This is a genomic window from Mycobacterium sp. NGS49 (assembly GCF_059812565.1).
The window spans coordinates 1-55,704 of the sequence record NZ_JCALCX010000030.1 but is presented as its reverse complement, the minus strand read 5'-3'; the positions used below and the strand labels follow the sequence as shown (position 1 = coordinate 55,704).

The following is a 55,704-nucleotide window of genomic DNA, read 5'->3' as shown; positions in this document are numbered from 1 at the left end:
ACCGGTTGCTGGCGATGAGCTGGGATAACCCCGAGCACCGTAAGATCCTCGAACTCGAGGGTCTACGGCGCTGGGTGCCTCCTCATCTGGACGGGTACAAGCCGCTGTTCGAGGCTGTCGAGGCGCAGGGTATCGACCCACGATGGTGATCCTGGATCTGATGCGCCGGGTGGGTGGTCTCGCGCAGGGAGCTACTGCCGAGGTCACCGTCTCCAACGCCCGGGATCAGGACCTCGCCGAGCAGTGGTGTGCACGGACCGGAAACACCGTGGTGCGTGCCGACGTGGACCAGGTGGGAGTCGGCACCCTTGTGGTGCGGCGCGGTCGTCCGCCAGACCCCGCGAGCGTCCTTGGCGCCGACCGGTTACCCGGGGTGCGGTTGTGGCTATACACCAACTTCCACTGCAACCTGTCCTGCGATTATTGCTGTGTCTCCTCGTCGCCACAGGCTCCGCGCCGCGAACTTGGTGCGGAGCGAATCGGCCGAATTGTCCGCGAGGCGGCCCGCTGGGGGGTGCGCGAGTTGTTCCTCACCGGCGGTGAGCCGTTTCTGCTGCCCGACATTGGCACGATCATCCAGACCTGTGTCGACACCCTGCCCACCACTGTTCTCACCAACGGCATGGTGTTCAAGGGCCGGGCGCGTCGCGCACTCGAATCGCTGCCCAACGATGGGCTCGCTCTGCAGATCAGCCTGGACTCGGCGACTCCCGAGCTGCACGACTTGCACCGAGGTGCCGGGACGTGGGCCAAGGCCGTTGCCGGGATCCGCTTGGCGTTGTCTCTCGGCTTTCGAGTACGTGTGGCCGCGACGATTGCGGCGCCTGCGCCTGGAGAGTTATCGGCGTTTCATCGCTTCCTGGACGAACTTGGGATCGCCGGCCAGGATCAGCTCGTCCGGCCGATCGCATTGGAGGGCGTGGCATCCCAGGGGCTGATGCTCACCCGCGAATCGCTCGTTCCGGAGGTGACGGTCACCGCCGACGGTGTGTATTGGCATCCGGTGGTGGCCGTAGACGAGCGGGCAATGGTCTCCCGCACTGTCGAACCGCTGACTCCGGCCTTGGACATCGTCAGCCGGCTGTTTAACGAGCAGTGGGCACAAGCCGCCGAGGCGGCTGCCCTGTTCCCGTGCGCGTAGCACCCGGCATGCCAAGGGCGCCTGTCTTGCAACCGCGTTTCATGTCTCCCCGGTGGAGCCAGCCTGCCGCCAGTCTTGTAGAAGCCAACCTCGTTGAAGATCTGAGCCGACAGCTCGGTCGCACACGCTCGCAACGACATTCAACGCTGTGGGCCGAGCGGCAGGCTCATGCTCGCGCTGGCGACGAGGACGGCAAACAGCGCCCAGCAACAACCGATGCACAACGCGCCGTGGATGACGCCCATCCGCAACACGCCGACCGGGGGCGTCGGACACGTTCGCCGTAGCGCATGAAGAATCCCAGTGGCGAGCGGCAGTGCCGTCGCAGGTCAATGGGATCATGCTGCTGCTGCTGGCGCTGTGGTTCGTCTACGAGTCGGTGCGCCGCCTCGTCGACCCGCCTGCGGTATCCGGGCCGCTGGTGCTGGCTACCGCGCTGGTGGGGATCCTGGTCAATATTGCGGCGGCGTGGAGTATCAGCCGCGCGAACCGAACCAGCCTGAATGCCGAAGGCGCCTTCCAGCACATCCTCAACGATTTGTATGCCTTCATCGGGACGGCGATCGCGGGCGCGGTGGTGTGGCTCACCGGTTTCGCCCGTGCCGATGCGATCGCGGCGCTGCTGGTCGCCGCGCTGATGGCACGGTCCGGCTCGAACCTGGTCCGCGAGTCGGGACGGATCTTCCTCGAAGCCGCGCCGGCGAACGCCGACCCCCCCGTGATCGGCCCGCGGATCGCCGCGATACCAGCAGTGGCCGAAGTCCATGACCTGCATGTCTGGCAGATCACCTCGAGTCAGCCGTCGCTATCAGCGCACATCCTGGTCACCGGCGACGTTGACTGTCATGCCGTACGCACCGACATCGAGGCTGTACTCCACAACGAGTACCAGCTGCAGCACACCACGCTGCAGGTCGACCACGCCGACCGCCAACAGGGTCAACATGAATATTGTGTCGAACCGCACGGCCCGGTACACCGCTCACCCTAAGGAAGGGCATATCACCGGCAACGTTGTCGCCCATCCACGGAGCCGCCGAAGGACATTATGACCGAGATTGGAGCGCCGAAACCGTTAGATATCAGTATCGGCGTCGGCTGTGTGGACGACTGCTGCGTGCCTGCCCCGGTGGCCGCGGTCCCGGATGCGGGCTGGCACAAGGCCGCCGGACAGGCCCGGCTGCTGGCCTGGGTGTCCCTGGTATGGATGTGCGGCGAGGGGGCGTTCGGGCTGTGGCAGGGCTTCATGTTCGGGTCGATCGCTCTGGTCGGGTGGGCGTTGGGCAGCGCGGTCGAGGGCCTCGCCAGTGTCATCGTGGTGTGGCGATCCACCTGGCGATCGAGTCCGTGCGCGACCTGCTAAGCGGGCATCGTGTCGACACTTACTGTGCTGGGAATGGTGCTGGCCGCGTCGAGCCTGCTCGTGATGCCGGTTTTGGGGTATACCAAGCAGCGTCTCGGTGCCCGGCTGGGCTCGGGGGCCACCGCCGGTGAGGGTATTCAGAACTACCTGTGCGCGGCCCAGGCCGGTGCGCTGCTTCTCAGCCTGGCCGTCACTGCTAGCTGGGCCGGCGGCTGGCGGCTGGACCCGGTGATCGGCCTGGTGATCGCCGGCTGGTCGGTGTGGGAGGGCGTCCGAGCGTGGCGCGGCGAAGACTGCTGCTGAACTCGCCCCGATCTTATCTGTAAGGCGCGTAGTGGGTGTTTCCCACTGTTTCTCACGATGGCGCAGAGCGAGTTTTTGATCGTGGGTAATGGATTATCTGTAGGTGTGTGCCTCGAGTTCGGCGTGCAAACGGCGGAGCGCCCTAAGTCTGAATGACATTGACGTTTGATGGGTGACCGTGTGTCTCGGTGGTGGGGTAGGCGTGCACGAGCGCGGTGGATAGTTTCGGCACCGCGTGGGTGAGGGTGTGTTCGGCCTCGTGGGCGATTCGGTGGGCAACGGCGAGGCTGGTACTCGGATCAATGTCGAGTTCGGCGTCGGCGTGCAGGCGGTGCCCGATCCAGCGCATCTTGACGCTGCGGACGGCGGTGACACCGGGTTCGGCGGCTAGCGCGGCTTCAGCGGAGTCGACGAATTCGGGGTCCACGGCGTCCATGAGCCGACGGAAGATGTCACGCACTGCGGTGCGCAGAACAGCCAGGATGGCGACGGTGATGACCAGCCCGATGATGGGGTCGGCCAGCGGGAAGCCCACTGCGACACCGCCGGCGCCGAACACCACGGCCAGCGAGGTGAATCCGTCGGTGCGTGCGTGCAGGCCGTCGGCGATCAGGGCGGCCGAGCCGATCCGTCGGCCCACCCGGATGCGGTAGATCGCGACCAGTTCGTTGCCGATGAATCCGACCAGCCCGGCGGCGGCGACCCAACCGACATGCTCGATCGGGACGGGGTTGATCAGGCGGCGGATCGATTCAATTCCGGCGATGATCGCCGAGAGGGTGATCATCGCGACTACGAACAGCCCGGCCAGGTCTTCGGCACGCCCGAATCCGTAGGTGTAGCGCCGTGTTGCGGCCTTGGTACCCAGGGCGAACGCGATCCACAGCGGGATCGCGGTCAGGGCGTCGGAGAAGTTGTGGATGGTGTCGGCCAGCAGCGCCACCGACCCGGAGACCACCACGATCGCCAGCTGCGCGATCGACGTCGCGCCCAGGGCCACCAGGCTGATCTTCACCGCGCGGATACCGGCGGCACTGGATTCCAGTGCGCCGTCGATGCTGTCGGAGGCGTCGTGGCTGTGCGGGGCGAACACGTCACGGATCGCGGCCCCGAACCGGCTGCCGCGACCGCCGTGGCTGTGCCCGTGGTCGTGACTGTGACCGTGCTCGTGACCATGGTCGTGCCCGGAACTTTGGTCGTGACCGTGACCTGAGGTAGTCGTGGGTTTGGTGTCGTGCGTCATGCGCGGCGTCCCTTCTGTCGCGGTGCGGCGGTGTCCTGGGATGAGTCGGAATGCAGACTCGCGACGTCCTGGGCGTTGCGGTGGTGGCTGGGCACACCGGGGCCGGCATGCTCGGCGTTGAACACCGCGTCGGTGACCAACTGCCCGATGTGGTCGTTATCGAGGCTGTAGAAGATCGTCGTGCCCTCGCGGCGAGTCCGCACTAGTCGCGCCATCCGCAGCTTGGCCAGATGCTGCGACACCGACGGCGCGGGCTTGCCCACACGAGTCGCCAGCTCGTTCACCGACATCTCCCCGGCCCCCAACGCCCACAACACCTGGACCCGGGTGGCATCGGCGAGCATCCGGAACACCTCGACAACGAGGGCGACCTGCTCCTCGGGCACAAGATCCCTACCAATACCTGCATTCATACGCAGAAAATAGCGTTAAACGTCCGCCGACGTCTAGCTATATACGTAACTATGCAGATTCAGATCCCGTTGGGAGCCGATCCGTTGTTGAGCATGTTCATCGTTCGATGCCGTGGCTGTTGTCGCGGTCGCGACTTTGCTCGCGTCGGGTGACCGCGTCGAGTTGGGCTTGGGTGGAGTCGACGTCGCGGAGGTGTTCGAGGAGTTCGTTTCGACGAGTGAGTAGTTCGGCGGCTTGGGTGCGCGCGCCGGAGGGGTTATTGGTTGTGGCGAGGTGGTGTTCGGCGCGGGCGATGGCAGTGCGGGGCTGGGTGGGGGTTGTGGGGGTGCCGATGTGTTGGGTGTGGGGCAGATTGTCAGCCAGGACGTCGAGCAGGGTGTGCATGGGTTGGCGGTGGTTCTCGGGGGTGGTGATGAGGATGAGTTTGGTGTTGGTTGTTGCCGCGGTGTGGGTGAGCCAGCGTAGTTGGTCGGGGGGTAGCTGGTCGGCGTCGTCGACGATGAGCAGGGTTCCGGGTGGGAGTGTCCAGCGGTGGTTTTCGATGTGGGCTTGGGCCTGTTCGGGGGTGGCGGCGGTGTCGGCGTAGCGGTGGGCGGTGGCGTAGTCGATGGCGGTGGGGCTGGCGGGTAGGGCCAGGATGCGGTGGTTGTGGTGGTGTGCGGTGGCGGCGAGTGCGCCGAGTAGGCCGGCTTTGTCGGCGCCGGGGTGGATGTGGAGGGGTTGGACGGTGTGGATGCTGCTGGCCAGCGCGGTGACGGTGTGGCGGTGGGGTTCGTCGAGGCCGGCGAGCGCGGTGGCCGGTGGGTGGTAGAGGGCGGCGGGGCTGGCGGCGCTCGCGGTGGTGAGGTAGTCGATTTCGTCGCGGAGGTGGGGCAGTTCGGCGGCCAGATCGTAGGTGTGGGCGGGGTTTTCGGCGAAGGAGCGGGCGGCGAGGTGTTCGGCGCGGGCGAGTTGGTTGTCGAGGTCGCGGGCGTGCCGGCGGGCCGCGGTGAGGGCTTGGGTGTCGGCGTGGAGGGCTTGGGCGCGCAGGGTGTGGATGTGGCGGTCGGTGATGATGCCCTCGGCGCCGCCGGCGGTGCCGAGCAGTGCGCTGCGGGCGGTGTCCAGGCGTTGGCGCGCTGTGTCGACTGCGGTGGTGATGCGGGGGGTTTGGTGGGTGATGTCGTGGTGGTGTTGTCGGTAGCGGTGTGCGGCTGCGGTGTCGCCGCGTTGGTGTGCGGCGGTGATGGCGGCGTCGAGTTGGGTGAGCAGTTGGTGGTGCAGTTCTGCGGTGTCTTCGGCGTGGACCCAGAGTTTGTGGGCGTGGGCGAGGGCGTGTTGGTGGGGCCGCTGGTGATGTTGCAGGCGCCGCAGTTCGGCGACTTCGTCAGCTGCGGCGCGTTCGGCGGGTCCGCCGCCGCGCAGGATCTGTTCGGCGAGAGCTTGGGCGTGTTGGTGGGCGGCGTGGCGGCGGGCGCGTAGGGCGGGGATGTCGATGTCGTCGACGCGCTCGGTGGTGGCGGGCCGCTGGGTGGGGAGGTCGTTGATGTCGAGGCCGGCGAGGTCGTCTTCGGCGAAGCCGTAGGGGTGGTCGTAGGGGTCTGGGGGTGGTTCGTCGAGGGTGTCGGCGGGGTGCGGGACCGCGGGGGTGAACAGGTCGAGTTGTTCGCCGGGTTGGGGTGTGTGGAGGTCTTCTGCGGGGTGGGGGATGTCGGGGTCGATGGTGGCGGCGCGGTGGGTGAGCAACTCGATGCGGTAGGTGAGTAGGCGGGCGTATTCGTCGGGGCGCAGGGGTGTGGTGGCGGCGATGTCGTGCAGGTGTTCGGTGGCGGCGGCGAGTAGGTCCGCGGGTGCCCAGTCCGAAGCGGTGACGGCGGCGACGAGCGCGGGCCAGGCGGGGTCGGTGAGGACGGCTTCGGCGATTCGGGTGCCGAGTAGGTGGTGGAGCTCGTCGGTCCAGGCGGGCCGCAGTTTGGTGTCGGCGCGCTCCAGGGAGGGCGGCGCGAGGGTGCCGGCGAGGCGCCACCAGAGGGCGGCGGCGGGCATTTCGTCGGGCAGCGGGCCGCCGGCGTTGATGGCGTTGTGCAGCAGGGTGGGGATGTCAGCGCCGGCGCGTGCGGCGTCGTCGAGGTGGGTGGCTAACCGGGGCCAGAAGGGGTCGCGGGCCAGGTGTGGGTTGGTGCGGTTGGCGAGTTGGCGCCAGCGGCCGGCGGCGTCTTCGGCGCGGGTGAGGCTGGCGTCCAGGCGGGTGTGGATGAGGTGTTGGACGGCGGCGGAGCGGTTGGGGTGTTGTTCGGGTCCGGTGATGCGGGTGTCGGCCGGGTCGACGTCGTGGGCGGCGCGGAAGACAGCGATTTCGGCCATGAGCCGGGCCCGGTTGTCCAGCAGTGGGCGGGCCCAGGTGGGTGCGGTGTCGGGTGTCCAGTGGCGGGCGGTGTCGCGGATCTGGTTGGCGAGGTCGGCGACGAGGTGGGCGCGTTCGGTGAGGTAGGGGCCCCAGGTGGGGTGGGTGGTGAGTGTGTCGGGGACGGCGGGCAGCCAGCGCAGTGGCCCGACTCGTTCGGCGGCGGTTCCCGGCGGGGTGGGCAGGCGCCATCCCAGGACTGCGGCGGGGTCGTGCGGGTCGCCTAGGGGTTTGGCTGCGGCCTGGTGCAGGGCGGCGATGGGATCGTGGCCGTCGATGGCGAGCAGGGCCAGGTTGCGGCGTAGCACGGGCCAGGCTTGGGCGTCGGTGAGGTCGCCGCGCACGGCGGTGGCGGCGGTGTCGATGCTGGACATGATGGTGGGTCCGGCGTGTTGTTCGGCGGCGGCGGTGAGTGCGTCGGTGTACATGGCGGCGGCGCGGTGCAGGCGGGTGAAGGGGTCGGCGTCGGCGGCGGCGGCGCTGTGGGCGGAGTGTTGTGCGCCGTCACGGCGAAGGATGGTGGACAGGACGTCGACGGCGGTGGGCGGGTGGGTGGCTTTGGGGGCGAGGATGCGGTGCGGGTCGGCTTCGGAGGTGGAGCCGTAGAGGTGGTTTTCGGTGCGCCCGCGGGTCAGTGCGACGTAGAGCAGTTGGCGGGAGAGCCGGTCGTTGATGACGGTGTGACAGGTGCCTTCGGTGTCGCGGCCGCCGGCGGTCATGCCTTGGGCGGCGTTGATGGTGCTGGCGTATCCCAGGGTGGTGTAGGTGCGCACGTAGCGGGCGGGCAGGCGCACCGGTGTGGCGTTTCCGCGCAGCGGCACCAGGGTCAGCGAGCCGTCGTCGTGGACGGTGCGGATGGTCCAGCGGTGGCCGTTCTTGACCCAGCTGCCGTGGCTGTCGGTGACGAGGTAGCGGGCGTTTTTGCGGGTGGCGATGCAGTCGCCGGCCGACGCGGTCAGCCCGTCGGCCAGGGTCACGGTGGCCGCTGAGGTGGTGTCGTCGGTGCCGGCGAGTCGGTCCAGCCGGGCGCGTTCGTTGAGTTGGGCGACGATCTCGTGGGTGGGGGCCAACAGGATGGAGTCGCGGCCTGCGGCGCGGTCGGCTGCCCACGCCTGATAGGCCATGTCGGCGGCGGTGTCGTCGGCTCCGACGTGGACGCGGTGGTGGTCGATGTAGAAGCCGATACCGGCGGGGTCTCCGGCGCGGATGGCCAGGCTGGCGGCGGCTTCGGCGTTGCCGGTTTCGGGGTGGGTGAAGCGCACGACGGTGTTCAGGGTGACCGCGTTGTGGCGGTCGGCGAGGTCGCGCAGGATGCCGCCGGCGGAGATGGATGCCAGTTGCTGGTCGTCACCGATCAGGCGCACGCTGGCACCGCGTGCCAGTGCGAGGGAGATGGCGGTGTCCAGGTCGAAGGTGGAGGCCATGCCGGCTTCGTCGACGATGAGCAGGGTGTCTGCGCTGATGGTGTCGAACCAGTGTCGGGCGGGGTCGTCGTCGGGGGCGTGCGGTTCGCTGCGGGTGCCGGTGAGCTGGACGAGTTTGGCGATGGTGTCGGTGGCTGCGCCGAGGTCTTCGGCCAGGACTTCGGCCGCTCCGGCGGTGGGGGCCAGCCCGATCACGGTGCCGCCGCTGTTGCGCCAGGCCGCCGCCAGGGCGGCCATGGCGGTGGTTTTGCCGCTGCCCGCGGGGGCCAGTGCGAGCTGCACGCGGGCACCGGAGGTGGCCATGTCCTTGACCAGGGCGGTTTGTCCGTCGTTGAGCGCCAGACCGGTGTTGGCGTGGGCTTCCAGCAGCGCCAGCCCGATGCTGTCGTCGTCGACGCTGCGGCCGTCGCGCCACGTGGCGGCGGCCAGGATGCGCCGCTCGGCGGCCATGACGTCGGTGCTGGTGTAGACGGTGGAGTCGTGGCGGGTGTAGACGCTGGCACCGTCGATGCGGCGCAGGACGGCGGGCTCGTTTTTCTCGGTGTCGGCGTGGCTGGTCAGCGCGATACTGTGCTCGCCCACGGCGGTGGCCACGATGCGGTTAACCAGTTCGGGACCGCCAGGGTGGTGTGCGTAGCGCAGTTGGCGTTGGGCTTCGGCGCGGACGTGGTTGACCGTCCACGTGGCGCGGGTTTGGGCGACGTTGTCGATGACCTGGGCGGCTTGGGTGCTGATCCATTCCGTGGTGATCTGGGCCCGCACCGGCGGGTCGCGGCTGGTGACGTCGGCGATCATGTCGGTCACGGCGCGCTGGCCACCGAGGACGCCGATCGCTTGGCCGCGCCAGGTGTGGCGTTGCTCGCCTCGTGAGCGCGGTTCGTGTTTGGCTTGCCGGGTTTCCAGGGTGGCCTGCTGGGACAGTGCGAGCATCTCCACGGCGGTCGGTTCGCGGCCGTGGGCGGTGTGGAATTGTTTGGCCAACTGCCCGACTCGGTGGTCGATCGCGGTGCTGCGCGAGGAGTAGGCATCGAGGAGTTCCTTGGGGATTCCGTCGATTTCACGCACCGGCCGTTTGCCGCGTGTGGCCGCTCTGGCCGCAAACCGGACCCCCAGTTTGTCGATAAGTAGGGACTCGATGCGGGTGTTGTAGAACTCTGAGGCGGCCACCGCGGCGTGGTGCAGTGGGGTGCCGTCCAGGGCCAGCCAGCGGGGTACTCCGTCAGCTCCGATGACTTGCACTTTGTTGCTGACCACGAGGTGGGTGTGCAGGTTGGGGTCCCCGGCGCGGGAGTCGCGGTGATCGAATGCCGCTGCGATCAATCCGGTGGTGTTGACCTGGGCGACACCGTGGGCTCCCATGCGCGAGAACGCCGCATTGTCTTCCAGGAACGCCAGCGTTTCGGCGACCGCTTGGTGGTGGCAGTCCTCGAGGGTGCGCGCGATCGGCGCCGGGGTTACCGCCCATAACGCCGACACCGATTTGACCGGGGTGAAGGTGAGGTCGTAGCCGGCCAAGGCGGTGGTCGCAGCCCGCGACTGGCGGGCGATGAACCCCGACAGTTCGCGGTCGTCGGCTGGTGGCCGACTGTAGGTTTCAGCGAATAGTTCCTTGCCTACCGCGGTGCGGATGCGGGCGCGGAGCTCCGGGTCCAGGCCGGCTTTCGGGTCGGTGGCGGCGGCGATGTTGTAGTCGCGGTAGGCCTGCCGCACACGGGTGCTGAACCGGTTGTCCTTGCTGCTGATCGGGAATGGGCGACCCAGCCGTGCCGCCGCCAGCGCGCCGGCCTTTCCCACCCCGAGCCCGGTCAGATGACGGGTGATCTGATCGGCGTTGGGGTGCAAGCCTTCCCCGAACAACGCCTTCATCTGGTCCTCGCTGACCTGTGAGCCGTGCTCGACTCCCCAGTACTGGGCGACCAGGGGATCGCAGGCGTCACGCGAGACCGGCTTGCCCAGCGCGGCCAGGCCGCGGCCCATCCACACACCCGGGGTTTCGCCTTTGGCGCTGTAGTAATCGGCCAGGCTCGGCCTGCCCCGATCGGTGGCATCCGAGGCGGCGACCTGCCGGATCAGGTACATGTACCCGTCTCCGGCGGTCAACTTGTGCAAGCCCATCACCGTGTCATCACCTCAGCCCGAAACTATGGGGGGCCTACCCCTTAGGCCTGGGCCGTTATAAAAACGTGACCCTGAGTGCAAGAGGTGTGATGTGCAGGAAAAGGAATTAGTTAGGGTGGCCTAAGTAATGTGGGTGGTTGTCGCGCACGGGCGGAGGTTGAGAAATTCGTAGTTAGGTCGCACGGAAGGCTGCGAAGTCCCGAATTAGGTTGCGAGTCGTTGCGGGGCTGGCGTGTGATCGCGAAGAAACCTTGATCTCAAAGACTGCCTGACAACGCTGATTTGAAGGACTTGTCAGTGCGCCGCGTTACTTTATGGCGATGCGCTGGTTTGCCCGTCCTGAAAACCACCCCCTGCAGCTGAGGGCCGCGCCTCGGCTGGCGTGTTGGAACAAAGCCGACGATCCAGATCAAGTTCGGCTGCGGGCGTATCTGGATGACACCGAACCGCTCCTGGCCGGCTCGCGGATCGACGGGCCCTGGGCGCTGCGCCTCGACGTCGGGCTCCCCGGTACGCGGGATCTGCTCGACGCAGCTGACCTCGACAATTACGCGTATCCACTCGCCTATCGCTTGAAGGACCGCCACCTGGTGTCGGTGTGGTGCACGAAGCAGCACAGCGAGCGGTCGTTGGTACGGATCGACGCCGCCCGCGAGTTGCCTCCGCCATCGACCGACGTGCTGGTCGCGAAAACAACCGGATCGGCCTCGACTGTCGCGTTCAAGGAGCAGATCCGCACCGCCGTCGCCGAGGCAGCAGAACTGCCCCACGGACCCGTCAGGCTCGAACTGTCCTTCGTCGTCGGACCGCGCCGGAACTGGCTTAACCTCTGGAAGCCGACGATCGACTCACTCGACCCACTCCTCGGACGCACCTACCCCGACCGCGCCTGGCATCCCCGTGACGGCAGGATCACCGACCTCGGCATGCACCTCACCGTTGACCCTGCTGCCCGCAACGAGATCGTGGTCGGCATCAATGCCGCGCCAGGACGAATGAGTGTCAGCCCATACGGCCGCCTCGACCCTCCGCACCGCCCGAGCGCTCCAGCGGTCGGCGACAACTCGACCCCCGCGGCTTCGCAGCCGCCCGTCGGCGGACTCCTCGATCAGGAACTGCTGCGGGAACCCGAGATTGGCGTGAAGGACCCCGGCGTGCGTGAGTTCCGTGACGACGACGCCGGATATCTGGCCTGGCTCGCCGCCCACCCCGATGGCTACGTCATCAACATCGCGCGCAGCCACAGCGCAGCCGCAGCGCGTGTGCACCATGCCGGCTGCCGGACGATCAGCGGTCAGAACCCACACAAGGGGGCGTGGACCGTACCGTATGTGAAAGTTTGCGCGGAACATTGGGCCGACCTCGAACAGTGGGCGACCGACCATGTGCGTGAGCCGATCCGGCCGTGCGGGACCTGCCACCCGGGGTCGGCGCCATGAAACCCACTTCCACCAAGCCGACCGAGCACGCAGTGGCACCCCCGGGTGCCGAGGCGCGCTGAGAGATACGTTGGACCGGCGGCGGACAGTGCGATCGTCGAGGCTTGGTCTGATGGGGTGATGGTGTGCGGACTTGTGACGTGCTGGGAGGGTCGGGGTAAGTTTTTCGGTTCGGTTGCGGCATAGGGCTGTTGAGGGCTTTAGCGTGTGGCACATGGGAAATGGCGCAGTGACGAAGGCGGCACGCAAAGCCGCGCGGGAGGCGGCGGTGGCCGCGCAGGAGGAGCTGCGGCAGCGCACGCGGGCCAACGTGGCCGATTTGGCGACGTTTTTCTCCGCCCGTGAGCGCGTCGAGGCCGTTGATGAGTGGTTGGCCGAACGCCAGAAGGCGTTGGGCGAGCAGGCCGCGCAGCGGCGCCGCGAGCAGCGCGGCCAGGGTGGGCGGGCGCTGCGGGCGATGCGCGATCGCGGGGAGCCGTTACGTGAGATCGCAAGACTGGCGGGGATTGCGGAAAAGACGGTGCGAGAACTGATTCGGGACGCTGAGGCTGCCCCGCCCGGCCGGGAGCCGCTGGCGGTGGTGCCGCCGGCCGCGGTGCCGGTCGACGCGCCGGCACCTGGACTGGGGCCGACAGAGGATGGTAAGGCGGCCCCGCCACGCCCGTCGGCGCCCGCGCAGGCGTCGCCGGTGACGCCCGCGCGTGTCGGTGGCGGCGGTGAGGATGCATGCCGGGAGCGGTGAAAGGCGCCGCCGCATCGGAAAGCGTTGGGGATATGGGGCGTTCGCAAGCACTACGGCTGCTGGTGGATTCGCGGGTGCATGCCGGGGAGTTGCGGCGGTTTGAGGCCAACGTGGTTCGTGGCCCAGGCCGCGACGACTGCGCGATCTGGACAGGTTCTATCGGCGCCGACGGGTACGGCCGGCTGTGGGTGCGCCGCGGCGGGACGCGGATGATGGTGCGCGCGAATCGATACGCGTTGGCAGCCGCACAGGATGGGGTGGCGCTGGAGCCGTGGATGCGTGCCCTGCACGGCTGCAATAACCCGCCGTGTGTGCGGGTGAGCCTGCCTGGGGAGACGGGACTGCTGCACATCATCGGCGGCTCGCAGCGCGACAACATGGTGATGATGGCCCGGGCCGGCCGCGGCGGCGGCCGCCCGGCGGTGCCGCGCCGGGACGCGGGGGTCAGGGCGCGGCAGGCTCGCGCGGTGGCTCTGCGGGATGCGGTGCGCAACGGCTGGGACGCGGAGGCGGTGGCGGCAGCGTTGTTGGGGGCTACCGAACCGACATTGTGGTGATGCGGGGCACGCCTGGCTACTCGCGCCGGGTCTCGGAAGAGGAACGCCCCGGCCCAGGCGTGATGTCACATTCTTCAGCCGGTTGCAGGAGACCGTCCTGAACCGCCGCAGTTGGGAAGCCCAGGGTATGGGGGACCGCGACCGTCATCTGGAGTGGTCACGCCAGCCCGTCAGGCGCCTTACCAAGTTCTCGCTACTCCGTGCAGCAGACCTCATCGCGATCTTCGACGAGCACTTCGCCGTACCATTCCGGCTGACCGCCCAGGAGCTGCGGCTGCGCGTCGCAGGCACCTGACTTCTGGTGTAATCGGTCTGACGATCTGCGGTCTGATGTCAGATTGGGTGGAGGCCACTTCCAGATAAGGAGTAGGTGTGACGGATCAGCTACGCATCGATCTCGATGCATTGGGCAGACTGCTGCCGCAGGTCCGTCAACTCGCCGAGCAGGTCAACTCCGGGGTTGCGGAGGTGATTCCTGCCGGTGGGGTGGTGAACGCCGATGCCCAGCCGTCGCTGGCGGCGGCCCAACAGATGTCAAGCAGCACGCTGTCTGAGGTCAGACGTGCGGTCGCGCGGAGGTTCATGGCGATTGCCGACATGATCGACGAGGGACGCTCACAGTTTGCTCGCGCAGATGGCCAGTTGTTGTGAAAGATTCGATCTGTCGGCGGCCAGCTAGCGCGGTCTGGGGCAGATGCTGACCAAGTCGCAAATCCTTAGCGCTGATCCCAACCAGGTACTTGATCTGATTGAGGGTTGGAAAAGGACCGTCGACCTTCTGGAGCAGCAGGCGCAAACGTACCGAGGGTATGTCGCCTATCCCGGTGGTTCGCACTGGGAAGGCCGGACTGCCGAGGCCTCCCAAGAGCGCGCAGCCCAGGACCTCCAGGTGATAGCGAATCTCCATGACACCGTCCACGTTCGGGCCCAACAGATCAGCAACGCCGTCACATCGAGCTTGATGCCTCCGCTCAGCAACGCAAAGCACATCATCTGCAACGCCGACGCCCAGCCAGGAGTGGCAGTTCACGAGGACTTGTCGATCACGTACACGAGCCCCGCCGGCATGAGTGATGAAGACGCACAAATCAACAGCAGAATCGTCGCCGACGCGGAGGCCGAACTCAAAGAATCCGCAAGCAAGTGGTGGGCCGCTGAGAACGCGGTAGCTCAGCAAATACGTGAGGCGCAGGCAGTTGTCGGCGACGAAGTCAACTTCGCTGCAACTGACGGCCACCCCCGTCGGCACATCCAGCTGGTGGACCACCATTGGAAGCAAGACCCGGCAGCCCCGCAACCCCCTCCTGATCCTGTCGCTGCGTTGGGCTTGCCGGACTACAACTCTGGGAGCCTTCCAACTGACGAGGCTCGCGGCGTTTACGTCGAGGGTGAGCTGCGAATACGTCAACTTGACAGCCAACTCATGCAGCAGGGGCTCACACCTGAGCAACGGGCGAGAAGGTTGTTCGATTTGAGAAATTCGCTCCGCACTTGGACCCGTGACATTATGAGCGATCGTGCGGAGGCCGCGAAAGTAGCAGCTGGCAACCCCAACTGGTCCTGGGAGCAGCTCGTCGAGGCGAGACGAGCCAGGGGTCTCGCGGGCGACGAGCTTTACAACTCGATCATCGAGAGTTCCGCGCGTAGCCGTGCCAGTGTGAACGCAGCTCAGGGTATCGATCCAGAGCATCCACCACCGCTTCCTCCTGTACGTCCTTCTGCGCCGGCTGGCGGAGCCGGGCCGGCGCCGGCAGCCGGACCGCATCCCGCTGGCCCCCAGGCACCCGCGGTGGAACCGCCACGCACGGCGCCCCCTGCCGTTAGACCGGCTCCCAGCCTCGGAGGGATGCCTGTTCCCCTAGTGCCGCATGATTCGCCCATGACCGGTCCGCACCCCGTGGAGCCTCCGCATCATCACCATCGGGCGCCGTTGTTGGGCGAACTGCCAAATGACTACGACGACGGACCCGAGTAGGCAGCTGTTTGCTGTGTTGGAGTTCGACCCGTCAGACCTTCCCACTCGCGATGGCGCCGCCGGTTGCCAGTTCGGGTGGAGTCTTCTAAGGCGCTCACGGCGCATCAGACGGATACTGCAGTGGTATTCGCTGCCGTCATGCCAAAATGTCGCGTCACTGGGCCGGTTCTCAGCGGCTTGGTCTCGTGTCATTTTGCAGACGAGTAAGTCTGCTCACAATTTGACCACATAAGAAAAGAGAAGGGATAATTGAATTATGTCACCCTCGGAGGACAGTGCTGACGGCGAAAACAATAGCCTTCCCAATTGCACACCGTTTCCTTACTTTCAGAAGGGGTTGCGGGGAAAGCGTTTACGGCTGTTGGTCACCTACCCTACCGACGACGCCGGCGCGGACTCGGATCTCCCCCGGGGTACCACCGAGGTGATCGCTCTTGACGACACGCCGAATGTCAACCTCAGCGTGCGGGTTCATCCGGTTGGGAACCCCGACCGCGTGGCGTTCGTGGCGTTCGATCAACTCGCCCTTTATGAGGGATGACGCTGAGGCCGGCCGCCGTGCGCCAGATGAGGCCTCTGACCTCATCGCTCGGTGGGAGACCCTCGTGTCAAGGTATTCCACCTCCGTGCGCGTCAGGAGCATCGGAGATGCGCTGATAGGGGCTTGGTGCCAGCCACACCGGCAGTATCACAACATCACTCATCTCCGCGATGTGCTCCTGCGCGTCGACGAACTTGCGGCACATAGTGTCGATCCTGACGCCGTTCGATTGGCAGCGTGGTACCACGATGTGGTCTACGCCGCGCGGTCCGATGACGAAGAAAACAGCGCCCGACGCGCTCAGTCAGACCTCGCAGTGCTGGGTTTCAGCCCAGCGATGATTCACGAAGTCGTCCGCCTTGTCCGATTGACCGCCAGTCACAACCCCCACCCGGGCGACCGTAATGGTGAAACGCTTTCCGACGCCGATCTGGCGATCCTGGCGGCACCGCCAGATCGTTACGCCCGTTACGCGGCATCGGTCCGGGCTGAATACAGTCACGTTGCCGAAGATGAATTCCGAATCGGGCGGTCAAGAGTTTTAGTAGGTTTGCTCGATGCACCGACTTTGTATCGCACGCAGTTCGCGATCCAACATTGGACGGTGCAGGCCCACGGTAATCTTCGCGCCGAACTCGATCGACTCGCCGATCCGACGTCAGCGCTGTAACTTTGTGCCACCCTGCCGCAGCGAACTGCTCGTCCGCATGGTCGTCGCGGCACACGGAAACCTTTGGCTCCTCCAATAACCGTATGTCGAGGAAGCGATTCGATAAGCCCGAACCGGTCGACCTATCGTCATGGACGGGTTGCGGCAGTCGATAGCGAGCGGCCGCGTTGGCCGGGAGGCGAACTTCTCACGCCTAGGGATACCGCACAGTCCGAATATCGCGCGCTGCCAGCGGTTGGGCGCGCCGCGGCGGTGCGCGGCTGATGGTGCGCGCGAATCGATATGTGTTGGCGGCCGCACAGGATGGGGTCGCGCTGGAGCCGTGGATGCGTGCCTTGCACGGGTGCAATAACCCGCCGTGTGTGCGGGCATGAAAAAGGGGGCCAGGCCCGCGGTGGTGCGGACCTGGCTCGGTGGATGGTGGGTTAGGCGGCGACGGTGTGGGCGGTGGTGCTGAGCAGTTCGGTGATGGCCAGTTCGAGGTCGTCGTGGTCGACTGGTGCGGCGTCGTTGAACTGGGTGGTCCACGTCGGGTCGTCGATGTCTTGTGGGACGACCGCGGTGAGGGTGTAGGTGTCGGTGCCGCGGGTGGCGCGGTAGGTCCACCGGTCAGCGGGGTCGACGTGGAAAGTCAGGCCGCCGACGCCGACCTTGATGATGCGGACGTCGGGCCTGTCCTCATGGTGGGCGGCGGTCGCTTCGATGGCTGCCATCAACCCGTGGTCGTCGTGGGCGAGCAGGATCAGGTGGTGCCCGGTTTCGCGGGTGTGCTGGTGGACGGTGGTGAGCAGGATGTCGCCGTGGTTGTGGAACTGGATGCGGGTGATTCCGTACTGCTGGTTCTGGATACGTCCTGCGGCCTCGTCGCAGAGGTTGAAGGCGAGCTCGAATTCGTGGTCCATGGTGTTCTCCCGTTCTGTGTGTCCAGTGGTGCGCCGGTCAGCGCTGGGGGTGCGGTCAATCGGTCGAGGGTGGGCTGTCAACCCCGCAGAGTCCGGTGGTGGTGCCGGCGGATTTGTGGCCCGCGAGCGTCAGCGAGCTGATAGGGCCGCAAATGTCCTCCGCCGCCGGCACCAGCACCGGGCGTGGGTTGACAGGTCGGGCCCCCGGCCGATTAGGCTGCGCCCCCTTGCTGACGGCAATAAAGGTGAGGGGCTACGGATCAGACGGCCGCCGCCAGGCGGCCGTATCCCGCCGCCGCGTGGCGGCGGTGGCCTGGGCGGGTTCGAGGAAGAAAAAGGGGGGCCCGGCCAACCCTCCGGGTGGAGAGCTGACCGGGCCCCGTTGGGGTTGCTACAGGGTTTGCAGCAGCCGGAACGCTTGGGCCTTCAGCGATTGGGCGCTGCCGGCCGAGGCAATGTTGCGCAGTGCGCGGGATTCATTGGCGGCGCTCGAGGTTCGGGCGCCACGCACGGGCACGTGGTGGTCCAGGTATTCGGTGACGGCGTTGTAAGCCGCCCACCGGGTCCCGGCGATGGGTGTGATCGTCGGGGAGGACGTCCACAGCGTGACGATGCCGGCGGCTCGTTCGCGGCGGTGCCGTGCGGTGGCCGCACTGGGGGCGGACTCGACTTCGAGCAGGGTGTTGGCGAAACTGCGGACCTCGTCGGTGTCCATCGGGCGGGCGTAGAGGGCGGCGGCTTCGGCTTCGAAGGCTTCGACGTAACGCCAGGTCAGCTTGAGGGCGTTGCGCGCCTCCTGGATGGCGGCGCGTGCCCCGCCGGTGTGACGGATTCCCCAGCTGGCTTTGGCGTCACGCAGCGCCGCGGACTGGGTGTTGGCGCACACGATGCGGATCGGTGTGACCAGGAAGGTGAACTTGGAGGAGCCGTCGTGGGAGTTGAGCGACGCGAGGTAGAGCTCGGTGCGGTCTTTGGATCCGTCGCGGCCGTCGAAGACGATCGAGTTGGGCAGCTTCATGGTGACGAAGGTTTCGCGGCCGCCGCGCAGGGCACCGGCGGTTTCGAAGTGCGCCCCGCTCTCGTCGACGAGGGCGTCGAGCAGGTCGCAGGAGGCTTCGTTTTGGACGGGTTCGTACTTGGTTCCGACGACGCCGAGGATATCGAGTGCCCCGTTGATGGGGTTGGTGCGCACGGTGGCGTAGAAGTCGGGCACGGCCAGGGGTGGCGGGGTGGTGACGCCGGTGTCGCCGATGATGGGCTCCTGGGGGACCTGCAACGGCATCTTGCGGACGTTCCAGCCGGCCAGGTGTGCGGCGTGCAGGGCTTCACGCGCGGTCATGGCGTGGCCGACGGACTGACCGAGTCGGTGCCAGTGGTCGCTGCGGGAGTTCGCGAAGGAGACGTGTGCGTTACCGTCGGCGCCGGTGGTGATGTCGAGTTCGTGTGCCATGATTTCTTCCCTTTCGTGGAAGGTGATTGATCGCGCCGGTCAGCGCTGGGGTGTGGGGGACCGGTGGGGTGGCGGTGTCAACCCCGAAGAGCCCGGCGGTGGGGCAGGAGGCGGATTTCGGGCCCGGCGAGCCCGAGCGCGCAGCGCCCCGGAGGCGAGCTGCCGTAGGGCCCGCAATGCCGCCGGTGCCGCACGGGCGCAGCGGGAGCCGGCCGCCAGGGCGGCGGGAGCGCAGCACGGGCGAGCCCGCCGGGCGTGGGTTGACGGCGACGGGGCCTCACCGGTCACACTTGCCACCCCGCTGACAGCAGAAAAGGTGAGGGGCTACGGATTTGGACGGCCGCCACCCAGGCGGCCGTATGCATCGGGCCGGCGCCCTGGCCGGGTTTGCGGAAGAAAAAGGGGGGCCCGGCCAACCCTGCGCGGGGGCAGAGCTGGCCGGGCCCTGGTAGGTGCTTTCAGTCGGCGCGGGGTGCGGTGTCACCGCCGCCGGGCCGGGCTGCGGATGCGCGGAGGGCGGCGCGGATTCTGGCCGGCTCGATGCCGGCTTGCAGGACCGCGGTGAGGAGGACGGCCAGCCCGGGCTGCGGGGTGTGGGTGGTGTCGGCTTCCTCGAGTGCGGCCGCAAGCGCGATGCCGGCGCGCACGGTGTCACCGGCCAGGCACAGGCATGCCGCGGCGACGGTGAGGGCTTCGGCGCGAGGCTGGCCACGCAGCCGCCGGCCGATGTGGGTCCACAGGTCTGACCCGGCCTGCGGCTGGTCGATCGCCAGGCCAATCATGGCGTCGCGCAGGGCGGGGTGTCCGGTGATGACGATGCCTGCGCGGGTGTGCAGGGTGGGGCTGGTGATCGGCTTTCCGTTGAGGACCGCCGCGATCTCCTCGGCGGTGCTGGTGACGAGTTCGCCGTGACTTCCGACTTCGGCCGGCGGTGCGGGTGGGAGGGGACTGAACTCTGATTCGATGTCGCTGCGGCTGCGGCGGATCTGGGTGCCGGCGTGCACGAGTTGGGCGGTGAGGACCGAATCGGTGTAGGGGTAGGTGTCACCGTAGTCACCGGTGTCGGCGTCGAGCCACTGGCCGGGCTCGGTCACGTCGCGGGCGTACAGGCGCCGCAGGACGGGAATTCCGCTGTGTTGCAGCCCATCCCGTAGCGCGTCGAGAAGGTGTCGGGCGTGGCTGTCGTGGCGTTGTTCGCAGATCGCCAGCAGGATGGCGGCCGCGAATCTGCCGGGGCGCAGGTTGCAGACGGTGGGGAAGTCGGCGGCTTGACCGGTGGTGACTGTGATGTCGAAGCGGGCTGCACACCGCACGCCGATGCCTTTGGTGGGCTCATCGTGCAGCAGGTAGACCACCATGCTGTTGGTCGGGACGAACCCGAGCAGCCCTGGGGCGGCGGCGATCAGGTCGGCTGGGCAGCGAAGGTGGGTGTGGGACATGGTGTGTCTCCGTTCTGTGTGCTGGGTGGTGCGCCGGTCAGCGCTGGGGGTGCGGCCAACCCGGGTGAGGGTGGGCGGGCAACCCCGAAGAGTCCGCGGCGCGGGTCGCCGGGTTTTCGGCCCGGTGAGCCCGGCGCGCAGCGCCTTGGGCGAGCTGCCATAGGGCCGCAAAACAGTCACTCGGCACGGCGATTCGCGGTGCGGGCGTGGGTTGCGCGCTCGGGCCCCCACCCGGGTAGAGTTCGCCCCCTGCTGACGGCAAAAATGCTGAGGGGCTCCGGATTTGGACGGCCGCCGCCAGGCGGCCGTATTCGCCGGGCCGGCGCTCAGGCAGGGTGTGCGGAAGAACAAGAGGGGGCCCGGCCAACCCTCGTGGTGGGAGAGGTGGCCGGGCCTGGTGGTGAGGGACTTCTAGGACGCGACGTAGTCGGGCGCGGTGGGGTCGGCGTGGTACTGCTCCCCGTCGGCGAAGATCGCGATGGCGGTCTTGTGGACGCGGGTGAGGAGTTCGATCATGGACAGCAGTCCGGCCTTGTCGCGGATCTGCCAGGTGATGGGGCCGGTGTAGAGGTCGATCCAGTGGATCTTCGCGGTCTTGAGTCGGTTGAGGGCGGATTGCGCGACGACTGCGTAGGCGGGCCGCCGGTTCCATTCGATGGACAGCGCGATCCGGGCTTCAACGTTCGGGTGGTCCGTTTGTGGGGCGGGGATTCGGCTGGGGATGTGCAGCATTTGCCCGCGGGCGGCGGCGAAGGCTTCCAGTAGTCCTTGGGCGGCGTGGCAGCTGTAGATGACCATGTGGATGCCGTTGAAAGCTACTGATATCCGCGCATCGGGTGTGCGTGCGTGGTGCACGGAGACGTCGGCGTGCTGCTGTCCTTTGATGAGGGCGATGCTGTGGGTGATGGTCGCCGGCGGGGTGGTGTGTGTCGCTTTAACTGAGGCGGTCATGATATTTCTCCGTTCTGTGTGCTGGGTGGTGCGCCGGTCAGCGCTGGGGGTGCGGGCAACCCGGGTGAGGGTGGGCGTGCAACCCCGAAGAGTCCGCGGCGCGAGTCGCCGGGTTTTCGGCCCGGCGAGCCCGGCGCGCAGCGCCTCGGGCGAGCTGCCGTAGGGCCGTAAAACAGTCACTCGGCACGGCGATTCGTGGGGGGGGCGTGGGTTGCGCGCTCGGGCCCCCACCCGGGTAGAGTTCGCCCCCTGCTGACGGCAAAAAAGGTGAGGGGCTACCGATTTGGACGGCCGCCGCCAGGGCGGCCGTATTCCTCGGGCCGGCGCTCTGGCCGGGTCGGCGGAAGAAAAAGGGGGCCCGGCCAACCCTCGTCGGGGGGGAGCTGGCCGGGCCCGGTCGATGGCTCGGGCTAGTCACGGCCAACGGGTGCGGGCGCCCAATCGGGGCCGGGCCGGTTCTCGCTGTAGTAGAGGCGATCACGAGCCCAGGTGCCGAGTTGGTGACCTGCGTCGGCGTGGGGCTGGCCGTACTCGGCGGTGAGCAGCGGCAGCGGGGTTCGCCGCCAGCCGTCGGCGTCTATTGCGAGAGTGAGGTTTTCGACGTACTGCTGCTTGTCGAGGTTGCAGAGGTAGCCGAAAACCCCGGGCCTGGCGTGCGGTAGTGCCCTGTTGGGTTCGACGTCCGGGCAGACGAGCCCGTCGAAGCGCAGGAAGTGGTGATCCTCGATGAGGAAGTAGAGATTGGCGCGATGGCCGGGTTCGGGCTCGGCGTAGTCGCCGGCCCAGGACAGGCGCAGGCCGCCGTCGAGAGCCAAGACTGTCTGTACCGCATACATCAGGCGGGTGTCGGCGCGGGTGTGGCCCGCGAGCTTGAGGCCCGACCCGTAGTCCTCGGGGTTGAGGGCGCCGACGATTACGCCGTCGGTGTTGAGGAACGTGGGGGTGAAGTATTGGCCCATGGTCGTTCTCCGTTCGGTGTGCTCAGTGGTGCGCCGGTCAGTCAGCGCCGGGGTGTGGGGGACCGGTGGGGTGGCGGTGTCAACCCCGAAGAGCCCGGCGGGGGGCAGGAGGCGGATTTCGGGCCCGGCGAGCCCGGGCGCGCAGCGCCCTGCGGCGAGCTGCCGTAGGGCCCGCAATGCCGCCGGTGCCGCGCGGGCGAAGCGGGAGCCGCCCGCCAGGGCGGCGGGAGCGAAGCACGGGCGAGCCCGCCGGGCGTGGGTTGACAGCGACGGGGCCTCACCGGTCACACTTGCCACCCCGCTGACAGCAAAAAAGGTGAGGGGCTACGGATTACACGGCCGCCACCGAGGCGGCCGTATTCCTCGGGCCGGCGCTCAGGCCGGGTGTGCGGAAGAAAAAAGGGGCCCAGCCAACGCCAACCTCGGTGCAGAGCTGGCCGGGCCCGGCTGGGTGTCGTTCTGTTCAGAACAGGCGTCCTGCGCGAAACGGGTCACGGTGGCAGGGGCATCCGCACCGCCAAATGAAGCCCGGCCGTGAGAGCTTGAGGATGACGCCGCCCTGCTGTGGTTGGCCGAGGCGGTGGGGACAGGCATCGTGGCGGCCCTCGTCGCAGGACTTGGTAGGCGCGTTGTCGGGCATGTCAACGATGACTTTCGTGCCCTTAATCTCGTCGCGGTAGGTAATCCAGCGCCGGGCGTCCTGCTCACGTACTTTGGCGTGGCGTTTCACGCACTCGATCGGCTTGACGGTGGAGCCGACCCACTGTTCCCAGAATTCTTCGTTGCTCATGTGATATCCGTTCTGTGGGGGTGGGGCGGAACTTGCCGCACATGTCTCGATGGTGTTGGGCTGACAGGCGATTGGCCTCACAGGGAGCCAGCCCGGTCCCCTCGTGGCGTCGGGGCTGGGCTGGCCGCAAGGGAACTGTTCCTGTTAGGGCCTGTTCTGCAACCGGTCTCGTTCGATGGTCACCGAGATGCCGTCGCGCGTGTGCCGGATCGTGGCGTATTCGCCGTGGCGGGTGCGTCCGACGAATGTCCAGCTGTCGTCGACGATGCGGCGCTCGACCGGGAACGTAGTGGAGACAAGCGCAGGAAGCACGCGCACCGCAGCACCGGGCACGAAGTCGGGATACTGGGCGATGCACGCTCCGGAATCGTCTGCAGGGTAATCCGTTTCAGAGTCACTTGCTCGACCTGGCTGAGCGGGTCGTGGTCACTGCTGGTCCAGGGGTCGATGTTGGTCATTGTCGTTCTCCGTTCGGTGTGCTCAGTGGTGCGCCGGTCAGCGCTGGGGTGTGGGGGACCGGTGGGGTGGCGGTGTCAACCCCGAAGAGCACGGCGGTGGGCCGGAGGCGGATTTCGGGCCCGGCGAGCCCGGGCGCGCAGCGGCCCGACGGCGAGCTGCCGTAGGGTCCGCAATGCCGCCGGTGCCGCGCGGGCGCAGCGGGAGCCGGCCGCCAGGCCGGCCGGAGCGCAGCACGGGCGAGCCCGCCGGGCGTGGGTTGACAGCGACGGGGCCTCACGGGTCACACTTGCCACCCCGCTGACAACAAAACATCTGAGGGGCAACGGATTACACGGCCGCCGCCGGGGCGGCGCAGTCGGCCGTGGCTCGTCAGTCCAGGGATGGGCCGGTGAAGCATTCACCGGCCGAGCACGCGACATTGGGGGGAATGTGTGCCGCTCCGCTGCCGCGCGGGCTCGATAATCCTCGTAGGCTGGCGGTGTGGTGGAGCAACGGTTGATACGGATGATCGGTGAGCAGCCGGGCGATGTTCCGGTAGCACTGATTTCGTGGTTGGTCACCGGGCAGTGGCCTCAGCCGAAGATGCGCTGCGATGTGGTGCGTGCCGGTGCGGAGCTTCCGGAGTTTTGAGCACCGCGAAGGCTCCTTAGCCCGCGCCAAGAAGACGCAGGCCTTCGGTGAGAGAGGCGAAGCGCCCGTATTCGATTCCGGTTGCGGCTGAGATCTTTTCGCCGAGCCATATTCCGAGGATCTGCGCGGTGCCGTTGTCGTTCCGAGTCCAGACCGGACCTCCGGAGTCTCCGGGGATGCTCGATGACATTCCGGTAGTGAGGTATTGGTCACGTCCATGCCGGGCGACGATGGTGCCGCAATGCTGGCCGCTGGATACGCCGGTTCGGCACACGGTCTGCCCTAATTCGGGCTCGGGGTGGCTGTATCCGGTGGGGATGTCTCCGATGTATGCCCCTGCCATGGGGTCGGTGCCGAAATCGATGAGACCGTAGTCGGCGCCGCCACCGCGGGGAGGGTCAACGATCGTACGCAGGAACGTTCCGGTCTGACCGCTGCGGTTGCTGCGGACATAGCCTGAGGTGCTGTTGCGGCAGTGCCCTGCGGTCACGGCGTACACGTGCAGGTCAGAGCCGGTGTACACGTGGCCGATGGTGCAGAACTTGTTGTCGCCGGTGGAGTTGATGTAGTCGATCCGTTCGCCGGGTTCGATGGTGAACACCCTGGCCTGCGCTGCAGGGGGCTTCGCCAGAACAGCTGCGGTGAGCAGGATGGCTGAGATGATGCCGACACTGAACCGGCCCAGCGTGGTCATGGGTGGATCACCTATCCGTGGGGTGGGGGCGAGGGCTGCGAACCTGACGCTGCGAGCGGACCTGCGCGCGCGCCGTGCGGGTGCCGATCCAGGCGCGCAGTGTGCGCGGCCGCGCGGGGCCGGCTCGCGCTGCCGGTGACGGCCGCCGCTGCCCGACGTGTGACGACGGTGTCCAATACTGCGGTCATGCTGACTCGTTGAGTTCGCTGCCGGTGTCAGCGGCGGAGGATGCCGCGGCCGCGCCGTTGTTGCTGTATCGGCGGTAGGACTCGATGCAAAGGCGCAAAGTTGTTGCGGCGGCTGCTGCTTGGCCTACAGCCGCCGTGGGATGCGCGCGTGCGTGGCATTGCAGTTCGTGGTGAACCTTCTCGACCATGCTCAGGTGACGGCCGGCTTCGGCAAGCCATCGCGCCGCCGCGTGGGCGCTGGCCGGAGCGCTCTCACGTCGGGCACGGTGGGCGAGCATCTCCGCGATCGCGATAGTGAACCGGTGCCCGGCCTGGGTGGCGGCCGCCGCCAGGACCAGGGCATGCAGATCGGCGGGGCTGACCTCGACGAGTCCGCCGAACGGTTGCGCGGGTTTCCAGAGCCCGGCCTCGACATGGTCGGTGAGGTCGGCCTTGTCGACCTCGAGCGCGGCCAGCAGCACAACGACCTGTGCGGCGGTGCCGTGCAACTGCTGGGAAAGCGCGAGAGCGCGCCGGTAGCCGGTCAGGTCCCTGTCGGCGACGATGGCGACCTTGAGGTCGTTGAACTGGGCGACCAGGTGGGTCGGGAAGTTCGACGCACCTTGGGGGTTGGTGGTCGCGAGCCGGCCGAGGCAGGTGAGGGTGTCGGCGTCTTTCTCCCCTTCGGTGATCCACACCCAGTTCGCGGTGTTCTTCGCAGCCAGAATCGCCGCTGGCCGGTACAGGGCGAGCACGAAACCCTCGGGTTTGCGGTAGACCCATTGGCGCCCAACGCGGTAGCGCTGCTGAAAGCGCTTGTGTATGCGCCCGGTGCAGCCGCATTCCCGACGGATCACCTGCTGGACTGGCCGCCCGTCCAGATCGGTGTAGGTGTAGACCCGCACGCGTCGCCAGTGGTGACTGGTCGTGTCGTGGTCGGCGGTGATCCGTGGGGGGAGCGGCCCCGATGCGACCCGGGCGGGAGCTGGTCGCCGGCGTGTGGGCCGGGTACGGTGCAACGCTTCGCGCTCGGGCGCCGGTAGCGGGGCGTCGAACAGGTCAGCAACGCGCAGTCCGAGCGCCGCGGCGAGGTCGGCGGCGTCGGCGCGGCAGCTGAAGCAGTGCAGGAGCACCGCGCCGCCGCGGCCGCCGGGGGTGGACGGACGCCAGGTGACCGACAGTGACGGGGTGTGATCGGTGTGCAGTGGGCAGCGTGCCATCAACGCCTCGGCTCCGCGGGGACGGATCAGGCAACCAGCGGACTGCAGCGCATCGCGCACGGTGTCGTATGAGCCTCCGGCGCAGTGGGATTCGTGTGCCATCACGGGGTCTCCTTGTCAATGACGGCATGCACGACGGCGTAGGCGGCGCGGGCATAGCGGATGCTGTCGTCGAGGAATGTGGCCACGTCGCGCCCATCGCGGCCTTCGGCGAACTCGGCGTCGTAGACACTGCTGCCGCGCAGCTGCTGAAGGCTCGCCGCCGCTTCTTGCAGGTCACGGACGCCGGCGGCCACGTGCTTGAGAAGGCCGCTGCGGGTATCGCCGATGCGCTCGGAACGCTCCAACTCCTGGAGGAGTTCGAGTTCGTCGTTGCGGGCGGTGTCGATGCTCATTGAGATTCCTTTCGGTGGCGTGGCTGGTCAGGCTGCGATGCGGTTCAAGCGGTCAGGACGAAAGCCTGACCAGTGCTCGTCAGCGGAGAGGTAGACGACAGGCATGGCCAGATAACCCCGGCCCATGACGTATTCGCGGGCCTCCGGGTTTTGGGTGACATCAATTTTTCGGCAATTGATGCCGGCTTTGTCGAGGACCTTGAAAGTTGCCCCGCACTGCGCGCAGTACGGTTTGGTGTAAACGCTGATCTGGCGCATTAATCGGTTCCTTGGAGTAAGGGTAGGTTCCTGCGTCGTTAGGCTAAATACTACTGGTGGAGTTGTGCTTCCGCGACGGTCGTCTCATGACTCTTTCTCAATTGTTATTGATCAACTTCGGGTGCTCGTGAGCCATTGTTGATCTGCGTGTCCAGAGCGGTTCCGCTGGGTCCAGTCACCCCGGTTACTCTGGTGGGCCCCGTTGTTCCTCAGCATGATCCACATCGCACCATCCATCCACAGGGTCATCCGGAATACCGGGATCGATGAGTGTCGGTTAGCGGTGAATTAGCGGCATACAGGTGGTGTTTCTGACGTGCGGATCTGGTATTAAATCGGGTGTAAGAAGTGCGCCAGATTCGTGTTCGAAAGAGAAGTCGCGGAGGGGATTGGCGCCCATTGGAGGTGGGCAGATGTTTGATTTCGATGGAAGTCATCTGGCGATACTTTTCGTTGCGTTCTGGGCGGTCGCTGAATGGGCCCGTGGAGTAACCGGTGGCAGTAGTGTTGTGATGGGGCCAGAAATACCGATGCCCTGGCCCCACCACCGCGGAGGGTTATTTCTTGACCGCGTCAGCCAGGTACTGGTCGTAGACGTCATCGGCGCTTTTTGCGCCGGTGATGACTTCTTCCACGGCGGCCAGCGCGTACCCGTTGGAAGCGAGCCAGCGCAGGTAGTCGGCGCAGCTCACGTGGTGCGACCAGTGGGCGGATCCTGCATTGCGCCACGCTTCCTTGGGGGTGCGGGCTTCCAGCGCTCCCAGGACAAGGGCCAAGGTGATGACTTGGGCACGAGCATCCCCGCCGGCCGACAGGGTGGCAGCGACTTTGGTGACCGATTGCGCACCGTCGAGACCGAGAAGGTCCGCGATAGTGTCGGCAGCGTTGTGGTTGGTCAACAGGTAGCTGTCGCGGGCCAGGCAGTCGGCGACGAACATGGCCGCGCCCTTGGGTGCGGTCTTGCGGGCCAGCAACTTCTTCACGAAGTCCCGGCGCACGGTCGTCGCTGCTGCACCGAGCTTGTTGAGCGCCAACACCTTTCGCCGCTCCCGCTTGTCGGCCTCGGCGCGCTCGGCCTCGGCCTTGTGCCGTTCGGCCGCACGTGCGTCCTCGTCGAGTTCGACGGTGTCGTCGACGCCGGTGTCCACCAGTCCCGCGTTGCGGGCGAACCACGGCTCAAGCTGGAGTCCTGCTGACCGGTAGTCCAGGCAGAAGTACTGCGGCTCAAACACGGTGGCTTCGGTGACGGTCGATGCGTGGCGCAGTCCTTCGCCGGGTGTGGCGTCGGGCTGATCCTGGGTGTCCCAGTCCACGTCATCCTCCTCGACAGTGACACCCGTTTGCACGTCAACCAGAGCGGTGGTTTCGAAGAGCAGCACGGCCCACTGGCTGGGATCGGTCACTACCTGCTGATCGGCTTGGGCACCATCGGCGGTGTGCAACCGGTACAGCGGTATGCAGGCTGGGTCGAACGACTCCGGACGCTGCTCTAGCCAGGTGAACCCACGCTCGATGTAGGCTTGCGCCGCCTTGGCCTCGGCCTCGGCGGCGGCCTTTTCCTCACGCAGTTGTGCAACCATGTGCTCAAACCGCCGACTGCCCGCAGCCTGCGTGAGGCGGCTGATCGCGCCGGGCATGCCCTCGAACTCGGTAAGGGCCGCAGCCTCTTCGAGACTGAGCTGACCATCGGCGAGACCTTGCATTGCGGTGTCGGATTTCACCACCACTGCGGCCGCCTTCACGGTGTCTCTGGGCACCGAGAGCTTTCGGGCCACTCGGGTGATCGACACCCCGGCGTCGATCATCTGCTGGATCCCACGCGCCCGCTGAGCATCGGTGAGTTGGCGCCGCTGGTCGTTCTCAACGATCTGCTCGGCAACCCGTTCGACCCGTTGCGCCTTAAGGTCGGTGTCGGTGGCAATGCGCACATAGACCGGCACGGTGGACAAACCGGCCTCGCGGGCGGCGAGGGTGCGGCGCTGTCCGGCGCGCACCAACAGTTGGCCATCACCGCGACGGATCGCGGCGATAGGGATCAGCACGCCGTGCTCGGTGATGCTGGCCAGGAACTGAGCGTCGAGGGCAGCGTCGTCACGGACGTTGTCGTCGAGGATCAACGCGTGGGGATCGACGTGCTCGATGGTGCCCAGGCCGGGGTGCTCGGCGTCGGGGGCAAAGGTGTCGGTCATGTCAGTACCTTTCAGAGAGGACGGCGTCCCTGTGGGCCGCCTGTTCTTTTTGCCTTCTGGCACTGATGATTTCGGCCGGCGCAGGGCCCAGCGAAGTGCAAGGTCCGGGCGCAAAGTGTTCGGCGCGAGCTCGCGAGCGTGGCCGGACACATTGCGAGCCTTGTGCCCGCAGCGAAGCGGAGGCCGTGGCCTTGCGCGCAGTGGGCCGCCGGCCATAATCGAAAGCCAGAAGGCAAAATGTGTGCTCGGGTCTCTCGCCGAGGGCCAAGCCGGCACCATTTCAGCAGCGCCGCAGGCGCTTCAGCCTCATTGGCGCCGCAACCGCCGCAGGGTGCGCTTCAACGAGAAGGGCGGTGCGACTGAGGTTTTGACGCTGACACGGCGCCGACCGAACCGTCGAACGGTCACGGGCCGATTGATGCTGACGAGTGGGGACCGGCCAGCGCGTGCTTGATTGCCAACAGGGCAGCACTTAACCAGCGGTGGCCGCGACGGTCAGGCCAATGCTCTTCGCGCGCTTCACAAGTGTGTCGTCGAAAGTGGCAATTGCGGCGTGATGCCGCTCGGCGGTATACAGCACGCAGCAATCGGGCAGCTTGAGGCCAGTCGTTGCGCGCAACTCACCGAGGCGGTGGGCGGCGTCGGCTGGTAGTTCCAGGCTTCTGATTGCCAACTGCGCTAAGAGCTGGTCGAGGCGATCTGCTTGGCCGGCCCGAGACGCGCCGACGTAAACCTCGGCAAGGGTGACAACGCTGGAAGCGAACGAGTCAGTCAGGTGTGCCTTGAGTAGTGCCGTCGCGTCACCATGATGCGAGTCGGCCGGCTCGAAGTGCCCGATGAGCACGCTCGCGTCAAGGACGATCACGCGGGCCAGTCTTCGCGGAGCTCGTGCAGGTAATTGGGCCCGAAGATGCCGGCCAGCGCTCCGGCCGTCGCATCGATTGACTGCTCGCGAGCTTCTTCGGCCGTGGCACGATCGTGCGCCAGGGTGTTTCGGCCCAAGAGGATAAGTCGCCGCAGCAACGCACCCGGCTTGTCGGCGAGGTCAGGCCATGTTTTCGCGGCCATGTCCAGGGCGGCGGCAATATCGTCGGTTTCGGTGATGGCGTGTCGCCGGTTCGTTGTCGGCATGCCCGAAGTGTAACACCTAGCACAGAGGTGTCACACCTTAATGTTTGCTCGGTACCACCTCGGAGCGGTTGAATACCGGGACCGTCGAGGCCCGCCCGGATGCTTACGCGCTGGGGTGCGTTCCATAGCTCGCTAAGAGGTGGTCGTGGAATCCTCACTGAGCAACTTAAGGGTGTAGACGCTGAGGTCGCGGCGTTGGCCAGTTCGGTGGCGCCCACTGAAACGGTTGGCGCGACGACGCGTCGATCCCATGGCAAGGATTGCCACAAGTGATTTGGTGATCGCGTGATTCGGTGATCGGGTCCAGCGGTGTGCCGGTGGTTGGAGGGGTCCGGCGGCCAAATGTCCGTTCTCATTGAATCTGGGGCAGGTGATGTGGCCTGAATTGCGGTGCCCCAGATTGGATGAGAATTGCCGGTGGCGTCGGCTTGGGTGAGATCACCGCGCGGGATCTGGCCGCGGGGGAGGTCGGCTGCTGCTCGTTTTTACCTTCGACTTCATTACTGTCGCAACGGATGTCGGCTCCGGTCGAATCTTGAGCAGTTTCCCGGAACTACCTGCTCAATTTTGGACCGGAACCGACAAACGGAGGTGGTGGTGAGCATCGTGGTACCGCCCGCACGGATATAAGTGCTCGACGCGTTGGCCGAACGTGTTGCCCACGTCCTTGCAGCGCGGACACGTGATGCCGAATGAGACTGCATTGCTCTGCAGCAGCGGGTAGTGCGGTCCGCCGGCACGGTTCGGTCTCGTAGGGTCACTGCTTATGGTGCTGCGTTCCATTGCGCTGTTCGTGCTGGCGGCCGTCGCTGAAATCGGCGGTGCCTGGTGGTGTGGCAGGGGGTACGGGAGCACCGTGGTTGGGCCTGGATCGGCGCAGGCGTCATCGCGCTCGCGCTGGGCCTCTACGGATTCGTCGCCACCCTGCAGCCCGATGCCCACTTCGGCCGGATCCTGGCCGCCTACGGCGGGGTCTTCGTTGCTGGGTCACTTGCTTGGGGCATGGCACTCGACGGCTTCCGGCCCGACCACTGGGACGTGACCGGGGCGCTGATCTGTCTGGCCGGACTGGCTGTGATGATGTACGCCCCACGCGCACAATAGGTCTCGATAACGTGCGGCGGCGAGGGTGGCGGCGTCGTCGACAGCCTAGTAGTGAAGGACAACAGTCATGTGTGTCGGTGAGCATGTGGTTGTGCAATCGACGATGGGGATCTGTCCGGCGCGCAGGGCGGTGATAACCGGGCCGGTACCCCCCCAATATCCAGCGTGGACACCTGCCGCCACGGCAAGGTGTACGGTGCGCGGCAATATCAACCCAAATTGGCTCCGCCTGGGCGGTGTTTGTTGGCCCCGGCCCGGAGGCGTGCAGAAGTCGCGGGGTTGAGCGAAGCTGGATGTATGCGTGTGGAACTTCTCACGAGCCCGGGGTGTCCGAATGCGGCGGCGGCTCAGCGCTTGCTCGCCGAGTGTCTGTCTGAGGTTGGTATGGCTGAAGATGTGGTGGTTGAAAGGGTGGGTGGATATCCATCGCCGACGGTGCTGGTCAATGGTGTGGATGTGATGAGGTCAGGCACGGAGTTGGCAGCTGATGCGTGCCGATTGGATCTTCCGACCAGGGATCGCGTGCTGGCGGCGCTTCGGGGAGCGACGCCGTAGACGTGATCCGGGGTCTTACCCGTTTCTCGGCCCACGCATGTTGACGGTGCGACGGGAACCTGTTGCCCCCGAGTTCAGCTGGGTGCCGTGGCTTTTGATTTCGGGTGTGGGCCGGCCGGTAGGAGTCGGTTCCGGTTTCGATGATGGTGCCCCGAAGGGTTTGGTGCGGCCGGCGCGCAGACCATTGGCGATGACGATGATTTCGGCGAGTTCGTGCACCGCCACTACCGCGGCCAAGCCCGCCGCGCCGACTAGGGCGAGCGGAATGAGTACGGTGATCAGGCCCAGGGAGAGGCCGGCGTTTTGCAGCATGATGCGCCGTGCGCGTCGGGCGTGGGCCAGGGCTTGGGTGAGGTGGCGCAGATCTTCCCCCATCAGGGCGACGTCGGAGGTTTCGACCGCCACGTCGGTGCCCATCGCGCCCATCGTGATGCCGAGGTCGGCGCGGCGACCACCGTGACCGGCACCGAAATCGCCAGCGCACACGGCGATGCGGCCACCAACACGACCAGGGCCCGTTCGATCCACACCAAAGGATCACCCAACACGCTGCCGAAGGCGGCGATGAGTGAGGCGGCGAACATGATTGCTGGCACGAGCGGTTTGGCGATGCGGTCCCTTGACGAAGCGCTCGCGGGGAACTAGGCACGGCTTGCTACGTCAATCGGTTTTGCGACCCATCCCCAGATCGGCGCCTTTTCAGCAGGGTGGTCAGCGGCCGCGCAGCGGCGGTAGGTATCGAAACCTATTGCCGGTGCCCCGTTGTCGGTTTTCGTCACTGTGACAGTTGGGCTGGTGCAAGCCAGCTTGGGAGAGTTGCCCGGGCAATGTCGATGAACCGATTGCATCATGAATCCCGGCTATATAGTCGTCAGGACGATGTAACGAATATCGCACTCTGGCAGAGCAGTAAGAATATCGGACAATCAATTCCATTGTGCTGCAATCTATTTCGCCGATAATAGTGATTATGTCAGGTCAGCCCCGACGAAAGGCGTCTCGCGTTGTGCAGCAATCTTTTTCATTGGCTGGCATTGGCCGATAATTTCGGATCTTGCGTCAAGACCCACTGGCTCCAAGTTTGGCGTCTACTCCCGGGTATCTACATCTGTCGACGCATCAGGTCAACCAATAAGTGCGGCAGCGAATTGGCGGTCGGAGCGGTCCGTCGCTGACGGTGCCAATAGTTGCCACTCGCCACTGGCGAGCAGCAACCTCAGCACTATGGGAATGCTGTGCTGTTCGTGCGTCAATGCCCAAACTCACCCTGGCGGCCAGTCGATACGTCCTTAAGGTTGAGTAGCCCAATCACATTGCAGGCAAGGGATTCGGCCCGATTCCTACATAATCGTCATTATCCATGAAACGTTGTCCGGGCTCATTGATCTCCCAGCGCGCGGGCCGGGCGGCCAGCCAGTAGGCCCTTGGCGCGGGCCCGCATCGCGCTGGTGCGCGCCACCCGCAACACTAGAACACCAAATCGACACCATCACCGCCACCGCCGCACCCCCAGCTGCGCGCCGCCTACGGCGTCGGCCCCGCCACTGCCGCCACCCTGCTCTCGGTGATCGGCGATAACCACGACCGGATCAGCAGCGACGCCGCCTTCGCCAAACTCTGCGGAGTCTGCCCGCTAGAAGCCTCCAGCGGCAAAACCATCCGGCACCGACTCAACCGGGGCGGAAGCCGAGCTCTGCACGTCATCCTGGTCGTGCGGTTGCGCCGCCACCCAACCTACCCGCGAGAACCTGGCGCTGCGCACCGCCGAAGATAAATCGAAAAACGAAGTAATGCGCTGCCACAAGCGCTACATCGCCCGCGAAGTCCTTCACGCCCTCCAACCACCGCGAACAACCACCAATACCATTGCTGCACAATAGATGTGAGCATCTGATATCAAGACCAGCCAGAGACGGTGGGAGCGCATCGCGGTCAGCGGTGTTCGCGCAGCAATGTCATACGCCGTCGGTATTCGTCTTCGTCGATCTCGCCGCGGGCGAAACGTTCGGCGAGCAGATCCTCAGCGCGTGCCGGCCCTGGTCCTGGCGGGTGCGCGCTGGTGTGCCGCGGTCCGGCGAGGTGGCCGATGGCCAAGACCACGGCGGTGATCACCGCCGCCCAGAACAGCATCATCAGCACGGTCATCAGGATCCAGCCGCCTGATCCCCAGCCCCAGCCGTCATACATCATCGTCGTGAGCCTTTCGCCTGAATTACCAAGCCCCGCATCGCGAGCTGTCCAGGCCAGCCTGCGCGCGAAACATCACAGCCCGGTAGGGCCGATGGACCTCAATCATCGGCCAAGTCCAGTATTACCAGGAATAACCATTATTATCGGCGTATGACGATTGATAGTGCGGGTTGTCTGGCCGGATCACCGTCGGGGTCAGGTGGCGATGCGGCGGCGGTGGCGCTGTTCCGTGGCCTGTCTGATCGCACCCGGTTGGCGATCGTGCACCGGTTGGCTCAAGGGGAGGCCCGGGTGGCTGACCTGGTTGGTGAGTTGGGGTTGGCGCAGTCGACGGTGTCGGCGCATGTGGGGTGTCTGCGCGAGTGCGGTCTGGTGGGGGGCCGTCCGCAGGGACGGCAGGTGTTTTACTCGTTGACCCGCCCGGAACTGCACCATTTGTTGGCGACGGTCGAAACACTGCTGGCGGCCACCGGAAACGCGGTCGCGTTGTGCCCCAATTACGGCCACCGCCAGCGCATCGGGGTCTGCGTGTGAGTGACGCCTGCTGCGGCCATGACGATTCGCGCCCCGAGTGCGACGAGCGCGAGCGGGGGCCGGAGAAACTGTGGCAGGTCAGCGAGATTCGGGCTGCTGGGCTGGCCGGGGTGCTGCTGCTGGCGGGGCTGATCGTGGGCTGGGCCGGTGGACCCGGACCGGTGACGCTGGTGGTGGAGGCCGCGGCCTTGATCATCGCTGGTGCCACCTTCGTCCCGTCCACTCTGAAGCGGTTGGCGGCGGGCAAGATCGGTGTCGGCACCCTGATGACGATCGCCGCCTGCGGTGCGGTGGCCCTCGGTGAGGTCGGCGAGGCGTCGATGTTGGCGTTCTTGTTCGCGATCAGTGAGGGCCTTGAGGAGTATTCGATCACCCGCACCCGCCGTGGCTTGCGGGCGCTGCTGTCGCTGGTCCCGGCGGTCGCAACGGTGCGCCGCGGCGGGCGCGAATACCGTATCGCCCCAACCGAACTCGTCGTGGGCGAGGTGATGGTGGTCAAACCCGGGGAGCGGATCGCCACCGACGGTGTCATTACCGCGGGGCGCAGCGCGCTGGACACCTCGGCGATTACTGGGGAGTCGGTGCCGATCGAAGCCGGTCCCGGTGATGCGGTGTTCGCCGGCTCGATCAACGGCACCGGTGTGCTCGACGTGCAGATCACCGCCACCGCCACCGACAACTCGCTGGCGCGCATCGTCGGGATCGTGGAGGCCGAGCAGGCCCGCAAGGGCACCAGCCAACGCCTGGCCGACCGGGTCGCCACCCCGTTGGTGCCGGCTGTCATGGTCGCCGCCGCGATCATCGCCGTCATCGGCAGCCTGGTCGGGGAACCGCGGGTGTGGATCGAACGGGCGCTGGTAGTGCTGGTCGCGGCCTCACCGTGCGCGCTGGCGATCGCGGTGCCGGTAACCGTGGTTGCCGCGATCGGCGCCGCCAGCAAGATGGGTGTCCTCATCAAAGGCGGCGCCGCGCTGGAAGCATTGGGCCGCATCCGCGCGATCGCACTGGACAAGACCGGCACCCTGACCCGCAATCAGCCCACCGTCATGACCGTGGTACCCGCCGACGGGGTTTCGCACGGCGACGTGATGGCGGTGGCCGCTGCGCTGGAGGCCCGCAGTGAACATCCCCTGGCCGCGGCCATCCTTGCCGCTGCCGATCAGGTCACCCCGGCGCACAGTGTTGAATCGGCACCCGGCGCCGGGCTCACCGGGTGGCTGGACCGAACCCCGGTCCGGCTCGGGCGGCCCGGCTGGATCCAACCCGGCCCCCTGGCTGACGACATCGACCGAATGCAGCGCGCCGGGGCAACCGCGGTGCTTGTCGAACGCGACGGCGCCGTCCTGGGTGCGGTGGCGGTGCGCGACGAACTGCGGCCCGAAGCCGCCGAGGTGATCCATGGGCTGCGCGCCCACGGCTACCAGGTGGCGATGCTGACCGGGGACAACGAGCGCACCGCCCGGGCCCTGGCCGCTGAAGCGGGCATCGACGACATCCACGCTGACCTGCGGCCCGAGGACAAAGCCCGCATTATCGAGCAGCTGCGCTCCCAGCAGCCGACCGCGATGGTCGGCGACGGCGTCAACGACGCCCCCGCCCTGGCCACCGCCGACCTGGGCATCGCGATGGGCGCCATGGGCACCGACGTCGCCATCGAAACCGCCGACGTCGCCCTGATGGGCCAAGACCTGCGCCACCTGCCCCAAGTGCTCTCACACGCCCGCCGATCCCGGCGCATCATGCTGCAAAACATCGGCCTATCGTTGGCGATCATCACCATCCTGCTGCCCCTGGCCCTATTCGGTGTCCTCGGCCTGGCCGCCGTGGTATTGGTCCACGAACTCGCCGAAATCGTCGTCATCGCCAACGGCGTGCGCGCCGGACGCACCCAACCCTTGGCCGGGATCCCGCAACCAAACCAGCGGCGCGCGACCACCCGCGGCGCGACAGCAGCGACCGGAAACACCGTAAACAGCTGAGCAGGAAAGAGACCCCGATGACCAAGCTGGCACTATCAACCACACTGCACACCTCCTTCGACGACGCGGTCGCTCGAACGCGAAAAGCCCTGGCGGACCAAGGTTTCGGAGTGCTTACCGAGATCGATGTCAAAGCCACCATGAAGGCCAAACTCGGCGCCGACATGGCCGACTATCTGATCCTGGGGGCGTGCAACCCGCCCCTGGCGCATCAGGCCGTGCTCAGCGACCCCGCAATCGGGCTGCTCCTGCCCTGCAACGTTGTCGTGCGCCCCGACACCATCCAGGGCAACGACACCGTCACCGTCGACGCCATCAATCCCGCGCTGATGGCCGAACTCAGCGACGCACCCGGACTTCCCGAGGTCGCCGAACAGGTCACCACCAAACTGCAAGCCGTCATCGCCGCACTCGACCACACCTAACCCGCCCCTAGTCCCGGGTGGCCGTGCTGGTCCTGGCGGCTCGCCGGGCGGGCGCCCACATGGGCGGGGCGGCACCTGCCACCACGACAACAAGAAGTATCCAAGCCCGCTTGAGAAAGGTAAGCGTTGAAGTTTCCTTAGCTCATCGCCTCACCCTGTGGTGCCTAGTTCACGCCCGCGCCGCTGCGTCGAACAGGGCCATTTGGCCCTGTCAAAGGAGGCTTTGCGATGCGCGGGCTGCTATCGCTGGCATGCCCCCACACATCCAAGCGTTGGCCGTTCGCCTGGCACTCGGGGCACCTTTGCGCCGCCGCGAAGCGGAGAATAACTTCTGCAACTCGTCGGCTGTGCGTTCGGCGAATTGGTTACGCCGCGTCTTTCTCGGGAACGCCATCGCGCATCCGGGAAGCGATGATCCTGACGCTGAGTGCGCTGCTGGGTGCTGGATCCAACGCGAGCAGATGACCGTTCACGATGGCATGCATCCAGGCCGTTGCCAGCATCATCAGGCCGTGATATCCATACAGCACTCACGGGGCGGTCGTTTGGGCTGCAACGACGGCCATCGTGACGAACCCGACGGCCGCCACCAGGAAAAACACTGCAGGTCCCGCCATCGGTAACCGTGCGCCGTACCGCCCGGCCATCGTCGCCATCGCCTTCCATGATGAAATGCAAACTGTGGCTGACGGCCAACGTCCACGGTCTGCGATTTGTGACGATCGCTAGACCACATTCGGCGGCGCTCAGCAGGAACAGCCGGGTGACCACCCAACGAAGTATCAGGTCATGGCTCATGCGATACCGGGGCGCTCAGATCGGTAAGTGTCATGCAGTTCGGAGTCGCATCGGGTGTAGCTCACCATCACGGCCGGATTGTCGGTTTGGCCGGCCGGTGGTCATGGCTTCGGCTCGGTGGCGCAGCCCTCCGCGCCGTAGGTCGGGCACAACGCCACCGCTTGCCCGGTCGCTTGCAGCACCGCCTCAGCGGAGGTCAGCACGTCGATCAGGGCGGGCTGGGTCAGCCGAAACAGCGAGGCCCGCCCCACCGGATCCGAATCCACCAGGCCGCAATCACGCAGGCAAGCAAGGTGTTTGGACACCGTGGACTGCGCCAACCCAACTGCCTCAACCAAGTCAGTCACCCGCGCCGGCCCGGCCGCCAACCGCCGCACGATCGCCAACCGGGTGGGATCACCCAGCGACCGGAACAACGCCGCGGCCGGCGCCAACTCCACCCGCTGCACCTCACCCGAGAACGTCGTTATAGCCATGCAGCGATGATATAGCTAGTAAGGACCATCGGCCCTGGAAGGGACCGGTATTCCAGGCGCAGAGGCCGCTGGGCATGCAATCCATTGCACAAGGGCGGGCTTGGAGCTGGCGAGAACCTTCGGATGACGGTGCCGTGACACCGCCCGGTTAAGCCCGGCAACGTCGAAATGGCCCCGCTGAAGCGGCGTAAAGGAAAGCGCCGGTGTATGAGTGATGCAGCGCGAATGCGTGGCGCAGCGTCGATCGCCCGTCGAGCTGCGGGCGGGTACTCATCCCGGGTTCTTAAAGCATTACGCCGAACATGACGGCCATACCGGCGGCCATGAACGCGTGACATGGCGTTCCCCAGTCCCAGAGGCGCACGGTATTGGTCCCGGGGTTCGGTTTCCAATGGGCGAAATACCGGTACAGCCAATAGATCGCGGCACCTGCGAACCCGATAGCCGCGATCCAGTTGAGCGTGGTGATCCAACCGGGTTCGCCTGTCGCGGCCACTGGCATGTCCATACCGGTCATTTTCATATCCGGCGAGCTAGACATGGTGTCGCCGGGTGAGTGAGCGCGCGGGCCCAGTGGGCCGCTTGCCATTACCGCGTACAGCCACGCTACCGCCGCCATCATTGCGGCGTGGTAGCCGTTGGCCAGTCGCCCGTCGTCGCCGGAGAACAGGTGGGAAGCGACAAGCACGAACCAGGCTGCCGCCGCTAGAAAGAAGACGATTGGCCCGACTGTGGGGAGTCTCATCCCGGCGGGCCAGGCCATCACGACCATTGCCGCACACATAACTATGTGCAATAGGCGCTCGATGGTGCATATCCAGCGGTCACGTTGCGCGACAAGGCGATACAAGTGCCACGCGAAGCTGACGCCGAAGAGGACGGTTACCGTCCACCGGAGAGCGAGGTCGCCGATCATGATCTGCTAGATCTCGTAGTCCGACGGTTCGATCGCCACAGCGATACTGGAGCCGATCATCTTTGGGTCGGCAACGTGGAAGCCCTGTTCCTCGATGGCGTCGACTAAGCGCGCTTCGTCGTCGCGGTGGATGATGGTGACCGTCTTGGCTGGCACGTCGACGTCCACCGCGGCAACGCCCACAATGGCGGCGACGATGCCTTCGATCGCGGGCTTGCACATCTGGGATGAAATCCCGGGAACGGTCAAGATAGTGGTGGTCATCAGCTGCTCCTTCAACTGTGCGGAGAAACGTGCGGTTGCGAACGGCGCATCTCCGTGGCAGCGTCGTTGTTGGTTCTCGGCGGCGGCGTGGGCTCGAGGTCAAGGCCTCGGTTCTGCCGTAGTTACCAATTCCAACTGGGGCAGTTCGCGCCGCCCCTGCGCCGGTTTCGGCCGGGTATCTCGCCCGAAGCGGCGGAGCCGCAGGGAGTTAGTCACCACGCTGACCGAGGACAATCCCATGGCCGCACCCGCGACGACCGGGTTCAGCATGCCCAGGGCGGCAAGGGGAATTGCGGCGGTGTTGTAGCCGAAGGCCCAGCCGAGATTCTGGTGGATCGTGCGCAGGGTTTGCCTGGAAAGCTGGATCGCATCCACGACGCCGTCGAGCCGATCAGACATCAGGGTGATATCGGAAGCTTCGATGGCCACGTCGGTGCCGGTGCCGATGGCGATACCCAGATCCGCCTGTACTAGTGCGGGTGCGTCGTTGACGCCGTCGCCGACCATCGCGACGACCCGGCCCTCGTCTTGAAGCCGCTGTACTTCGCTGACTTTGTCCTGCGGCAGTACCTCGGCCAGCACCCGGTCGATGCCGACCTGCTGGGCGATCGCGTTAGCGGTGCGGGTGTTATCGCCGGTGATCATGGCGACCTCTAGCCCCATGGCGTGCAGCTGTTGGACCACGTTGGCGGCGTCATCTTTGACCGTGTCAGCCACCGCGAGCACACCGATCACGTGGCCGTCACGGCCGACGAACACTGCGGTGCGGCCCTGCTCTTCGAGTTCGGCGGCCGCCGCAGCAAAGTGCTCAGGCAGACCCAATTCGTGCTTTTCGACTAGCGTGCGCCGCCCGACCACCACCTGCTGGCTGTTAATCTCGGCCCGCACACCGTAGCCCGCGATATTGGTGAACGCCGTGGCGGCCGGAATCTCCAGTCCCCGCTCGCGTGCACCGGCGACGATCGCGGCGGCGATGGGATGTTCGGAGCCTGCCTCGACCGCCGCGGCGATGGACAGCACCGGATCGGGCTGGCGTCGCCTGCCGGCCACCACATCGGTGAGCCGCATCTGGGCGCGGGTGAGGGTGCCGGTCTTGTCGAACACCACGGTGTCGATCTTCTTCGAGGCTTCCAACACCTCGCCGCCCTTCACCAGGATGCCCAGGTCCGCGCCCCGGCCGGTGCCGACCGTGATCGCCGTGGGAGTGGCCATCCCCAGCGCACATGGGCAGGCGATGATCAGCACTGCGACGGCCGCAGTCATGCCGGCGATCGGATTGGCCGCGATCAGCGTCCATCCGGCAAACGTTGCGGCGGCAACCCCGATGACGGCGGGCACAAATACCGCCGAGACTCGGTCGGCCAGCCGCTGCACCGGCGCCTTACCGCCCTGGGCCTGCTCGACCAGTCGGACAATCTGGGCCAGCGCGGTGTCGGCCCCGACCGCGGTGGCGCGCACGGTCAATAGCCCATCGGTGTTGACCGTTGCTCCGGCAACACGGTCACCCGTCCCTTTTTCGACCGGGACGGACTCGCCGGTCAGCATCGCCTCATCGACGGCGGCGCGCCCGTCGATGACCTCCCCGTCGACCGGGATCTTCTCGCCCGGCCGCACCCGCACCAGGTCTCCGACATGCACCTGATCAATCGGCACCCGACGTTCCTCGCCGTCTACAACTAGCGTGGCTTCCTTGGCGCCCAATTCCAGCAGCTTGCTGATCGCCTCCCGCGTCTTACCTGTGGCCCGGGCCTCCAGATAGCGACCCAACACCACGAACGCGATGATCAATGCCGCGGTCTCAAAGAACAGCGGCCCACCGGCGAACAACTCATAGGTCGAGTAGGCAAACGCGGTCAAAGTGCCCAGCGCGATCAGCGTGTCCATGCCCACAGAGCCCGCCCGCGCCTGCTGGACCGCCCCCTTCAGAAACGGCCACCCGGCGACGAACTGCACCGGCACCGTCGCGGCGAAGGCCAACCACCCGGCCCACGGGTGGCCGAAGAACATCGTCGCCATCGCCACCAGCCCCAACGGGAAGGCCAACCACACCCGCCGCAACCACTTGCGCCGCTCACGCCGACTCTGCTCGTCCGGCGACAACCCGTTGGTCCTTACCGGCCCAGATCCGCACCCGCCGCACTCATCGACGTCAGGCCCCCGGTCTTGCGCGCCACGGTGCAAGCCAAACAGCGCGAACCCGATCCCGCTGGCAACCCTGCGCACCAGACCGACCCTGGCGACAGCGGCAGAGTGCGGGGCGCGCGAGGGCACCGATTCGGCAGGCATGTGCTCGGCTTCGCCGATCGCCGACAACAACGCACCGGCGTCGCAACGCTCGGGCGAATACCAGATCACTACCGAAGCCGTGCGCGGATAGGCATGCACTGCTTGCACGCCGCTCACCTTGGCGACGGTCTCCTCGATCGCCACGGCACGAACCGCGTCAACGCCAAACCCGGTGACGTGGACCCGCATTCGCCCCGACGCGTTGGAAACAATTTTCAACGCGGCGTCGGCACCAGTAAGGACATCAGTGGTCATGATCGCCAGAATCCTCCACCACAGTCAGCGGTGCGGCGTCCTCGCCGGCGCGCTCTTTAGCCTCGGCCACCACGTCGGCGACCGTCAGGCGAGCCTGCTCAGCACTCGCCCCGGCCTTACGCTCCGCCTCGCGAACAACCCGTATACCCCAGGCGGTCGCTATGACGGTTGCCTTCCGCCACGGAAGTTTCGCCAAAGCCTCATAGGCTGCGACCCCCACCACACCGGTCACCACCGTGGGCATCGCCCGCATCGCTAATCCATGCAAAGCCATTCCTAATGCTCCCTTCACAATCGGTGCGGCCAGTCACAGTTGTGGCCGCGATGTCTAGCTCTGGACCGGCCATCCCCGCGGCTGGTGCGCCATCTGGATCACCTGCTGCTGTCTGAAACACGTACTCCGCGAAAACCCGGTGATCATGGCGTGCTCCCAGAGGGCAGCGGCTCGTCACCGGTCGGTTCGCCGGCTGCGGCACCGCTTAGCTGTGCCTGCGGACCGGTCAGCGCCGGCGTGAACTTGACCGCATCAACCAGCTCGTCAATGGCCGCTTGCCCGCGCCCGTCCAGGACCGCCGTGGAAAAGCAGGTCTCTAAATGGTTGTGCAACATCACTCGGTTCGCCCGCTCCAGCGAGGACTGCACCGCCGAGATCTGCTTCATCACGTCGACGCAGTAGGCGTCGGACTCCAGCATCCGAATGATCGCGTCGAGGTGCCCCCGAGCCGTTTTCAGCCGGTTCAGCGCCGCACGTTTTTTTGCCGTCAACTCCTGTTCATCGCAACACCGCATTGCAGCAGGATACCCCACCCCACCCTGGGGGGGTCGTCTCGCCAGGACGCCACGTTTGCGTCGAGGCCAGGCCGCATGTGCATCGGGTCGGCCGGCGACGGCCCGGGGCCTGGCGGCCGCCGGTGGATTTTTGCTGCCACGCGCGGTCAATGCGAGCTTGGTCATGATTCGTGTAGCCCGCATTCGACCTTGGACCGCCCTTTCCAGCGTCCGCTGCGCGGACCGGCCCCATTGGCCGGATTGGCGGTGCACGGCGCGCAGCCGATCGACGGATAGCCCTCGTCGACAAGCGGATTGAGGCCTGCCCTCGGAGACCGGCTCGGCAGAACCCTCGGAAAAGCCATTCACGCACTTGCTCATCGCGGGTCCGCCACCATCGTTCGAAGAGGGCCCCCCGGCCCGGCCACGCCGGCCGTCGCGTCTGCGCTACGGGCTGAACGGCTGAGGGCTAGATGCTTCTTCGCCGTTGATTCCTCGCTGATAACTCGCATCAAGACCGGCGCCATCCCAGTAGGGTATCCCACCCCACCCCGGGTGGGGCTGCCCAAGCGCCGTCCTTAACGCACGATTTACATGGCGGTCACGGCCGGGCGGCATAGTCGGCGGCGTGTTGTGTGGCCGGCAGCGCGAGCACGCGCCTGTTGTCGTGGTGGACCGAGGTGTGGTCGCCCAGGGGCAGGCGACGATCGGAACCGCAGCCCGTGCTGCGGATACTGCTACGCGGGCCGAGCGCCGCGCCTCGCTGCTGGGTCTGCGGGCACCGGCCCAGGGGGTCGGCCAACCTCGAACTATTGACCGGGTTATGCAAACCTCGCTCCCAATCCGCGCGGCGAGCTCGAACAGGCGATGACATACGTATGTAAGTGACATATAGTCGTGGCATGAGGACTGATCGCCAGCCGCGATGTCGATGTCGCACCGGCCCTGCCAGCTTTGAGGTCCGGGCCAAAGTCGAGCGGTTCGCCGAACCCGCCGTGCTGCTGTTATTGGCGGAACGGCCGAGCCACGGATACGAGATTGCAGAATCGCTGGAGGGCTTGCTCGCGGAAGGCAGAGTTGACTTCGGCAACCTCTACCGCCTCTTACGTTCGCTCGAGGCTGAAGGCCTCGTCAGCTCGTCGTGGAACGACGACCTGCCGGGGCCGCTCAAACGCACATACGCGCTCACCAGCGAGGGCGCTGCCCTGCTCGGCGCCTGGGCTGTGTCGCTGCGGGCCGCAGCGCAGCGGATCGACGCAGTGCTGCAGCGTTACGACACTATCGCCACGCGGATCGAACAGATCCAGGAAGGAGAGCAACAACCATGAGAACAAATCAGCGAGACGACGCCCAGCACTGGCCGGGTGATCAGTCGCAGGGTCCGCGCCGCAGGGGCGGCTGTGGCTGCGGATCACACGGGTCGGTGGAGGACACGGCGGAGGCGCGGCGCCGCGCACTCGAAGAGCACCAGCGCGACCTCGAGCAGAAGCTGGCTGACGTCGCCGAGCAGCTTCGCGATGTGTCCACTGACCAGCCCGCAGCAAGCGAGTGACTCCGCTTGCTGCACGGCATGCGTAAATCGTCTTGGATGACAACACGGACGAGGTGTCATCAACCCCGTGAGAAGGTTGACGCCTGAGCACGATTCGACCGTCGAGGTCGCCGGCGGACGGCTTGTTTCGCGCTTGGCGCACCTACCGATATCCGGTGGCTACGGCGGTCCGCCGGATCCCATCATGCCGCCGGAACCCATCATGTCTTGCATCATCGCGGGCATGCCGTCGCGCACGAAACCGGTGACCTCACGAGCATGGGCGCGGATGGCGGCGGTCAGCGCGGGATCGTCGGATGCTGCCTCGGCGATGACGCCTGTGGGCGTAAGTGTCAACTGTCGGCGGTAGCCACCGGCGTTGCGGAATAGCGTTGGCAGGCTCTGGCTCATACACAAGACTTCGGAGCCCTGGTCGACATGGGAGTACATGCTTGATACGCGCGCGTGCAGTTTGGCAGTGAGGTCGGCAGCGTTTGACTGGGTGATGGTACGCACACCGGCGGGGATCTCCTCGACTGTGCGTGTGATCTCGGTGTGTCGGTTGAACATGTCCCTGTAGAGGCCCATGTCGGCCGGCGCGGCACCCATCAAGCCGCTGCCGTCGGCCAGGCGGATGCGAAGCACGGGTGAGCCAAGGGTTTCGCGAAGCGCATACGCCGCGGATACCCATGACCGTGCGATAATCGTTAAGCCGAGAAATTCAGCGATATCCCCCACGAGCGCAGGCCCTCTCCGCAGATCCTCGGCTTAACGAAACCTCGGCATAATCAGTATTAAGCCGAATCCGGCTTAACTCCGATGCGGGCTCGCACTACACGTCTGTGCGGTTCGGCGAGACCCTCGCGCTCTCCGGGCTGGTGGCCTCGATCGGCACGGTCGGGGATGCCTTCGATAACGCTCTAGCCGAGACGACCATAGGGGCTGTACAAGACCGAAGCCGTCCGCGACGACACCTTTTCGCCGCGGCCCGTTGCACCGTCTGAGCGACGTTGAACTGCTCACCGCGCAGTGGGTGTACTGGTACAACACCGACCGGCTCATGCACCGCCTGGCCGCGTCCGACCCAGCGAGTACGAGAACGTCCACTACGCTACAAACGCGGCCCACTCAGAGGCTGCACACCCATAAACCGGTGTGCACCAAACCCGGGGCGATTGATAGTAGCCTAGCTCTCGGCGGCCGTCGGAATCCCTGCGCGATGCAGCAGCACACTTAGTGGACACCAGCCCACTGCCGCGTTGAGCAACAAGTTCGCGCCGACCCATCCCGCGAGGAGGCGCAGGAGCCCCGAATGCTCAGATCGCGCGGTCTGCGCGATCTGCGTTGCGAGCACTACAGTCCCGGCTACGAGGCTCACGATCCGCTCGATCGTCCATCCCTGTGGCTTGGGCATCCCGAACATGCCGGGCGCCGTCAACGCCTGGTCTTGCATGACATTTCTCCTTGTCAGTTCGTCTGCCCGACGCCGCGACTGGCAAGACAGGGCGAAGAAGCTTCCAGCTGGGTCTCGGTCGGCCGCGGTGACTCGCCTGAGCAGCTCTTGTTACTGCAGTCCAGCAGACCGGATGCCACGATCATGAACCCAGCCCGGTGCGGGAGACCGCCGCGAGCTGGGTGATTACTTCTTTGCAGTCGGGGCCTTGCTCGATTATGGCGATCACCCCGGCGAGTTGACCCTGCGCGCGCCGCAATCGGTTGAGCACCGCGGTGATGGTGTCCTCGTCGCCGAACATTGAATTCCCATCTCCAGTAGACCTCCCAGATACTACCCCAGGGGGTATCTGGCGTCATCTTCCCGACCCGCTTGAATACCTGTACGGGTATTGGTATGGTGCCAGTCATTGGGCGGGTGCAGTCACACCACGAGTTGTTCACGGCGTATCCGTCTATCCGACCTGATCGATCCGGATCATCTCGGACATTGCTCAAGCATTAGCCCCGCCAACGCCTCTCGGAGCAACGGCTTGTATGCCGCCGTCTGCGACGTGTCCGCCTGTCCCCCGAGGCCAACCCGATGCTGCTGGTCGGCCGGCCAGCAGCTTCCACGCCCTACGTGTCAACGTTCTTGCCTGTCGATATCGCTTGATATCATGTGGTGATGAGTGACGTGTTGATCCGCGACGTTCCTGACGATGTACTCGCTGGGCTCGATGCGCGAGCTGCCGAGTTGGGCTTGTCGCGCGTTGAGTACATTCGCCGTCGCCTTGCTCAAGACGCTCGCGCGCTACGCGTGTCGGTCACCCACGAAGACCTTCATCGGATGGGGCGCAACGTCGCGGGCCTCGCCGACGACGACCTGATGCGTCAGGCCTGGCAATGACGGAAGCGCCATGGCTGATCGACAAATCGGCCCTGGCGCGCCTCGCGCATAGCCACGAGCCAGAGATCTGGAGCAATCGAATCGAGCGCGGCCTGGTCCATATCAGCAATCTGACCCGTCTGGAAGTCGGGTATTCGGCTCAGTCCGGTGACGTCGCTCGACGTGAGTTCCGCGAATCCCCTTTGGCTGCAATGCCAGTTGAGTACCTGACCCCGAAAATTGAAGACCGCGCATTGCAAGTCCAGCTGCTGCTGGCCGATCGAGGCCAACACCGAGGGCCGTCGATCCCCGATCTCATCATCGCGGCCACCGCCGAGCTGGCGGGATTGATCGTCCTGCACGTCGACAAAGACTTCGACACCATCGCCGCGATAACCGGACAACCCGTAACGCGGCTTGCCTACAGCAGCAGTCCGTAAGTAGCGACCGCCGGCTTCGCCGAATCGCGGCCAGAATAGGAAGGTCATGACACCACGCGGGCTTCCCCTCAGCGACGAAACGCGATCCGACGTGGGGCAGGCTGAATCTGATTCAATCCCCGATTGGTTCAACGGCTTTCTGCTTGATCGCCAGACTCGTAAGCCCTCCGCGCACACCATGAAGACGTACCGGCAAGACTTCACCGCCATCGCGAGTCTGATCACCGCCAGCCAACCAGCGAGCATGAACGTAGTTGACATAAATAAAGATTCGATGCGGGCCGCGTACGCTCAGGGACACGAAGCTGCCTCGATCCGGCACTCCTGGTCGACCTGGAACTTGTTGTGCACATTCCTTTACACAAGCGAGCAGCTCGAGGCCAACCCCATGCAGCTCGTCGGCCGGCCCGAGGTGGCCAAAAGCCTGCCCAAGTCGTTGCCTCGCAGCGCCGTCGAGGCACTGCTGGCCACCGTCGCCAAGGACCGCGATTCCACACGCACCACCGACTGGGCCGAACGCGACCTGGCCATAATGCTCACGGCACTGCTGGGCCGGGCTGCGGGCTGAGGAGCTGTGCCGAGCCAACGTCGGGGACATACGCACCACCGTCGACGGAGCCGGAGCCATCCACATCAAAGGCAAGGGCGGTAAGGCGCGCACCGTACCCATCGAAGCCGAGCTTGTGGCCGTCATCGACACCTACCTCGAGACCCGAGCAGTACGCCATCCCGGATCCGCAAAGCGCCAGGCCGCAGCGTATTCGGGATTTGCTCGTTGGCCGGCGGATAGCCCATTGTTCGTAGGCCGCGACGGTCAACGGCTCACTCAATCGACATTGCAATCACGCATCAAGCGGGCTTTCAAACGCGCCGGCCCTGAAGCCCATCCCGTCCCCGGGGCCCTGGTCCACGGCCTGCGCCACACCTACGCCACCGAACTCGCCAGTTCTGACGTCAGCGTCTACACGCTGATGAAGCTGTTGGGTCACGAGTCCATGGTCACCTCGCAGCTACGTTACCGCGGCGGGCAGCGAAACACGCAGTGCCGCAGCACGCAACCCGCTGTACGGGCTAATCACCGAGGGAAACACGCCACGGGGTTCCGGTGATTCCTCGAGGGCAGACGTCGAATTTCTGGACCCGCCCATCGGAAAGTGACGTGAGAATCGACATCACCTGTCCGCCAACGTTATTCGGCGACTACAGCCAGGCGTGGATTGACCAGCGCCCGATCAGTGGCCGCACCCGTGCCCGTTACCGGGCACTGCTGAACAAGCACATTCTGCCGACCTTCGCCACGACGGCTTTGCCCGACATCAGCCCCGCTGCCGTGGCGCATTGGTATGCCGTCACCGCCACCAGTACGCCGACCACCCGGGTCCAGGCCTACTCATTGCTGCGGACGATCATGCAGGATGCGTTGATCCGCAACCTGATCGATACCAATCCCTGCCAGGATCCAGAGGTCAAGACCTCTGGGCGCGCCGAAGCCGTGCGCCCCGCAACGGCCGAGGAACTCGAAGTGATCGCCGCGGCGATGCCGGCACGCTACCAAGCCATCGTCCCTATGGCAGCCTGGTTAGCGATGCCGTTTAGCGAGTTAGGAGAGCTGCGGCGCAAAGACATTGACCTCGACGCGCAAGTATCGTGCGCGTACGCCGCGCGGTCGCGTTGATCAACCGGCGCTTCCAGGTCACGACACCGAAAAGCACTCTTGGAATCCGAGATATCCCAATCCCGCACAAGCTGGGTCCGAGAATCGCCGCCCACCTTCGTCGACACGTCGAGCCGCATCGCGAGGCTCTGCTGTTTCCTTCAGTTCTCGATAACGGCCGGCACCTGTCTCCGTCGGTCCTGTACCGGATGTTTGACGAAGCGCGTGCCGCTGCCGGCCACCCGGATCTCCGGGTGCCTGATTTGCGGCGCTCTCGGGAGCTACTCCTTGAGCAACATGGCGAGGACGACGGCTAACCGTTTTGCCCGATGTTGACACCGGTTCTGTTGGCGCCGTTGCCGTTGAGTTGTCGGTCGGTTGCCCGGTTGCGTCACCGGCGGTGTCGCGGGTTTTTGTTGCGTGCCCCTCCCCCGCCGGCGCCACCGTTGTCGCCGTTGGGTCCGGTGATACCAGCCCTGGCGGCCTCCGCCGCTCCGCCGCCGGCGCCGCTAATAGCGGCTGTTCCGGCACCAGCTTCGGCTTGGCCGCTAATTAATACGTGCGAAATGGCGCCCTCGCAGCCCTCGTAGCTAGGTCTAGAAAGCTCACCGGTCGATCGGTGGGATGTATCCGGCGATGCAGGCCGTGGTGGAGCGCGTTGATGTCGCAGCGGGCAAGACCGCCCCTTCAGCCCCAGGTTGAGGTCAAAGACTTCGGCCGATCTTTGATCGATGCTGGACGCTTTGTACGTGGAATACTCGCGTCCCTGACCGTCAACGAGCGTCTGAACACACGCATTGATTGTCGCCGGATGTGCCCCGACGTTGGTCAAGTCCAGGGACGTGGTGTACGACGTCGATCGTGTGATTCTTCGATTTCGTGGGTTAGGCAATTAGTGCCGCTGGTGTGACCTCCTGTTCTGCTGGTGCCTTTGTGGTCGGCTCGTGATTTGCTGAGGACGTCGAGGCGGAGGTAGCGGCGGGATTCGGTCCATTCGTCGTGTTGTTCGGTCAGGACCGCGCCGACGAGACGGATCAACGCTGAGCGGTCGGGAAGATACCGACGACGTCGGTGCGTCGCCGGATTCCTTTGTGAGTCGCTCCTTTATCAACTTCGCGATCGCCGACCCGCCGCTGAAACTAGTCCTGCTGGAGAACCTGGGCCAGGGTGGCACCCTGAATCATCTCGGGGTCGAGGTCGAATCCAGTGACGTCAATTGATCTGAGGTAACTCACACGCACCACCCATGTTTTCCCGATCAATCGCCAATGCCCTTGCCGAACTGGCGCACCGCACTAGCAGCGAGCTGGACTTGCAGTAACCAGCGTCTTTGCGCGGAAAGTATTCGTCCATTCCGCATCCAACCGGTACCAAAAGTGCTGATAATGAACCCCTAGCTCGGAGGGGTCACATGTCATTTCTTACTGCATCAACCGCAACGATGACCGCCGCGGGCGCGGATCTCGCGGGCATCGAATCAGCTCTGCGTCAGGCCAACCGGGCGGCAGCCGCCGCGACGACGGGAGTGCTGCCCGCAGCCGCTGACGAGGTATCGACGGCCATCGCGACGTTGTTCGGTGGCCACGGCCTGTCGTACCAGTCGCTCAGCGCGCGTGCCGCGGCAGTTCAACAGGAATTTGCGCAGCTTCTCAACGCCAGCGCAGACGCGTACGCGACCGCCGAGTCGGCCAATGCCGCACAGACGCTGCTGGACGTGGTTAATGCCCCGACGCGGGGTTGCTGGGGCGGCCGTTGATCGGTGATGGCGCGAATGGCGCCGCCGGCAGCGGCGCCAACGGTGGCGCCGGCGGACTGCTCTGGGGCAACGGCGGTAACGGCGGATCAGGGCGATCCGGTCAGGTCGGCGGGACGGGCGGCAGCGCGGGATTGTTCGGCATTGGCGGGGTTGGCGGTGCGGGCGGGGCCGGCGCGCTGGGGGGCACAGGTGGTTCCGGGGGCTGGCTGGGCGGCAATGGCGGTGCCGGCGGGCAGGGTGGGGCGGCCGTGGCGGGCGTCAACGGCGGTGCGCCCGGGCGAGGTGGCAACGGGGGCAGCGCGATGCTGTTCGGCTCCGGAGGCGCCGGCGGCCAGGGCGGCCGGGTCTGGCCGGGGCCATCGGGGACAACCCGGTTATCACCGTTCAGGCTGCCACCGGCAGCACCGGCGGAACCATCTTCAACAGCGCCACCGGAGGCGCCTATGGTTCCACCGGTGGCGACGGCGCCTCCGCGGGCGCCGGCGTTACCGGAGGCACGGGCGGTACCGGCGGTGAGGCAAACGCCTCGTCCGGCAATGAAGCGATATCCGGCAATGGGGGCACGGGCGGTGCCGGCGGCAACGGAGGAGCCGGCGGAGCGAGTGGAAAAGCTTCCGCAACCGGTACGAACGCTGTCGCCACCAGCGGTGATGGCGGCAACGGGACGAATGGTGGGGCTCCCGGCGGATCGGGCGGCGACGGCGGCAACGCGGGCAACGCCTCCACATTTGGCGCTAATTCAATTGCCCAAGGCGGCGCCGGTGGGTCCGGCGGCGCGGCGGCGGCAGGTATGTCGGGCGGCGCCGCCGGTGCGGGGGGCGCGGGCGGTACCGGTGGCCGTGGCGGCCTGCTGGTCGGTGCGGGAGGTGCAGGTGGCGTCGGCGGCAACGGCGGCGATGGCGGCGTCGGAGCAACTGGCGGCGTAGGCGGCGACGGCGGCAGGGGGGCATTGGCCGGTGATAGCGGCGGCCAGCGGGCCGTTGCCGGTAACGGTGGGAACGCCGGTGCCGGTGGCGCCGGCGGCGTCGGCGGTACCGGCGGGGCCGGTGGCGCGGGCGGTAACGGCGGTGCAGGCGGGCTCTTCGGTGATGGCGGCGCCGGCGGCGATGCCGGTGTGGGCGGCCACGGCGGCCACGGCGGGACTGGGGGCGCCGGCGGCGTCGGCGGCGGCGGCGGCAACATCATCGGCGGTTCTGCCGGTGCCACGTTCGGCGGCGACGCGGGCAATGGCGGCACTGGCGGCGCCGGCGGCGACGGCGGCACCGGTGGCGGCAGCGGAACCGGTGGTCTCGGTGGCGCTGGCGGACTGTTCGGCCAGATGGGCATTTCGGGTGGCGCCGGCGGCGGCGGAACCGGCGGGGCAGGTGGCAGCGGAGTCATCGGCGGTGGGGCAGGCACCCCCGGAACGGGGGGAACGCCCGGCGGCAGTGGGACCGCCGGCGGCAAGGGCGCCGATGGTTTGTCCGGTAAAGCCGGCTGACCGGAGTCTGGACTAGGGCCTGACCGCCGGCATGGCGAGCTCGTCCGGCGGCACCAGATGCCCTTTGCTGCAGCGGCTTTCGCCCCCGACATCGGCGCGGCCTTCCAGGTGGGTGAGGCGTAGCTGCCGGTGCTTGCCGGGCAGATGGCGTTGGCGGCAAGAGATGGTCCCGCCGAAGTTGCGGGGCGGTCGCGGCCAAGGGCCTTGGCGAGAGTCGTTGCTAGAGACAACGTGGGTGATCGCGCCAGATCGAAGGTCTCATCCCCGCCAATCCAGTCCATCGCCTAGTAATCACGAACACGAGAGACATTCCCCCGCAGCGCATCACACATGGGCGTCGAACTACGCGACCAAAGGCCGTCCTCCGCCTGCATACCTTGACCCGTTACCTGCGAACCCCCCCTCTAGGTACAGAATATCGACCTCGACCGATATCGCAGAGACATCGGCCTCACGACGGTCTCGCGTTGTGGAACTGTTTTTTCGCACATCAGGCAGACCAACAGCACCCCACAAACCGGTTACCGAACGTGCCCACAGACGGTTTGCAGCGAGTGACCCAAGAGGCGGAAACTCCGCGCCGGGACCGCAAGCGTATGTCTTGCGGATTACTGCGAGATTAAGACTTTGGCCCCTACCCGAGTGACTTTAGTCCCTACCCCCCGAGGGTATTCTGTGGCAAAATCACACGGCATGACGCAAACGAACGAGTCCAGCGAGCCGCCGGCTGCGGCAGTACAGCCTTCCGTTCACGATCACTCCCGTAGACCTAGCCGGGTGGATCAGATCTGGTCTGTGGTTGCAATCGCCGCCGGTGTCGTCTTCATCGTGACTGTGATCTTTTTCTGGGGCTTCTTCTTGGGCCGAGCCACGGACGGCCCCAACGGCGGGCACCGAGTCTCCGGCGGCGCGGGTGATAGCAGCTGTCCGATGATGGGATCCGGCGGTGGCATGCGACCTGGGACCATGGGTCCGGGAGGTTCGATGGAACCTCATCAATCGGCGACGCCGACTCCACAACCGACGACGCATCCATAGATGCCAGATTTCTTGCTGGGTAGCTGATTTGGCCTTGGCGGACGGACTCATTTCGAACCTGGCCCGAGTTAACTCCGGCCGAAACAGACCTCAGAAAGGGGTTAGGAAGATGAATAAGAAACGCCGCCAGCAAATCGGCTTTGCGGTCGCCAGCGTGGGCGCAACTGCGGGGCTCATGCTCATGGTACTTCCGCTTGTTCCGCAGGTCAGTGCCAACCTCGACAATGCCGCGATGGCCGAGATGGGCATGCTGCCGGAAATGCCCGTCCCTCATGTAATGCGGTACGGTGCGATCGCTTACTCGCCAAGCACCGGTGCGTGGGGCACATCGCGGGGCTACCAAGTCAAATTGCGAGCTGAACGAGTCGCATTGGACCAGTGCGGTGAAAATGACTGCCGAGTCATCATCAGCTTCAACCTCTGCGGCGCGGTCGCCTCTGACGGCTCGAATTACCAAGGCGGAACTGGCCTCTCACGTCAAGCGGCAGAACAAGACGCGTTGAACAGGCTCGGCGGCGGGAGAGTCGTCAACTCGGTGTGCAACTGAGCTGCCAGAGTTTGTCTTCCAAATTGCTTCAAACTGGACAAACGCGCTTGTGCAGACACCGCCGGAGCGGGTACTGAGACAGTTTGAATCAGTTCGCCGGCTCCCACCGACGGAGGGGTACCCCAGAGTCGCTAGTCGTCGATTGGTCCGGTCTCCCTGCGATCCCGTGTACCGGGACTTCAATGCTGTTGGTATTTCTGGTGATCGGTGCCGCGGAACCTTCGAGTCCTTCGCCCGCGGAACCATCAACGCCGCTGCGCTGTGGACTGCGTCCGGCGCCGGCGACGTCAAGTAACCTAGCCCAATAGCATCCCTATTTCTGGGGCACCGGCGATCTCGAACGGAACTGGCGGCGCTGTTTCATCGGATACCGAAGCGCGGAAAGGCGCACCCCTTGCTCCGGATCACCCAGGCGGCCTTCCGTAAAACAACTTCGCCACAGTGCCTTTGCGGTCGGTCGGGTGAGTGCTCGCGAAGCTGGCCCGACAATCGCGTGTACTAGCGGGAGGCAATCACTGGATGCTTGATGGAAAACGGGCGATCACACCATGCCGTCTTCCACGAGCTGCGTACCCGTTCAACGAAGGAAAGACTGACGCTAGCCTGATTTGTCCACGTAGACAACATAACTCTTGACGATGGTACCCCATGGGGGTACATTGGTGCGCTATGAAGAGAGTTTAGTTCCTGCCGCAGACCCGACAGCTGCTCCTGGTTCAACTCAGCATATCGATGCCGCCGCATACGTAGCTTCTCTTGGCCCAGCCTGGCCGGTATGTGCGACCAGCTGCGACAGCAAGCGACCAACGACAACGGTGGTTTGGCCGACGCGATCCAGGACTGCAGGTGCAATCTGTCGGCAGTCATTGTCCTCCTTGAGATGTGGATCATCGTCGCCCCTGCCCCTGCCCCTGGGCGAATCATCACCGAATAAGCGCTGCAACGACGTCGCAGTCGCCCTAAAACCAGCGCAGGCAAGACCCGTAGGCGCCGCTGCACCAGCTAGAGCGCCTACATCGCAGAGAGACCACGACCATGTTCAACAGAATCAACACCCATGTCGGCGCGCTCGTCACCACATTGGCAGTAGTCACCAGCACCGCAATTCTGCACGGCGGCACGGCAGCGGCCGACCCAAACCAGGACGACCAGTTTCTGGCCCTGCTCGAAAAAAAGGAAATCCCCGCCGTCGCAAACGCGCCCAGGGTCATCAACGCAGCTCAAAAGGTTTGTCTCAAACTCGACGGCGGCACGGCAGTGGACGACTTAATCGAGGCGTTACGCAACGATGCGTACAACATGGACCCAACCTTGCGCCGTTTCCCCCCCGCTCGACTTACAACCACTATGACTCGATTCATCACTGCGGCCGTGGAAGTCTACTGCCCATACGACTGGGGCGCAATAGCTTCCTTGGTGCCTGGTTCGGCGCGGGGACCGGATCGACCGATGGATCGCGTCGGCGGCTACGCGCACCACACGGTCAATTCAGGAACGGATATCCTGGAACGGCGCGCAGCGCCGTACATCGGATCGTACGCCCGGCCAGAGCCCGCAAGTGACAACGTGGTCGGGTTTCTGGCGGAAATGCTCGGAGAGACTTTGGCATCCGACCGCCAAACGAAACCCGTTCACGACCCACTGCCGGCCTGGCTCGTCGGCGCGCAACCAGCGGGCGATCCCCACCCACCGAACCCGCCACAGACTGCGGCTCCGCCGCCGCCGACGGCGCATATCGTGACACCACTCCCGCAAGTCGAGGCGCCGACCCCGCCAAGGCACTCTCCGCCACCACCGCAAGGGCCGCCGCCACCGCCGCAAGAGCCGCCACCGGCGCAAGAGCCGCCGCCGCCTCCCCAGCAGATGCCGACACCAATTCCTCCTGAGCCCTTGCCTCCACCACCAGTGGTTGAGCCACCGGACGCTGTTCAGCCGGGCGGTGGCGGCGGCAGTGGTGGCGGCGGTGGTGACGGCGGAGGCGGAGGCGGCGGAGCGGGCAGCGGTTCTGGCGGTGGCGGCGGTTCGACGAAGCCATCACCGGAGCGGCCTAGTCCGCCCGGCCTGATAAGGCTCGCACCCTGAAACAGCCTGACGTCACCAAGATGGATCTTCAAATCGTTGGCATCGCGCAAGTGGCGGCGCGCAACGCCACTTCCTGCAACACCGGTGAGAGCAACACCATACTCGTGGGCACCGCACATGCACGGAATGCGCTCGGCCGCTTGCATACGACGGCGGAAACTGCTATTTGACAGCGTATTTCGATAGTGCCCCTCTGCGCGGTCCCGCATACAGAGCAGCGCAAGTCGGCCCTGGGTCGGCGAGCACCAGCAGCGGCGGTGCCAGAATCCAGCGGCTGATCGAGATGACCAGTTCGCGGCGTCCGGTGAGCAATTCCCATCTTCAGGGACTTTAGTCCCTACCCCCGTGGGGTATATTGC

General features: G+C 65.9%; 52 protein-coding genes and 13 pseudogenes (1 of these 65 only partly in view). 32 read left to right on the top strand and 33 right to left on the bottom strand.

Annotated features, from left to right (window positions below):
• Both AC5Y7D_RS24940 and AC5Y7D_RS24935 read left to right on the top strand, forming a co-directional pair.
• A protein-coding gene (locus tag AC5Y7D_RS24940; protein ID WP_499928496.1) for an Rv1680 family SBP-like protein crosses the window boundary here: on the top strand, positions 1–149 show its 3' end. Its footprint begins 685 nt before the window's first position; the window shows 149 of its 834 coding nt (coding positions 686–834); the start codon falls outside the window, past its left edge; it ends in the stop codon at positions 147–149.
• A complete protein-coding gene (locus AC5Y7D_RS24935) occupies positions 146–1,141 on the top strand; it encodes an Rv1681 family radical SAM protein (protein ID WP_499928517.1) in 996 nt (331 codons plus the stop codon). Before AC5Y7D_RS24940 ends, AC5Y7D_RS24935 begins: the two co-directional genes overlap by 4 nt.
• Before the next feature lie 140 nt (positions 1,142–1,281).
• On the opposite strand, the gene AC5Y7D_RS24930 is transcribed toward AC5Y7D_RS24935, so the two are convergent.
• Positions 1,282–1,386: a copper chaperone gene (locus AC5Y7D_RS24930; protein WP_499928495.1), complete on the bottom strand. Its 105-nt coding sequence runs from the start codon at positions 1,384–1,386 to the stop codon at positions 1,282–1,284.
• A gap of 2 nt (positions 1,387–1,388) precedes the next feature.
• Between AC5Y7D_RS24930 and AC5Y7D_RS24925 the strand changes: the two are divergent.
• Both AC5Y7D_RS24925 and AC5Y7D_RS24920 read left to right on the top strand, forming a co-directional pair.
• Positions 1,389–2,132: pseudogene (locus AC5Y7D_RS24925) on the top strand (cation diffusion facilitator family transporter); the annotation flags it as partial.
• Between the two features lie 57 nt (positions 2,133–2,189).
• Positions 2,190–2,807: pseudogene (locus tag AC5Y7D_RS24920) on the top strand (cation diffusion facilitator family transporter).
• Positions 2,808–2,949: 142 nt separating this feature from the next.
• Here the strand turns inward: AC5Y7D_RS24920 and AC5Y7D_RS24915 are convergent.
• The 3 genes from AC5Y7D_RS24915 to mobF form a co-directional block, all read right to left on the bottom strand.
• Entirely contained in the window at positions 2,950–4,050 is a 1,101-nt protein-coding gene (locus AC5Y7D_RS24915) for a cation diffusion facilitator family transporter (protein ID WP_499928494.1), read from the bottom strand.
• The gene (locus tag AC5Y7D_RS24910; protein ID WP_499928493.1) at positions 4,047–4,463 is read right to left on the bottom strand and encodes an ArsR/SmtB family transcription factor; all 417 of its coding nucleotides are present in this window, start codon (positions 4,461–4,463) and stop codon (positions 4,047–4,049) included. Before AC5Y7D_RS24910 ends, AC5Y7D_RS24915 begins: the two co-directional genes overlap by 4 nt.
• 97 nt (positions 4,464–4,560) lie before the next feature.
• Entirely contained in the window at positions 4,561–10,386 is a 5,826-nt protein-coding gene (gene mobF, locus AC5Y7D_RS24905; RefSeq protein WP_499928492.1) for a MobF family relaxase, read from the bottom strand.
• Positions 10,387–10,709: 323 nt separating this feature from the next.
• Between mobF and AC5Y7D_RS24900 the strand changes: the two genes are divergently transcribed.
• The 8 genes from AC5Y7D_RS24900 to AC5Y7D_RS24865 all read left to right on the top strand — a co-directional run bounded on the left by AC5Y7D_RS24900 (position 10,710) and on the right by AC5Y7D_RS24865 (position 16,313).
• Positions 10,710–11,828, top strand: coding sequence for a hypothetical protein (locus tag AC5Y7D_RS24900; protein WP_499928491.1), 1,119 nt, complete (start codon positions 10,710–10,712; stop codon positions 11,826–11,828).
• A 214-nt stretch (positions 11,829–12,042) separates the two neighbouring features.
• Positions 12,043–12,570, top strand: a complete 528-nt coding sequence (locus AC5Y7D_RS24895) for a hypothetical protein (protein ID WP_499928490.1) — start codon at positions 12,043–12,045, stop codon at positions 12,568–12,570.
• 32 nt (positions 12,571–12,602) lie between these two features.
• The gene (locus AC5Y7D_RS24890) at positions 12,603–13,127 is read left to right on the top strand and encodes a hypothetical protein (protein ID WP_499928489.1); all 525 of its coding nucleotides are present in this window, start codon (positions 12,603–12,605) and stop codon (positions 13,125–13,127) included.
• Between the two features lie 82 nt (positions 13,128–13,209).
• Positions 13,210–13,422 carry a hypothetical protein gene (locus AC5Y7D_RS24885; protein WP_499928488.1) on the top strand — a complete coding sequence of 71 codons (213 nt, stop codon included), beginning with the start codon at positions 13,210–13,212 and terminating at the stop codon, positions 13,420–13,422.
• Positions 13,423–13,499: 77 nt separating this feature from the next.
• Positions 13,500–13,778, top strand: a complete 279-nt coding sequence (locus AC5Y7D_RS24880; protein ID WP_499928487.1) for a hypothetical protein — start codon at positions 13,500–13,502, stop codon at positions 13,776–13,778.
• A gap of 43 nt (positions 13,779–13,821) precedes the next feature.
• Positions 13,822–15,102, top strand: coding sequence for a hypothetical protein (locus AC5Y7D_RS24875; RefSeq protein WP_499928486.1), 1,281 nt, complete (start codon positions 13,822–13,824; stop codon positions 15,100–15,102).
• Between the two features lie 256 nt (positions 15,103–15,358).
• Positions 15,359–15,643 (top strand): DUF7161 family protein, encoded by a 285-nt coding sequence (locus AC5Y7D_RS24870; protein WP_499928485.1) that lies wholly within the window; start codon positions 15,359–15,361, stop codon positions 15,641–15,643.
• A 172-nt stretch (positions 15,644–15,815) separates the two neighbouring features.
• Entirely contained in the window at positions 15,816–16,313 is a 498-nt protein-coding gene (locus AC5Y7D_RS24865) for an HD domain-containing protein (protein ID WP_499928484.1), read from the top strand.
• 425 nt (positions 16,314–16,738) lie between these two features.
• Here AC5Y7D_RS24865 and AC5Y7D_RS24860 read toward each other — a convergent pair whose 3' ends face one another.
• The 7 genes from AC5Y7D_RS24860 to AC5Y7D_RS24830 form a co-directional block, all read right to left on the bottom strand.
• A complete protein-coding gene (locus tag AC5Y7D_RS24860) occupies positions 16,739–17,215 on the bottom strand; it encodes a hypothetical protein (RefSeq protein WP_499928483.1) in 477 nt (158 codons plus the stop codon).
• A gap of 391 nt (positions 17,216–17,606) precedes the next feature.
• Entirely contained in the window at positions 17,607–18,665 is a 1,059-nt protein-coding gene (locus AC5Y7D_RS24855; RefSeq protein WP_499928482.1) for a DUF932 domain-containing protein, read from the bottom strand.
• A 458-nt stretch (positions 18,666–19,123) separates the two neighbouring features.
• Positions 19,124–20,104, bottom strand: coding sequence for a DUF4192 domain-containing protein (locus tag AC5Y7D_RS24850; RefSeq protein ID WP_499928481.1), 981 nt, complete (start codon positions 20,102–20,104; stop codon positions 19,124–19,126).
• 411 nt (positions 20,105–20,515) lie between these two features.
• Positions 20,516–21,055, bottom strand: coding sequence for a hypothetical protein (locus AC5Y7D_RS24845; RefSeq protein WP_499928480.1), 540 nt, complete (start codon positions 21,053–21,055; stop codon positions 20,516–20,518).
• Positions 21,056–21,465: 410 nt separating this feature from the next.
• Entirely contained in the window at positions 21,466–22,302 is an 837-nt protein-coding gene (locus tag AC5Y7D_RS24840) for a hypothetical protein (protein WP_499928479.1), read from the bottom strand.
• 175 nt (positions 22,303–22,477) lie between these two features.
• The gene (locus tag AC5Y7D_RS24835) at positions 22,478–22,804 is read right to left on the bottom strand and encodes a hypothetical protein (RefSeq protein WP_499928478.1); all 327 of its coding nucleotides are present in this window, start codon (positions 22,802–22,804) and stop codon (positions 22,478–22,480) included.
• A gap of 144 nt (positions 22,805–22,948) precedes the next feature.
• On the bottom strand, positions 22,949–23,122 hold the full coding sequence (locus AC5Y7D_RS24830; RefSeq protein WP_499928477.1) for a hypothetical protein: 174 nt from the start codon (positions 23,120–23,122) through the stop codon (positions 22,949–22,951).
• A gap of 621 nt (positions 23,123–23,743) precedes the next feature.
• Here AC5Y7D_RS24830 and AC5Y7D_RS24825 point away from each other — a divergent pair.
• Entirely contained in the window at positions 23,744–23,893 is a 150-nt protein-coding gene (locus AC5Y7D_RS24825) for a hypothetical protein (RefSeq protein WP_499928476.1), read from the top strand.
• Between the two features lie 16 nt (positions 23,894–23,909).
• On the opposite strand, the gene AC5Y7D_RS24820 is transcribed toward AC5Y7D_RS24825, so the two are convergent.
• The 7 genes from AC5Y7D_RS24820 to AC5Y7D_RS24790 all read right to left on the bottom strand — a co-directional run bounded on the left by AC5Y7D_RS24820 (position 23,910) and on the right by AC5Y7D_RS24790 (position 29,947).
• Positions 23,910–24,587, bottom strand: a complete 678-nt coding sequence (locus tag AC5Y7D_RS24820; RefSeq protein ID WP_499928475.1) for a trypsin-like serine protease — start codon at positions 24,585–24,587, stop codon at positions 23,910–23,912.
• Positions 24,588–24,771: 184 nt separating this feature from the next.
• The gene (locus AC5Y7D_RS24815; protein WP_499928474.1) at positions 24,772–26,076 is read right to left on the bottom strand and encodes a toprim domain-containing protein; all 1,305 of its coding nucleotides are present in this window, start codon (positions 26,074–26,076) and stop codon (positions 24,772–24,774) included.
• Positions 26,076–26,369: a hypothetical protein gene (locus AC5Y7D_RS24810; RefSeq protein WP_499928473.1), complete on the bottom strand. Its 294-nt coding sequence runs from the start codon at positions 26,367–26,369 to the stop codon at positions 26,076–26,078. The genes AC5Y7D_RS24815 and AC5Y7D_RS24810 overlap by 1 nt, the downstream gene beginning before the upstream one ends.
• Before the next feature lie 27 nt (positions 26,370–26,396).
• Positions 26,397–26,627 (bottom strand): glutaredoxin-like protein NrdH, encoded by a 231-nt coding sequence (nrdH, locus tag AC5Y7D_RS24805; protein WP_499928472.1) that lies wholly within the window; start codon positions 26,625–26,627, stop codon positions 26,397–26,399.
• Between the two features lie 557 nt (positions 26,628–27,184).
• Positions 27,185–28,816, bottom strand: coding sequence for a ParB/RepB/Spo0J family partition protein (locus AC5Y7D_RS24800; RefSeq protein ID WP_499928471.1), 1,632 nt, complete (start codon positions 28,814–28,816; stop codon positions 27,185–27,187).
• Positions 28,817–29,288: 472 nt separating this feature from the next.
• Positions 29,289–29,681 (bottom strand): type II toxin-antitoxin system VapC family toxin, encoded by a 393-nt coding sequence (locus AC5Y7D_RS24795; RefSeq protein WP_499928470.1) that lies wholly within the window; start codon positions 29,679–29,681, stop codon positions 29,289–29,291.
• The gene (locus AC5Y7D_RS24790; RefSeq protein WP_499928469.1) at positions 29,678–29,947 is read right to left on the bottom strand and encodes a hypothetical protein; all 270 of its coding nucleotides are present in this window, start codon (positions 29,945–29,947) and stop codon (positions 29,678–29,680) included. The genes AC5Y7D_RS24795 and AC5Y7D_RS24790 overlap by 4 nt, the downstream gene beginning before the upstream one ends.
• A 766-nt stretch (positions 29,948–30,713) precedes the next feature.
• On the opposite strand from AC5Y7D_RS24790, the pseudogene AC5Y7D_RS24785 reads away from it, so the two are divergent.
• Positions 30,714–31,051, top strand: a pseudogene (locus tag AC5Y7D_RS24785) (YnfA family protein).
• Positions 31,052–31,621: 570 nt separating this feature from the next.
• Here AC5Y7D_RS24785 and AC5Y7D_RS24780 read toward each other — a convergent pair.
• A pseudogene (locus AC5Y7D_RS24780) lies at positions 31,622–32,050 on the bottom strand (hypothetical protein); the annotation flags it as partial.
• A 12-nt stretch (positions 32,051–32,062) separates the two neighbouring features.
• On the opposite strand from AC5Y7D_RS24780, the gene AC5Y7D_RS24775 reads away from it, so the two are divergent.
• The gene (locus tag AC5Y7D_RS24775; RefSeq protein WP_499928519.1) at positions 32,063–32,251 is read left to right on the top strand and encodes a hypothetical protein; all 189 of its coding nucleotides are present in this window, start codon (positions 32,063–32,065) and stop codon (positions 32,249–32,251) included.
• Positions 32,252–33,170: 919 nt separating this feature from the next.
• Positions 33,171–33,380: a transposase gene (locus tag AC5Y7D_RS24770; protein ID WP_499928468.1), complete on the top strand. Its 210-nt coding sequence runs from the start codon at positions 33,171–33,173 to the stop codon at positions 33,378–33,380.
• Positions 33,381–33,538: 158 nt separating this feature from the next.
• Here AC5Y7D_RS24770 and AC5Y7D_RS24765 read toward each other — a convergent pair whose 3' ends face one another.
• On the bottom strand, positions 33,539–33,793 hold the full coding sequence (locus AC5Y7D_RS24765; RefSeq protein WP_499928516.1) for an SHOCT domain-containing protein: 255 nt from the start codon (positions 33,791–33,793) through the stop codon (positions 33,539–33,541).
• A 153-nt stretch (positions 33,794–33,946) separates the two neighbouring features.
• Here AC5Y7D_RS24765 and AC5Y7D_RS24760 point away from each other — a divergent pair, with 153 nt between their 5' ends.
• From AC5Y7D_RS24760 to AC5Y7D_RS24750, 3 genes are read left to right on the top strand one after another with little or no spacing between them, the layout of a single operon-like run.
• On the top strand, positions 33,947–34,330 hold the full coding sequence (locus AC5Y7D_RS24760) for an ArsR/SmtB family transcription factor (protein ID WP_499928467.1): 384 nt from the start codon (positions 33,947–33,949) through the stop codon (positions 34,328–34,330).
• On the top strand, positions 34,327–36,309 hold the full coding sequence (locus tag AC5Y7D_RS24755; RefSeq protein WP_499928466.1) for a heavy metal translocating P-type ATPase: 1,983 nt from the start codon (positions 34,327–34,329) through the stop codon (positions 36,307–36,309). The genes AC5Y7D_RS24760 and AC5Y7D_RS24755 overlap by 4 nt, the downstream gene beginning before the upstream one ends.
• Before the next feature lie 17 nt (positions 36,310–36,326).
• Positions 36,327–36,734 (top strand): DUF302 domain-containing protein, encoded by a 408-nt coding sequence (locus tag AC5Y7D_RS24750; protein WP_499928465.1) that lies wholly within the window; start codon positions 36,327–36,329, stop codon positions 36,732–36,734.
• A gap of 455 nt (positions 36,735–37,189) precedes the next feature.
• On the opposite strand, the pseudogene AC5Y7D_RS24745 reads toward AC5Y7D_RS24750, so the two are convergent.
• The 8 genes and pseudogenes from AC5Y7D_RS24745 to AC5Y7D_RS24710 all read right to left on the bottom strand — a co-directional run.
• Positions 37,190–37,532 (bottom strand): annotated as a pseudogene (locus AC5Y7D_RS24745) (DUF5134 domain-containing protein); the annotation flags it as partial.
• Between the two features lie 101 nt (positions 37,533–37,633).
• Positions 37,634–38,008: an ArsR/SmtB family transcription factor gene (locus AC5Y7D_RS24740; RefSeq protein WP_499928464.1), complete on the bottom strand. Its 375-nt coding sequence runs from the start codon at positions 38,006–38,008 to the stop codon at positions 37,634–37,636.
• Positions 38,009–38,291: 283 nt separating this feature from the next.
• Positions 38,292–38,924: a DUF5134 domain-containing protein gene (locus AC5Y7D_RS24735; RefSeq protein WP_499928463.1), complete on the bottom strand. Its 633-nt coding sequence runs from the start codon at positions 38,922–38,924 to the stop codon at positions 38,292–38,294.
• A gap of 6 nt (positions 38,925–38,930) precedes the next feature.
• Entirely contained in the window at positions 38,931–39,188 is a 258-nt protein-coding gene (locus AC5Y7D_RS24730; RefSeq protein WP_499928462.1) for a cation transporter, read from the bottom strand.
• A gap of 99 nt (positions 39,189–39,287) precedes the next feature.
• On the bottom strand, positions 39,288–41,663 hold the full coding sequence (locus tag AC5Y7D_RS24725; protein WP_499928515.1) for a copper-translocating P-type ATPase: 2,376 nt from the start codon (positions 41,661–41,663) through the stop codon (positions 39,288–39,290).
• 55 nt (positions 41,664–41,718) lie between these two features.
• Complete coding sequence (locus AC5Y7D_RS24720; protein WP_499928461.1) at positions 41,719–42,003, bottom strand: DUF1490 family protein; 285 nt, start codon at positions 42,001–42,003, stop codon at positions 41,719–41,721.
• Positions 42,004–42,146: 143 nt separating this feature from the next.
• The gene (gene csoR, locus AC5Y7D_RS24715; RefSeq protein ID WP_499928514.1) at positions 42,147–42,518 is read right to left on the bottom strand and encodes a copper-sensing transcriptional repressor CsoR; all 372 of its coding nucleotides are present in this window, start codon (positions 42,516–42,518) and stop codon (positions 42,147–42,149) included.
• Between the two features lie 161 nt (positions 42,519–42,679).
• A pseudogene (locus AC5Y7D_RS24710) lies at positions 42,680–42,817 on the bottom strand (phosphoadenylyl-sulfate reductase); the annotation flags it as partial.
• Positions 42,818–43,399: 582 nt separating this feature from the next.
• Here AC5Y7D_RS24710 and AC5Y7D_RS24705 point away from each other — a divergent pair.
• Together AC5Y7D_RS24705 and AC5Y7D_RS24700 are read left to right on the top strand one after the other, a co-directional pair.
• On the top strand, positions 43,400–43,825 hold the full coding sequence (locus AC5Y7D_RS24705; protein WP_499928460.1) for a PadR family transcriptional regulator: 426 nt from the start codon (positions 43,400–43,402) through the stop codon (positions 43,823–43,825).
• The gene (locus tag AC5Y7D_RS24700) at positions 43,822–44,049 is read left to right on the top strand and encodes a hypothetical protein (protein ID WP_499928459.1); all 228 of its coding nucleotides are present in this window, start codon (positions 43,822–43,824) and stop codon (positions 44,047–44,049) included. Before AC5Y7D_RS24705 ends, AC5Y7D_RS24700 begins: the two co-directional genes overlap by 4 nt.
• Positions 44,050–44,208: 159 nt before the next feature.
• Here AC5Y7D_RS24700 and AC5Y7D_RS24695 read toward each other — a convergent pair whose 3' ends face one another.
• On the bottom strand, positions 44,209–44,757 hold the full coding sequence (locus tag AC5Y7D_RS24695) for a hypothetical protein (protein ID WP_499928513.1): 549 nt from the start codon (positions 44,755–44,757) through the stop codon (positions 44,209–44,211).
• Between the two features lie 83 nt (positions 44,758–44,840).
• Between AC5Y7D_RS24695 and AC5Y7D_RS24690 the strand changes: the two are divergent.
• Positions 44,841–45,118 (top strand): annotated as a pseudogene (locus AC5Y7D_RS24690) (IS3-like element ISMysp3 family transposase); the annotation flags it as partial.
• A gap of 96 nt (positions 45,119–45,214) precedes the next feature.
• On the opposite strand, the gene AC5Y7D_RS24685 reads toward AC5Y7D_RS24690, so the two are convergent.
• Positions 45,215–45,481, bottom strand: coding sequence for a YgaP family membrane protein (locus AC5Y7D_RS24685; protein WP_499928458.1), 267 nt, complete (start codon positions 45,479–45,481; stop codon positions 45,215–45,217).
• 14 nt (positions 45,482–45,495) lie between these two features.
• Positions 45,496–45,782, bottom strand: a pseudogene (locus AC5Y7D_RS24680) (metal-sensitive transcriptional regulator).
• A gap of 365 nt (positions 45,783–46,147) precedes the next feature.
• Between AC5Y7D_RS24680 and vapB the strand changes: the two are divergent.
• From vapB to AC5Y7D_RS24655, 5 genes are all read left to right on the top strand, one after another.
• Complete coding sequence (vapB, locus tag AC5Y7D_RS24675) at positions 46,148–46,369, top strand: type II toxin-antitoxin system VapB family antitoxin (protein ID WP_499928457.1); 222 nt, start codon at positions 46,148–46,150, stop codon at positions 46,367–46,369.
• A complete protein-coding gene (locus AC5Y7D_RS24670; RefSeq protein ID WP_499928456.1) occupies positions 46,366–46,788 on the top strand; it encodes a PIN domain nuclease in 423 nt (140 codons plus the stop codon). Before vapB ends, AC5Y7D_RS24670 begins: the two co-directional genes overlap by 4 nt.
• 91 nt (positions 46,789–46,879) lie before the next feature.
• Positions 46,880–47,356: a hypothetical protein gene (locus tag AC5Y7D_RS24665; RefSeq protein ID WP_499928455.1), complete on the top strand. Its 477-nt coding sequence runs from the start codon at positions 46,880–46,882 to the stop codon at positions 47,354–47,356.
• Positions 47,346–47,897, top strand: coding sequence for a tyrosine-type recombinase/integrase (locus AC5Y7D_RS24660; RefSeq protein WP_499928512.1), 552 nt, complete (start codon positions 47,346–47,348; stop codon positions 47,895–47,897). Before AC5Y7D_RS24665 ends, AC5Y7D_RS24660 begins: the two co-directional genes overlap by 11 nt.
• 50 nt (positions 47,898–47,947) lie before the next feature.
• Positions 47,948–48,463 carry a tyrosine-type recombinase/integrase gene (locus tag AC5Y7D_RS24655; RefSeq protein WP_499928454.1) on the top strand — a complete coding sequence of 172 codons (516 nt, stop codon included), beginning with the start codon at positions 47,948–47,950 and terminating at the stop codon, positions 48,461–48,463.
• Between the two features lie 863 nt (positions 48,464–49,326).
• Here the strand turns inward: AC5Y7D_RS24655 and AC5Y7D_RS24650 are convergent.
• Positions 49,327–49,536 (bottom strand): annotated as a pseudogene (locus AC5Y7D_RS24650) (transposase); the annotation flags it as partial.
• A gap of 9 nt (positions 49,537–49,545) precedes the next feature.
• Here AC5Y7D_RS24650 and AC5Y7D_RS24645 point away from each other — a divergent pair.
• Positions 49,546–49,653, top strand: a pseudogene (locus tag AC5Y7D_RS24645) (ArsI/CadI family heavy metal resistance metalloenzyme); the annotation flags it as partial.
• Between the two features lie 200 nt (positions 49,654–49,853).
• Positions 49,854–51,678: pseudogene (locus AC5Y7D_RS24640) on the top strand (PE family protein).
• Between the two features lie 12 nt (positions 51,679–51,690).
• Here the strand turns inward: AC5Y7D_RS24640 and AC5Y7D_RS24635 are convergent.
• Positions 51,691–51,831, bottom strand: a pseudogene (locus tag AC5Y7D_RS24635) (winged helix-turn-helix transcriptional regulator); the annotation flags it as partial.
• A gap of 994 nt (positions 51,832–52,825) precedes the next feature.
• On the opposite strand from AC5Y7D_RS24635, the gene AC5Y7D_RS24630 reads away from it, so the two are divergent.
• The 3 genes and pseudogenes from AC5Y7D_RS24630 to AC5Y7D_RS24620 all read left to right on the top strand — a co-directional run bounded on the left by AC5Y7D_RS24630 (position 52,826) and on the right by AC5Y7D_RS24620 (position 55,345).
• Entirely contained in the window at positions 52,826–53,263 is a 438-nt protein-coding gene (locus tag AC5Y7D_RS24630) for a DUF4189 domain-containing protein (RefSeq protein ID WP_499928453.1), read from the top strand.
• Positions 53,264–54,298: 1,035 nt separating this feature from the next.
• Positions 54,299–54,640: pseudogene (locus AC5Y7D_RS24625) on the top strand (DUF732 domain-containing protein); the annotation flags it as partial.
• 528 nt (positions 54,641–55,168) lie between these two features.
• On the top strand, positions 55,169–55,345 hold the full coding sequence (locus tag AC5Y7D_RS24620; RefSeq protein ID WP_499928518.1) for a hypothetical protein: 177 nt from the start codon (positions 55,169–55,171) through the stop codon (positions 55,343–55,345).
• The last annotated feature ends 359 nt before the right edge of the window (positions 55,346–55,704 follow it).

Coding starts and splice junctions, on each gene's coding strand:
- AC5Y7D_RS24930 (WP_499928495.1), bottom strand. CDS start 1,386: ATGGGCGTCATCCACGGCGCGTTGTGCATCGGTTGTTGCTGGGCGCTG.
- AC5Y7D_RS24915 (WP_499928494.1), bottom strand. CDS start 4,050: ATGACGCACGACACCAAACCCACGACTACCTCAGGTCACGGTCACGAC.
- AC5Y7D_RS24910 (WP_499928493.1), bottom strand. CDS start 4,463: ATGAATGCAGGTATTGGTAGGGATCTTGTGCCCGAGGAGCAGGTCGCC.
- mobF (WP_499928492.1), bottom strand. CDS start 10,386: ATGGGCTTGCACAAGTTGACCGCCGGAGACGGGTACATGTACCTGATC.
- AC5Y7D_RS24900 (WP_499928491.1), top strand. CDS start 10,710: ATGCGCTGGTTTGCCCGTCCTGAAAACCACCCCCTGCAGCTGAGGGCC.
- AC5Y7D_RS24895 (WP_499928490.1), top strand. CDS start 12,043: ATGGGAAATGGCGCAGTGACGAAGGCGGCACGCAAAGCCGCGCGGGAG.
- AC5Y7D_RS24890 (WP_499928489.1), top strand. CDS start 12,603: ATGGGGCGTTCGCAAGCACTACGGCTGCTGGTGGATTCGCGGGTGCAT.
- AC5Y7D_RS24875 (WP_499928486.1), top strand. CDS start 13,822: ATGCTGACCAAGTCGCAAATCCTTAGCGCTGATCCCAACCAGGTACTT.
- AC5Y7D_RS24870 (WP_499928485.1), top strand. CDS start 15,359: ATGTCACCCTCGGAGGACAGTGCTGACGGCGAAAACAATAGCCTTCCC.
- AC5Y7D_RS24860 (WP_499928483.1), bottom strand. CDS start 17,215: ATGGACCACGAATTCGAGCTCGCCTTCAACCTCTGCGACGAGGCCGCA.
- AC5Y7D_RS24855 (WP_499928482.1), bottom strand. CDS start 18,665: ATGGCACACGAACTCGACATCACCACCGGCGCCGACGGTAACGCACAC.
- AC5Y7D_RS24850 (WP_499928481.1), bottom strand. CDS start 20,104: ATGTCCCACACCCACCTTCGCTGCCCAGCCGACCTGATCGCCGCCGCC.
- AC5Y7D_RS24845 (WP_499928480.1), bottom strand. CDS start 21,055: ATGACCGCCTCAGTTAAAGCGACACACACCACCCCGCCGGCGACCATC.
- AC5Y7D_RS24835 (WP_499928478.1), bottom strand. CDS start 22,804: ATGAGCAACGAAGAATTCTGGGAACAGTGGGTCGGCTCCACCGTCAAG.
- AC5Y7D_RS24820 (WP_499928475.1), bottom strand. CDS start 24,587: ATGACCACGCTGGGCCGGTTCAGTGTCGGCATCATCTCAGCCATCCTG.
- AC5Y7D_RS24815 (WP_499928474.1), bottom strand. CDS start 26,076: ATGGCACACGAATCCCACTGCGCCGGAGGCTCATACGACACCGTGCGC.
- AC5Y7D_RS24810 (WP_499928473.1), bottom strand. CDS start 26,369: ATGAGCATCGACACCGCCCGCAACGACGAACTCGAACTCCTCCAGGAG.
- nrdH (WP_499928472.1), bottom strand. CDS start 26,627: ATGCGCCAGATCAGCGTTTACACCAAACCGTACTGCGCGCAGTGCGGG.
- AC5Y7D_RS24800 (WP_499928471.1), bottom strand. CDS start 28,816: ATGACCGACACCTTTGCCCCCGACGCCGAGCACCCCGGCCTGGGCACC.
- AC5Y7D_RS24790 (WP_499928469.1), bottom strand. CDS start 29,947: ATGCCGACAACGAACCGGCGACACGCCATCACCGAAACCGACGATATT.
- AC5Y7D_RS24765 (WP_499928516.1), bottom strand. CDS start 33,793: ATGTATGACGGCTGGGGCTGGGGATCAGGCGGCTGGATCCTGATGACC.
- AC5Y7D_RS24760 (WP_499928467.1), top strand. CDS start 33,947: ATGACGATTGATAGTGCGGGTTGTCTGGCCGGATCACCGTCGGGGTCA.
- AC5Y7D_RS24750 (WP_499928465.1), top strand. CDS start 36,327: ATGACCAAGCTGGCACTATCAACCACACTGCACACCTCCTTCGACGAC.
- AC5Y7D_RS24740 (WP_499928464.1), bottom strand. CDS start 38,008: ATGGCTATAACGACGTTCTCGGGTGAGGTGCAGCGGGTGGAGTTGGCG.
- AC5Y7D_RS24735 (WP_499928463.1), bottom strand. CDS start 38,924: ATGATCGGCGACCTCGCTCTCCGGTGGACGGTAACCGTCCTCTTCGGC.
- AC5Y7D_RS24730 (WP_499928462.1), bottom strand. CDS start 39,188: ATGACCACCACTATCTTGACCGTTCCCGGGATTTCATCCCAGATGTGC.
- AC5Y7D_RS24725 (WP_499928515.1), bottom strand. CDS start 41,663: ATGCGGGTCCACGTCACCGGGTTTGGCGTTGACGCGGTTCGTGCCGTG.
- AC5Y7D_RS24720 (WP_499928461.1), bottom strand. CDS start 42,003: ATGGCTTTGCATGGATTAGCGATGCGGGCGATGCCCACGGTGGTGACC.
- csoR (WP_499928514.1), bottom strand. CDS start 42,518: ATGCGGTGTTGCGATGAACAGGAGTTGACGGCAAAAAAACGTGCGGCG.
- AC5Y7D_RS24705 (WP_499928460.1), top strand. CDS start 43,400: ATGAGGACTGATCGCCAGCCGCGATGTCGATGTCGCACCGGCCCTGCC.
- AC5Y7D_RS24700 (WP_499928459.1), top strand. CDS start 43,822: ATGAGAACAAATCAGCGAGACGACGCCCAGCACTGGCCGGGTGATCAG.
- AC5Y7D_RS24685 (WP_499928458.1), bottom strand. CDS start 45,481: ATGCAAGACCAGGCGTTGACGGCGCCCGGCATGTTCGGGATGCCCAAG.
- vapB (WP_499928457.1), top strand. CDS start 46,148: ATGAGTGACGTGTTGATCCGCGACGTTCCTGACGATGTACTCGCTGGG.
- AC5Y7D_RS24670 (WP_499928456.1), top strand. CDS start 46,366: ATGACGGAAGCGCCATGGCTGATCGACAAATCGGCCCTGGCGCGCCTC.
- AC5Y7D_RS24630 (WP_499928453.1), top strand. CDS start 52,826: ATGAATAAGAAACGCCGCCAGCAAATCGGCTTTGCGGTCGCCAGCGTG.